The following is a 57,671-nucleotide window of genomic DNA, read 5'->3' on the forward strand; positions in this document are numbered from 1 at the left end:
CCGCCGGGGGCGGCGTCCTGCGCGGTGCTGTCCCCGGGGCTCCAGTCGTCGGGGAGCCCACCGGTCAGGGCGAGGAACCCGGCGACCGTGGTGAGGGTGACCAGGCCCGGCAGGACCAGGAGGGTGAAGGGGCCCGGGCCGCGCCGACGGGGGCGTGGGGTGGGTGCTTCGGGGGCGGGCGTCACCGGGGCGGGGGTCTCCCGGGCGGGGTCCTGCGGGGCGGCGACGGTCTCGTACGCAGGGGTCTCGACGGCGGGCTCGTCGCTCACGCGGCGGACTCCGGACGACGGGTCAACGGCCGCTGCGGCACAGTGCAGTTGTTCACGGACGGACGTTAGCGGGTGACCCGGCGCGCGTCACCGGACGCGGGGGCAGACCTGCTGCCCCTGCGGGCAGCGAGCCCCGGGGGACTGTCGGTGGGAGTTGGTAGAAAGTACGCCGCACGGGCCGGGGCGCGCTGTTCCGGCCACCGTCCGCTCACGGAGGTACCCGCCCATGACGCTGGCGCACATCTCGGAACTGCACGGCCTGCCGGTGTACGTCTTCCCCCTGCCCGGGGAGAGCTCCGGGGACCTCCCCGAAGAGGAGTCCGTGGCCTGGAAGCTCGTCCGGCAGGAGAACGATCCGGAGGACTTCGACGACTGCTGGAGCCGGTTCCTGGGGACCGTGGACCCGTCGCGGGTGCGCGCCCTGGTCCTCGGGGCGGGTGCCTACGGCAGCGAGCTGGACGCCGGCGACTCCTGCCACGAGGTGGTGGAGCGCCTCGCCGGGGCGGCGGACCGGCTGACCGGCCTTCGGGCCCTCTATCTCGCGGACCTCGAATTCGAGGAGTGCGAGCTCTCCTGGATCGTCCAGGGCGACGTCAGCCCGTTCCTCGCCGCCTACCCGGGGCTGGAGGAGCTCGCCGTACGCGGTTCGGGCGGTGGCTTCGGCGGCGGCTCGGGGCTGGAGTTCACGCCGTTGCGCCATGAGGGTCTGCGCGTCCTGCGCTTCGAGAACGGCGGGCTGCCGGCCGAGGTGGTGCACGGGCTCGCCGCCTCGGACCTGCCCGCGCTGGAGCACCTGGACCTGTGGCTGGGCGCGGAGTCGTACGGCCGCAGCACCACCGTGGCCGACCTCGAGCCGATCCTGGACGGCTCCCGGCTGCCCGCCCTGCGCCGGCTGGGTCTCCAGAACGGCGACAACCAGGACGAGGTGGCCGCCGCCGTCGCCGCGGCGCCCGTGGTGGCCCGGCTGACGGCCCTGCACCTGGGCCGCGGCACCCTGTCCGACACGGGCGCCGCGGCTCTGCTGAGCGGTCAGCCGCTGGTGCATCTCCAGGAGCTGGACCTTCACCACCACTACCTGTCCGACGCGATGGCCGAGCGGATACGGCAGGCTCTGGAGCCCTACGGCGTGAAGGTGGACCTGTCGGGCCGCGAGGACGCGGACGACCCGGACGACCGGTACGTGGCCGCGGGCGAGTGACCGTCCGCGGCCCGTGACCTCATCCCACCTCGACCAGCAGGTCGCCGCCTTCCACCTGCTGGATCCGGTTGATGGCCAGCCGCGACACCGTGCCGGCCTTCGGGGCCGTGATCGTGGCCTCCATCTTCATCGCCTCGATGGTGGCGACGGTCGCGCCGGCCTCCACCTCGTCGCCCTCGGCGACCGCGAGGGTGACCACGCCCGCGAACGGCGCGGCGACATGCCCGGGGTTGGCGCGGTCGGCCTTCTCGGTCACCGGTACGTCGGAGGCCGCCGCCTTGTCCCGTACCTGGATGGGCCGCAGTTGGCCGTTCAGGGAGGACATGACCGTGCGCAGGCCGCGCTCGTCGGCCTCACCGACGGCCTGGAGCTCGATCAGGAGCCGGACGCCCGGCTCGAGGTCGACGGCGTACTCCTTGCTCGGGCGCAGACCGTAGAAGAAGTCCTTGCTGTCGAGCACGCTGGTGTCGCCGTAGGCCTGGCGGTGGCTCTCGAAGTCGCGGGTCGGGCCGGGGAAGAGCAGCCGGTTGAGGGTGGTGCGGCGGGTCTTCTCCAGGCCCTCGCGGTCCTCGGTGGTCAGTTCCTGGACGGGCTTGGCCTCGGTGCGGCCCCGCAGCGCCTTGCTGCGGAACGGCTCGGGCCAGCCGCCGGGCGGGGTGCCGAGCTCGCCGCGCAGGAAGCCGATGACGGAGTCGGGGATGTCGTAGCGGTCGGGCGACGCCTCGAAGTCCTCCGGGGACACTCCGGCACCGACCAGGTGCAGGGCGAGGTCGCCGACCACCTTGGAGGACGGGGTGACCTTCACCAGGTGGCCGAGGATGCGGTCGGCGGCGGCGTACATCGCCTCGATGTCCTCGAAGCGGTCGCCGAGGCCGAGCGCGACAGCCTGGGTGCGCAGGTTGGAGAGCTGCCCGCCGGGGATCTCGTGGTGGTAGACGCGTCCGGTCGGGGAGGCCAGGCCGGCCTCGAAGGGGGCGTAGATCTTGCGGACGCCCTCCCAGTAGGGCTCCAGGTCGCCGACGGCCTGGAGATCGAGGCCGGTGGGCCGCTCGGAGTGGTCGGTCGCGGCGACGATCGCGGACAGCGAGGGCTGCGAGGTCGTGCCCGCCATGGAGGCCACGGCGCCGTCGACCGCGTCCGCGCCGGCCTGGATCGCGGCCAGGTAGGTGGCGAGCTGACCGCCGGCGGTGTCGTGGGTGTGCAGGTGCACCGGCAGGTCGAACTCACGGCGCAGCGCCGAGACGAGCTTCGCGGCGGCCGGGGCGCGCAGCAGGCCCGCCATGTCCTTGACGGCCAGCACGTGGGCGCCCGCCTCGACGATCTGCTCGGCCAGGCGAAGGTAGTAGTCGAGGGTGTACAGCCGCTCGTTCGGGTCGGACAGGTCGGAGGTGTAGCAGAGGGCGACCTCGGCGACGGCCGTTCCCGTCTCCCGTACGGCGTCGATGGCGGGCCGCATCTGGCCGACGTCGTTCAGCGCGTCGAAGATGCGGAAGATGTCGATGCCGGTGGCGGCGGCCTCCTGCACGAAGGCGTCGGTCACCTCGGTCGGGTAGGGCGTGTAGCCGACGGTGTTGCGGCCGCGCAGCAGCATCTGGAGGCAGATGTTGGGGACGGCCTCGCGCAGGGCCGCCAGCCGCTCCCACGGGTCCTCGGCGAGGAAGCGCAGGGCGACGTCGTAGGTGGCGCCGCCCCAGCACTCCAGCGACAGCAGCTGGGGCAGGGTCCGGGCGACCAGCGGGGCCGAGGCGAGGAGGTCCTTGGTGCGCACGCGGGTGGCCAGCAGGGACTGGTGGGCGTCGCGGAAGGTGGTGTCGGTGACGCCGATGGTCGGCGACTCGCGCAGTTGGCGGGCGAAGCCCTCGGGGCCGAGCTGGACCAGGCGCTGGCGGGAGCCCGCGGGCGGCTCGGTGTCGGGCACCGACGGCAGTTTGGTGACCGGGTCGATCAGCTCGGGCCGCTCACCGTGCGGCTTGTTCACCGTGACGTCGGCGAGGTAGGTCAGCAGCTTGGTGCCGCGGTCGGCCGAGGAGCGTGCGGTGAGCAGGTGCGGGCGCTCTTCGATGAACGACGTCGTGACGCGTCCGCCCTGGAAGTCCGGGTCGTCCAGGACGGCCTGGAGGAAGGGGATGTTGGTGGACACGCCGCGGATCCGGAACTCGGCGACAGCACGCCGGGCCCGCTTGATCGCGGTCTCGAAGTCCCGTCCCCGGCAGGTCAGTTTGACCAGCATCGAGTCGAAGTGCGCGCTGATCTCCGTACCCGCGTGGGTGGTACCGCCGTCGAGGCGGATGCCGGATCCGCCGGGCGAGCGGTAGGCGCTGATGCGGCCGGTGTCGGGGCGGAAGCCGTTGGCGGGGTCCTCGGTGGTGATCCGGCACTGGAGGGCGGCGCCGTGCAGGGTGACGGTCTCCTGGGACAGGCCGAGGTCGGCCAGGGTCTCGCCGGCGGCGATGCGCAGCTGGGCCTGGACGAGGTCGACGTCGGTGACCTCCTCGGTCACCGTGTGCTCGACCTGGATGCGCGGGTTCATCTCGATGAAGACGTGGTTGCCCGCGGGGTCGAGGAGGAACTCGACGGTACCGGCGTTGCGGTAGCCGATCTGCCGGGCGAAGCGCACCGCGTCGGCGCAGATGCGGTCGCGCAGCTCCGGGGCGAGGTTGGGCGCGGGGGCCAGCTCGATCACCTTCTGGTGACGGCGCTGGACCGAGCAGTCGCGCTCGAAGAGATGGATGACGTTGCCCTCGCCGTCGGCGAGGATCTGCACCTCGATGTGGCGCGGGTCGACGACGGCCTTCTCCAGGAAGACGGTCGGGTCGCCGAAGGCGGACGCGGCCTCGCGGGAGGCCGCCTCGATGGACTCGCGCAGCACGGCCGGGTCCTCGACGCGGCGCATACCCCGTCCGCCGCCTCCGGCGACGGCCTTGACGAACAGGGGGAAGCCGATCTCCTCGGCGGCCCGGACCAGTTCGTCGATGTCGTTGGAGGGCGCGGACGAGCCGAGCACGGGCACGCCCGCGGCGCGGGCCGCCGCGACGGCGCTCGCCTTGTTCCCGGTCAGTTCGAGGGTGCGCGCGTCGGGGCCGACGAACGTGATGCCCGCCTCCGCGCAGGCACGCGCGAGTTCGGGGTTCTCGGAGAGGAACCCGTAGCCCGGGTAGACGGCGTCGGCGCCCGCCCGGCGCGCGGCGCCGACGATCTCCTCGACGGAGAGATAGGCGCGCACCGGGTGCCCTTGTTCGCCGATCTCGTAGGCCTCGTCGGCCTTCTGCCGGTGGAGTGAGTTGCGGTCCTCGTGCGGGAAGACCGCGACCGTGCGCGCGCCCAGCTCATAGCCGGCGCGGAACGCACGGATCGCGATCTCACCACGGTTGGCGACCAGCACCTTGCGGAACATCCGGGACCCCTTCAGCCTGGCGGTGACGAGGACCATCGTGTCGGTGCCTGACCTGGTTGGCCATGTGAGTCGGGCCACTCGGCGCATGTCTCGCTCGATCGGACCGTGCCCGACTACATTTGACGGCGTTCGACCGCGTTCGACGCCCGGTCAGGTCGCGGTCGCCGCGGCCGCGGCACGTCCCGCCTGGCGCCCGGAGAACAGACAGCCGCCGAGGAACGTGCCCTCGAGGGAGCGGTAGCCGTGGATCCCGCCACCGCCGAAGCCGGCGACCTCCCCGGCCGCGTACAGACCGGGCACGGGGTTCCCGGCCGCGTTCAGGACCCGGCCGGAGAGGTCGGTCTGGAGACCGCCGAGGGTCTTGCGGGTGAGGACGTTGAGGCGTACGGCGATCAGCGGGCCCGCGCTCGAGTCGAGGATCCGGTGGATGGCGGCCGTGCGGCTGAGTGAGTCCCCGGTGTAGTTCAGGGCGTTGCGGATGCCCATGACCTGGACGTCCTTGGTGTAGGCGTTGTCGATCTCCCGGTCCCGGGCCTCGATCTGACGCTTGAGGTCGGCGAGGTCGATGAGTGAGGTGCCGGTCAGCTTGTTCATGCCGGCGACGAGGTCGGTGAGCGTCGAGGCGACGACGAAGTCCTCGCCCTTGTTCTTGAATTTCTCGATCGGCTCAGGGGTCTGCCAGATCCGGGACAGCAGCTGCCAGACGTTCTTGTTGGTGAGGTCGGGGTTCTGTTCGGAGCCGGAGAGCGCGAACTCCTTGGCGATGATCTTCTGGGTGGTGACGAACCAGGAGTAGTCGTAGCCCGAGTCGGTGATGGTCTTGAGGGTGTGCAGGGTGTCGTAGCCCGGGATGTCGGGCGTGTTGAACCGCTTGCCCGTGGCGTCGAACCACATCGAGGACGGGCCGGGGAGGATGCGGATGCCGTGGCCGGGCCAGATCGGGTCGTAGTTGCGCAGGCCCTCGGTGTAGTGCCACATGCGGTCGGGGTTGACGATGCGCCCGCCCGCCTTCTCCGTGATGCCCAGCATGCGGCCGTCGACGTGCGCGGGAACGCCCGTGGCCATGAACTTCGGCGGGGTGCCCATCCGGGCGGGCCAGTTCTGCCGGACCAGGTCGTGGTTGGCGCCGATGCCGCCGGAGGTGACGACGACGACCGGGGCGCGCAGCTCGAAGTCGCCGACGACGGTGCGGGAGCTGGGCTTGCCGCGGGCCACGCTGCTGGGCTCGAGGACGGCCCCGCGGACGCCCGTGACGACTCCCCCGGTGGTGACGATCTCGTCCACGCGGTGCCGGAACTTGAAGGTCACCTTGTTGTCGGCGACCGCGGCCCGCACCTTCTTCTCGAACGGCTCGACGACCGCCGGTCCGGTGCCCCAGGTGACGTGGAAGCGGGGCACCGAGTTGCCGTGCCCGGTCGCGAGACCGCCGCCGCGCTCCGCCCAGCCGACGATCGGGAACCACTGCACGCCGAGTCCGGAGAGCCAGGACCGCTTCTCGCCCGACGCGAACTCGACGTACGCCTTGGCCCACTGGTACGCCCAGTGGTCCTGGCCCTTGGGATCGTCGACGCCCCGGTCGAAGCCTGCCGTGCCCTGCCAGTCCTGCCAGGCCAGGTCGTAGGTGTCCTTGACGCCCATCAGGCGCTGTTCGTCGGAGTTGACGAAGAACAGTCCGCCGAAGGACCAGAACGCCTGGCCGCCGATGCTGGCCTCGGGTTCCTGGTCGAGGAGGAGCACCTTGCGTCCGGCCGCGGCGAGTTCGGCGGTGGCGACGAGGCCTGCCAGCCCGTGGCCGACGACGATCGCGTCGGCGTCCTGCGCGGCGCCGTACGCGGGGAAGGCCTGCACGGCGAGGGTCGCGCCCGCGAGGACTCCGCCCGCCACGGTCAGGGCGTGGCGGCGGGTGATTCCATCGGCTTCGGGGGTGTCCATGAGCGGCCCTCCTGGAGGCTTCGCGGGGGCGGTGCCTGGACCGTGCTCGGGTGGTCCCTGGTCGGTCCATGGGTGGCGTGACTGAGGGGTGTTCCTGCGACAGCTGCGCTGTTACCGTCGGTAGCCCAACAGGAAACCAGGTCGTCACACGGCTCCGGTAGTGCGCGGGCGTCAACGTGAGCACCGCTCGCTTGTGGCTCGGCGACAGCGTCCGGGCGGAGGGGGGACCATGACCGTCGTCCACGGGCCGGAGCCGGTCGCCAGGGTCCTGCGGGACATGGCCTCCGACGTCGATGTGTGCGTCGAGCTCGTGCACGCCGCCCGCAGCCGCTCCCCCGAGCTGTCCCGGCTGACCGAGGAGGCGACCCGGTCGCATGTGACGGCGATGCTCCGCGCGGCCGACCCCTGGTTCACCGCCCCGGAGCGGACCGGGTCGGTGGACGATCAGGACTTCACGGCCGCCCTCCTGCTGGGCGCCGACCGTGCCGTGCAGGGCGTGCCGATGACGGTCGTCCTGCGGGGGGTGCAGGCGGCGCTGGGCCGCGCGGCGGAGATCGTCGTGGACCGGTGCCGTTCGGCGGGGGTCTCGGACCGGGCGCTGCTGTCGGTCGTCCTGCGGCTCCAGGAGTACGGCGCGGCGATGGAACGACAGGTGATCCACGGCTACCGCGCCGCCGAGCACGAGTCGCCACGCGCGCTGGGCGCCGTCCGCACCCGGCTGCTGCACCAGGCACTGATCGGCGAAGTCCCGCCGCCACAAGAGGAGTTGGCGCGCGCCGGGGTCCGGGCGGACGCCGCCGGGCGCTACCACTGCCTGGTCGCCGCTCCCTTGCCCGCGCGGGCGGTGCGCTCGCCGCACGCGGTGACCGTGCCGCTCGACGGCCGCGCGGCCGGACTGTGCCCGCGGCCGCCGGAGGCCGACGAGGTGGATCCCGAGGCGCTCGTGGTGGTCGCGCCCGCCGCCGCCCTGCCGGAACTGCCCGCGCTGTACCGGCTGTGCGTGCGCGCCGTGGATCTCGGCCGGCAGCACGGGCTGCACGGGCTGTACGACGTCACGGACTTCGCCGCCCGGATCGCGCTGGCCGAGCAGTCCTCCCTGGGCGCCCTGCTGAGCCGCCGGCTGCTCGGCTCCCTCGACCCGGCGGACGCCTTCCACCATCAACTCGCCCTCACCGCGCTGGCGTTCCTGGACAACGGACGCCGGCTCGACCAGACCGCGGCGGCGCTGTTCACCCACCCCAACACCGTCCGCTACCGGCTCGGCCGACTGAGGCAGATCACCTCCACGTCCCTCGCGGACGGTGACGGCCCGCTGGCCGCCCTGCACTGGTGGTGGGCCCTCACCGCATGGCTGGAGTCGTCAACACGGCATTGAACAGAAGGCCTTGCGGGCCGTCCCGTCATGTTCGACCTGTCGGACATTGTTCGAGAACTCTTGACGCGGCTGTGTACACCGTTTGACACTCTCGCAACATCACGTCACACGGTTGAAACGGCGGTCCCCCATGACGCACAGACATCGACCCGGCGACCGTGCGGGACGGGGGGCGGGGCGACTGGCCGCACTGACCGCCGTGTCCCTGCTCGTCGGCCTCGTCGGGGCGGCGACCCCCGTCCAGGCCGACGAGGCCGCCGACATCACCGACGGTCTGGCCCTCTGGTACAAGCTCGACGCCACCTCCGGCACCACGGTCACCGACGCCTCCGGCCACGGCCGCGACGGCACGGTGGCCGGCACCGCCGGCTGGTCGTCCACCGGCCAGGGACTCGCCTTCAACGGCTCCGACACCTACGTCAAGGTGCCGAACGACGTGCTGAAGGGCATGGACGCGATCAGCGTCGCCATGGACGTGCGGATCGACGCCGCCCAGTCCACGCCGTACTTCCTGTACGGCTTCGGCAACTCCAGCGGCAGCAACGGCAACGGCTACCTGTTCACCACGGGCAACTCCCTGCGCACCTCGATCGCCACCGGCAACTGGTCGACGGAGCAGACCACCAAGCCCGCCGACTCCCACAACCTGAGCCGCTCGGTGTGGAAGCACCTCACCTACACGCAGTCCGGCACCACCGGTGTGCTGTACGAGGACGGCGTCGAGGTCGCCCGCAACACATCGGTCACCATCACCCCCGGCGCCATCGGCTCCGGCATCACCACCGCCAACTACCTCGGCAAGTCGGTGTACTCCGGCGACAAGCTCTTCAAGGGCGACATCCGCGACTTCCGGGTGTACGACCACGCGCTGCCCGCCTCCGACGTGGAACAGCTCGCCCTCCCCGTGGCCACGCAGGGCGTCGCCGACGACAAGGCCGCACTGAGCCTCGGGGACACCGGTGCCGTCGTCGCCGACCTGGACCTGCCGAAGACCGGCACGGCCGGCGGCGCCACCATCAGCTGGGCCAGCGACAACACCGCCCTGGTGTCGGACGCGGGCAAGGTGACCCGTCCCGCCGCGGGCGAGCCGGACGGCCACGCCACGCTCACCGCCACCCTCAGGAAGGGGACGGTCACCGCGACCAAGTCGTTCGACGTCACGGTCCTCGCCGCGTTCGACGACGCGACCGCCGCCCGGCAGGCCGCCGACGCCCTCGCCGTCCACAACCTCGACGACGTACGCGGCAACCTCAGCCTCCCGGCGACCGGTTCCTACGGCACCGACGTCAGCTGGGCCTCCGCGCGAGCGGACGTCGTCTCGGCCGACGGCGTGGTCCACCGCCCCGCGCACGGCACCGGCGCCACCACCGTCGACCTGACCGCGACCGTCACCAAGGGCGAGGCGAAGGCGACCCGCGTGTTCACCGCGAAGGTCCCCGAACTCCCCGTGAAGGAAGCCCTCAAGGGCTACATGTTCAGCTACTTCACCGGCGAGGGCACGTCCGACGGCGAGCAGCTCTACGCCGCGCTCAGCAAGGGCAACGACCCCCTGAAGTGGCGGGAGCTGAACGACGAGCGGCCGGTCCTGACCTCCACCCTCGGTGAGCAGGGCCTGCGCGACCCGTTCATCATCCGCTCCCCCGAGGGCGACAAGTTCTACCAGATCGCCACCGACCTCAGGATCTACGGCAACGGCGACTGGGACGCCGCCCAGCGCACCGGCAGCAAGTCCGTCATGGTCTGGGAGTCCACCGACCTCGTCCACTGGACGGACCAGCGCCTGGTGAAGGTCTCCCCCGACAGCGCCGGCAACACCTGGGCGCCCGAGGCGTACTACGACGCCGGCCTCGGCGAGTACGTGGTCTTCTGGGCGTCGAAGCTGTACGACAACGCGGCGCACTCCGGCGACACGTACAACCGGATGATGTACGCCACGACCCGCGACTTCTACACCTTCAGCGAGCCCAAGGTCTGGATCGACCGCGGCTACTCGGTCATCGACTCCACGGTGATCCAGCACGACGGCACGTACTTCCGCCTGTCGAAGGACGAGCGCAACAACTCCTCCTCCACCCCCAACAGCAAGTTCATCTTCGAGGAGAGGAGCGACTCGCTGCTGAACCTCTCCTGGGACGCGGTCGCCGAGGGCATCGGCAAGGGCGCGATGAACGCGGCCGAGGGACCGCTGGTGTTCAAGTCCAACACCGAGGAGAAGTGGTACGCCTTCCTCGACGAGTTCGGCGGCCGCGGCTACCTCCCGTTCGAGACCACGGACCTCGCCTCCGGCGTCTGGACCCCGTCCACCGGCTACGACCTGCCGGCCAAGCCCCGCCACGGCACCGTCCTGCCGGTCACCCAGGCCGAGTACGACCGGCTGCTGCGCGCCTACCAGCCGGACCAGCTGGTCGAGAGCGTCGAGGACGTGTCGGTGAAGACACGGATCGGCCAGGCCCCGGTACTGCCCGCGACCGTGATCGCCACCTACGCCGACGGTGTCGCCCGCCCGGTGGCGGTGGCCTGGGACGACGTCCCGGCCTCGGCATACGCACAGGCCGGCACGTTCACGGTGACCGCAAGCCTGCCCGACGGCGCCGCGCTTCCCGTCCGGGCCCGGGTGACGGTCTCAGAGGAGGGCGCCGACGTACCCGCCGACCTGCTGCTGCACTACGGCTTCGACGAGACGTCCGGCAACATCGCCGTCGACTCCAGCGGCCACGGCAACCACGGCACCTACGTCCGCACGCCCGAGTTCGGGACCGGCGTGGACGGCGGCTCCTTCAAGATGTCCGGCGACTCCGCGACCTCCCCGTACGTCAAGATCCCGAACGGCGTGCTGAAGGGCGCCGACAGCGTCACCGTGTCCACGTACGCCAAGTGGAAGGGCGGATCGTCCTTCCAGTGGCTGTTCGGGCTCGGCCCCGACAGCGACAAGTATCTGTTCGCCACCCCCTCCAACGGCGGGTCCAGCCTGTACTCGGCCATCACGAAGGCCAGTTGGTCGGCGGAGTCGAAGCTGACGGCCGGCTCGCAGCTCACCCCCGGCGAGTGGCGGCACGTCACGGTCACCCTCGACGGCGCCACCGGCACGATGGTCCTCTACGTCGACGGCGTCGAGGCGGCCCGCACGACGACCACCGTCAAACCGTCCGAGCTGTACGCCTCCGCCAAGGACTACAGCGGCTACATCGGCAGGTCGCTGTACTCGGCCGACCCGTACTTCGGCGGCGAGGTCGACGACTTCCGCGTCTACGACCGGGCCCTGTCGGCCGCGGAGGTCATGGAACTCAGCGGCAACACCGCGGGCATCGCCAGGGCGACGCACCCCGCGCTGAAGGTCGACGCCCTCCTCGACAACGCGCACAGCAAGGTCACGCTGCCGCTGAAGGAAGGCACCGACCTCACCGCGCTGGCGCCGGAGTTCACCCTCGCTCACGGCGCGGCGATCAGCCCCGCCTCGGGCAGCGTGCACGACTTCAGCAAGCCGGTGACGTACGAGGTGACCGGCTCGGACGGCACGAAGCGCACCTGGACCGTGTCGGCGCTGGTCATGAAGAGCCCGGTGCTGCCGGGTCTCAACGCCGACCCGAACATCGTGCGCTTCGGTGACACCTTCTACATGTACCCGACGACCGACGGCTTCGAGGGCTGGAGCGGTACGCAGTTCAAGGCGTACTCGTCGACCGACCTGGTGCACTGGACGGACCACGGGGTCATCCTCGACCTGGGGCCGGACGTGAGCTGGGCGGACAGCAGGGCCTGGGCGCCTGCTATCGCCGAGAAGAACGGAAAGTACTACTTCTACTTCTGCGCCGACGCCAACATCGGTGTCGCCGTCTCCGACTCGCCCACCGGCCCGTTCACCGACGCCCTGGGCAAGCCGCTGCTCAAGGCCGGCGAGTACAGCGGCCAGATGATCGACCCGGCGGTCTTCACGGACGACGACGGCCGGTCGTACCTCTACTGGGGCAACGGCCACGCCTACGTCGTGCCGCTCGGCGACGACATGGTCTCCTTCGACGCCTCGAAGATCACCGACATCACCCCGAGCGGCTACAACGAGGGCAGCTTCGTCGTCAAGCGCAAGGGCACCTACTACTTCATGTGGTCGGAGAACGACACCCGGGACGAGAACTACCGCGTCGCCTACGCCACCGGCCCCTCGCCCACCGGCCCGTGGACCAAGCGCGGCGTGATCCTCGAGAAGGACCTCTCGCTCGGCATCAAGGGCACCGGCCACCACTCGGTCGTCCAGGTGCCGGGAACGGACGACTGGTACATCGCCTACCACCGCTTCGCCATCCCCGGCGGAGACGGCACCCACCGCGAAACCACCGTCGACAAGCTGGAGTTCGACGCGGACGGCCTGATCGAGAAGGTCGTGCCCACCCTCACGAGCATCGACCCGGTCACCGTCGTCCACGCCGGTCCGGACGCCCAGGGCGTCGAGGGCGCCGCGATCGCCCTGACCGGCACGGTCTCCGGAGCGGGCGGCGCACGATGGACCGTCGAGAAGGGCGCGCCCTGCACGGTCGAGGACCCCGCCGCCGCCCGCACCACGGTCACCTGCACCGACAACGGCACCTACACCGTCACCCTCACCGGCGGCCGCAGCACCGACGCGGCCGTGGTGACCGTGACGAACGCGGCCCCCGCCATCACGTCCGCCACCGGCCCGTCGGGCCCGGTTTCGACCGGCCGCGGTACGGCCGTCACCGTCCGGTTCGGCGACCCGGGCACCGGTGACACCCACACCTGCGTGGTCGACTGGAAGGACGGCGGCAAGCCGGCCACCGGCACGGTCACCCCGTCCGGCTGCCGTGCCGAGCACACCTACACCTCGGCGGGCATCCGCCGTCCGGTGATCACCGTCACCGACGACGACGGCGCCTCGGCCGCCACGACACTCCCCGAGCTGATCGTGTACGACCGGGCCGCCGGACCGGTGGTGGGCGCGGGCACCGTCGACTCCAAGGTCGGGCCGAAGCCGACGGGCCGGGCGTTCTTCTCGCTCACGGCCGGCTATCTGCCGGGGGCCGGCGCCCCGGCCGGAGGGGTCACCTTCGACTTCAGGCCGGCCCGCCTGAAGTTCCGCTCCACCGGCCTCGACTGGCTCGTCGTCTCCGGCTCCACGGCCGTCCTCCAGGGCTCGGGCACGGTCAACGGCAAGAGCGGCTACGGCTTCCGCCTCACGACGACGGACAGCCCCGACACCTTCCTCATCAAGATCTGGAAGAAGTCCGGCGGGGAGGTGGTCTACAACAGTGGCACCCCGGCAAAGGTCAACGGCGTCATCACGGTCGGCTACGGGCGCCGGTAGCACGGACGCCTGGCCCTCGATCCGGCCGGGCGGTTAAGGTCATGGGCCCCCTGTCCTCGACAGGGGGCCCGATCGTGACCTGGGGGGATCCGACGCATGCCGACACCCGAGCAGATCTGGGAGGACGCCGATCTCGCCACCCGGCGCCTGGCGGGAGTCGCCCTGAACCCCTCGACTCCGCAGGACGTCCTGCTGCATCTGCTGGCGGAGGCGCCGCTCGCCGTACGGATGGTGCTGTGCCGGGACCGGGTGCTGCCCGAGGCGGTCGTCGACGCCGTCATCGACCATCCCGACCACCGCACCCGTAGCTTCTTCGCCCGCAATCCGCACGTCGACCCGGCCCAGCGGGTGCGGCTGGTGGACGATCCGCACTGGTTCGTGCACGCCCACCTCGCCGAGGCCCCCCGGGTGACCGCCCCCGCCGAGCCCCGGCCGCTGCCCGACGACACCGTCGTCCACATGATGAACACCTACGATCCGGAGCACCTGGGCGGCACGTTCTACCGCCAGTTCTCCCTCACGCTGCGCCGCTCCATGGCCACGCATCCGGACGCGAAGGTCCGCGCCTGGGGAGTCGGCATGTGGGGATGGCAGGACGCGAAGACACGCGCCGCGCTGCTGACGGACCCCGACGACGAGGTGCGGGGGCGGGCGCAGAACCGGCTGCGCCACGAGGATCCGGCATGGGTGGAGAGCGTGCTGCCCGACCGGTCCTGCCACGCCCGCACCGGCGCACTGCTCCACGACGCTCTCAGCAGGGCCGTCGTGGACAGCGTCCTCACCGCTCCGGCCGGTCCCCAGGACCGACAGATGATCGCGGGCAACCCCAGTCTCCCGCCCGACGTCGTGGCCCTGCTGGCCGCCGATCCCGACCCGGAGGTCCGGTGGCACATCGCGCGCCGCACGGACCTCGGTCCCGTCGAACGCCGCGCGCTGGTCTCCGATCCCGAACCCGACGTACGCCGGACGGTCGCCCGCCACCGCGACCTCGACCACGACGAACTCCGCGCCCTCGCGGCCGATCCCGACCCGAAGGTCCGGCTGTCCGTGTCCCTCCACCCCGCGTGGACCGAGGAGGAACGGGCCGCGATCGACTACGAGGTCCCCCTGGACGAGCCGTTCTGCCACTACCCCGAGCGGCTGGTCTCGCGGGACCCCGAGGCCGTCCGCCGGGACGCGCTCTCCGGTCACCCGATGCTGCGCCGGGAGGCCGCGCGAGAGCGCACCCTGCCGCCCGACCTCGTGGCCCGGCTGGCCGCCGACGACGACCTCGGCGTCCGCGTCCTGCTGGCCCAGAACCAACCGGACGTCCCGGCGGCCCTCCTGCTGCGCAGCTTCCTGGAGTACACCGGGCCCGAGCGCGCCCACCTCGTCACCCGGCCCCACTTCCCGACGGACGGCCTCGCCGCCCACGCCGACGACGAGGACCCCGCCGTCCGGGCCCTCGCCGCCCGCGACCCCGGGACCCCGCCGGCCACCGTGGCACGGCTCGCCCGGGACCCCGAACCCGCCGTCCGGGCGGCGTTCGCCCGCCACCCGAACCTGCCGCCCTCCCTGCTGGCGCAGCTCCTCGACGACGAGGAGCTCGCCCACCACGCCGCCGCCAACCCGGCCCTGGCCGAGAGCACCCTCCGCACTCTGGTGAGGGCTCTGCCGGTCAGCTGACAGCCCGCAGCGCCTCCAACGCCCGCGCGGTCCGCGGATACCGGGCGAGCAGGGCCGCTCCGGACGACCCGACATCGGGACTCTCCCATGTCCCGTCGCAGCCCAGCAGGGCCGCCACCGCGTCGCAGGTCGCCGGGTGCGCGGCGAGGAGCGGCAGACCGGCCGCGGTGCTCGCCGCCGACTCCACCGGCATACGTGGCGGTCCCTGCGGGAGGCGCCAGGGCGGCACCCAGGTGTCCAGCTCGGTGAGCCGGGCGGGGAAGAGCCGGCCCGCCTCGCGGATCAGCAGCGGGGCATGTTCGGCGCCACCGGCCCGCAGGGTGCCGATGAGGCTTGGCAGCCAGGGCAGCAGCACCGAGTCCGGGAGCCGGGCGAACGCGTTCGACACGGCCTCGACGACGAAGTCGGCGAGGCCCGGCACCGGTTCCAGGGCGTGCACGAACCCGCTGAGGTAGCGCGGATAGGCGGGCACCACCAGCGGGTTGCCGAGCAGCTCCGCGCAGCGCTCCCGCAGGGCCGTCCTCGGCAGGGTGCCCAGGTGGGTCTGGGCCGCCCACAGCAGGGCGGTGCGGGACGGTTCGGTCGGGTGGGACTGGGCGAGGGCGAGTTCGAGCTGGGTGCGGTCGCAGCCCAGGGACAGCGCCAGGCCCTCCATGCCGAACAGGAAGCCCAGCATCGCCGCGACCTGGCGGACGGTCGCGTCGTCGTCGGTGAACGCCGTCGGCAGAAGGGTGCAGTAGTGCGCGTAGCCCGTCTTGACGAAGGACTCGATCCAGGGCGGGAGCACCGGCTCGGCGGTCCGGTAGTGGGCCAGCAGCCGGCGCACACGGCGCAGCACCTCCGGCGCGCCGTCGACACTGCGCTCGCTCGCCAGGACCTCCAGGGCCCGGGTACCGAGCTCGTCGGCGAGACGGCGGCTGCGCAGGTAGAGCGTGGCGTCCTCGACGGCCTCCAGGACCTGCGCCGCCGTCGCCTGGGGGGCGTACGCGGCGCGCCGCAGCCGCTGTTCGAGAACCTGCTCGATGCTGACGCCCTCGTAGCCCAGCTCGATGAGGGCGCGCTGGTGGGTGCCCAGGGCCAGGTCCCAGGACTCCTGGATGGGGTGTTCGCCGAGCCGGCGTTCGCCCATGATGGGCCGGGCCGCGCCCTGCGGCAGCAGCCGGCGCAGCATCCACAGCAGGTCGGAGCAGCGCGCCAGTTCCGGCCGCGAGGCGATGTCCAGCAGTGCGCGCTGCACTCCGCGCTGCTGGAGCTTCAGGTCCAGCGGTGCGAGCCGGTCGTGCACGTCACGGGCCAGCGGCGGCAGCGCGTCGTAGCCGACCTGGCCGACGCGGTCGCCACCCATCATGATCTCGACCAGCCGGCCCACGTCCCGCCGGCCCGGTACGGCGTCCTTCTCGATACAGGTGACGGCCGCGTCCTGGAAGTCGTACGGCGTCGGCTTGGCGCGGTCGCGCATCCCGGCCAGCAGGATCGACGTCTCGAAGACGGCGATGGCATCGGCGGTGGAGGCGAGGTAGCCGTTACGACGCGCGGCGCGCACGATCTCCACGGACCAGCCGAGCAGTTCGGCCTCGTCGAGGGCGTCGAGGGCGGGCGGCCGCTGGAGGAAACCCGTGAGCCGGTCGGCGGCCGTGCCGACCGGCACGGGAGCCGACGCGGAGGCCGCGGGGGCGAGGGCCTTCCTCGGCCTCGTGCTCTTCCTGGTGCCCGCCTGGCCCTCCAGCCGGAACGGGCGGACACCGGTGCGCCTGACGTTCTTCGCCCATTCCGTCGCGGCGATGGACACCGAGCCCGCGGCCAGTCCGAACTGCGCTTCGATCGCGCCGTGGCTGGACGGGATCAGACCGTGCCGCCACTCGGTGCCGCTCGGCGGGCTGATGGTGAAGGTGTCGCTGCCGTGCACACCGAACTCCGCGACACGGCTGGCCGCGTGGAAGGCGCCGCAGACGTAGAGGCAGTCGGCCGGGTCGGTGCCGGTGGCCGCGAGGTGCTCGCGCATCCGCGTCCACATGTACCGCTCGCGGTCCTCGTCCACCCGTACCTTGCGGGGGTCGCCGGGGGCGAGGCGCCGGAAGAGGCTGCCGATGAGCAGCATCACCTGGCGGTAGGTGTCGTGGTCGCTGTCGCCGAGGGGCAGTTCGACGTACTGGTGCCACCACTCCGACCAGTGCCGTACCCGGCCGTGGCGGAGCAGGTGCTCCTCCAGTTCGGCGAAGCGCGGGCGCAGGTCGCCGATCTCCACGCCGACGGCGTCGCCGTGCAGGGCGGTCTGCTCCGCCGCCTCCGGCGCGTCGGGATCGCCGTCGCCTTCGCCTTCGCCGTCGGGTCCGGTCTCCCACTGGAAGACATGGTCCGAGGAGCGGTCGACGAGGACGAGTTCGACGCCCGGGGTGTCGAGCGCGTAGGCGATGGCCTGGTACTCGGCGGAGGCCTCGGTGACCGGGGCGACCACCGAGAGCGGCGCCCAGTCGGCGGGAAAGCCCTCGATCTCGCTCGCGAAGGACTGGACGGCCACCGGCAGACGGCAGTTGCGCAGCTCGGTGAGGAGAGGGGCCATGTCCTCGCACAGCTCGAGGTAGATCGTTTTCGGCTGCTTCTCACGCAGCCGGCGGGCCATCGCGATGGCCGAGGCCGGTGAGTGGTGGCAGACGGGGAAGATCTCCAGGGGTTCGCTCACCGCGCGCTCGACGTCGTCGACGATGCCTCGCAGGATGCCCTCCAGGGCCGCCGGACCGTCGGCGAACGTGGAGGCGGCGTCCTGGAGTTGGGTGCGCAGGGCCGTGAACGTGGCCTCGGGGGTCGCGGTCACGACAGGGTCGCGATCGCGTCGCGGCCGCCCTCGAGGAACTCCGGCCAGGAGCCCCCTTCCTCCTTGCTGCGCGGTTCGACGACGCCGTGCAGGTACTTGTTGAGGATGGCGAGGTCCTCCGGTGCGCGCCGGGCCAGGGAACCGACGAGGGAGGAGGCCAGGGTGTGGGCGGTGAGGGCGCGTTCGCCGAAGAAGTTGCTGTGCAGGACGGCGTCCTCGAGGACACCGATCTGCTCGGCCGTGGACAGGGCGGACTCCAGCTTCTCGTCGTCGCTGCCGGCGGCGGCCGACGAGGCCCGCAGGTCGGCGAAGCTGCGCAGCAGCACGTCCAGCAGGGTCGGCGGGACGTCGAGTTCGATCCGGTGGCGGCGCAGCAGTTCCTCGGTGCGGAACCGGACGATCTCCGCCTCGCTCTTCTTGTTCGTCACCACCGGGATCCGCACGAAGTTGAAGCGGCGCTTGAGTGCCGAGGAGAGGTCGTTGACACCCCGGTCCCGGCTGTTCGCGGTGGCGATGACCGAGAAGCCGGGCTTGGCGAACACGATGTTGTCGCTGTCCTGGTCGCTGCCCAGTTCCGGGACCGAGATGTACTTCTCGGAGAGGATCGAGATCAGCGCGTCCTGGACGTCGCTGGTGGAGCGGGTGAGCTCCTCGAAGCGGCCGATCGCGCCGGTCTCCATCGCGGTCATGATGGGCGAGGGGATCATCGACTCGCGTGACTGGCCCTTGGCGATGACCATCGAGACGTTCCACGAGTACTTGATGTGGTCCTCGGTGGTGCCCGCGGTGCCCTGCACGACCAGCGTGGAGTTGCGGGAGATCGCGGCGGACAGCAGCTCGGCCAGCCAGCTCTTTCCGGTGCCGGGGTCTCCGATGAGGAGCAGGCCCCGGTCCGAGGCGAGGGTGACGATGGAGCGCTCGACGAAGCTGCGGTCGCCGAACCACTTCGGGGCGATCTCCCGGTCGAGGCCGTCGGCGCGCTCGGAGCCCAGCACGAACAGGCGGACCATCTTCGGGGACAGCCGCCAGGAGAACGGTTTGGGGTTGTCGTCGATCGACTCCAGCCAGTCGAGTTCCTCGGCGTACTTGAGCTCGGCGGGGGCGCGCAGCAGGTCGGTCATCGAGGGCCTTTCCAAGAGGTACGTGTGTCGAGGAACGGGTGGGTCAGGTGAGGAACGTCAGGTGAGGAACGTCTTGAGTTCGTGGACGAGCTTGCCGATGTGGCCGGAGATCACCGGTGTGCCGAGGGTCTTGAACCGCTCCCGGAACCAGGGGTTGACCTCCTGCCGGCCGGAGCTGGTCACCGAGCCGACGGGGATGAACTTCACGCCGGAGCGGTGGACTTCCTCGATGCCCTCGAACAGCGGCTGGGAGCGGTCGAACTCGTAGAAGTCGGAGATCCACACCAGCACGGTGTTCTTGGGCTCGGCGATCTTCGGCCGGGCCATGGCCATGGCCACGGGGCCGTCGTTGCCGCCGCCCAGCTTGGTCCGCAGCAGCACCTCGAACGGCTCGTTCACCCAGGGGGTGAGGTCGATGGCGCGGGTGTCGTACGCGATGAGGTGCACGTCCACCTTGGGCAGTCCGGCGAAGATCGACGCCAGGATGGTGCAGTTGACCATGGAGTCGACCATCGAGCCCGACTGGTCCACGACCACGATGAGCCGCTGCGGGGTCGTCCTGCGGGCGGTGTGGCGGTAGTAGAGGCGGTCGACGTAGAGGCGTTCCTCTTCGGGGCTGTAGTTGGTGAGGTTCTTCCAGATCGTGCGGTCGAGGTCGAGATTGCGGTACACCCGCTTGGGCGGGACCGAGCGGTCGAGCGCGCCGACCGTGGTCTTCTCCACCTGGGTGCGCAGCACTTCGGCGACCTCGTCGACGAAGCGGCGGATCAGCGACTTGGCGTTGGCGAGGGCGACCCCGGAGAGGTTGCTCTTGTCGCGCAGCAACTGCTCGATCAGCGACATGCTCGGGGTGAGCCGCGCGGCGAGCGCGGGGTCGGCAAGCACCTCACGCAGATGCATGCGCCGGACGAGATCCGCTTCGATGGCGCCGAGCTCCGGGCCGAGACCGGGGACGAGCCCGCCGGTGTCGGGTGTCGTGCCGCGACCCCCGCGCAACTCCCCCGGCCGGCTGCCGAGGGCGCGCTCCAGCCAGCCGGTGTCGCTCTGCCAGCGGGACAGCTGTCCGGCGCTGACGGCTCCCGAGCCGGTGGAGAAGACGTTCAGCAGCACCTTGGACACGAGGGCCGCGCGCCGCACCTCCGCCGCACGATCACGCGCCTCCTCGTCAGCCGTAGCCTCAGCGTCCGGGACCATCAACCCATCGAATTCCGCGGCCAGTTCGGGGTGGCGCTGGACGATCGAGTCGACGGAGGTCTGCGGGTCCAGCAGCGCGGGCGGCAGGCCGATGTCCTCGACGACGGCGAGGCTCGCCGATTCCAGACCGGCCTGCTCCTCCGGGTCGAAGAGGCGGGCCAGCAGCCGCCAGTAGAGGACCTGGCGGCGGTTGTCGTCGGGAACGGCTTCCGGCATGGGGTCGCTCATTTCCGCAGCAGCCTTCCCGCTCGCTCGCGCAGGACGGTCACGGCGTCGGTGGCGGCCTTCTCGGCCCGGACGCCGGCCTTGTCGGTGGTGCCGCCGGCCCACGCTCCCGCATGAAGGGCGACGGCCTTCCTGCGCACCGTGGTCTCCACGGCGAGGGGCTGGAGGCGGAAGCCGCCGCCGTCCCAGCGCAGCAGGCCGACGCAGGCACGGGAGGCCGCGACGGCCTCGGGCGTGAGCGGGCTCGCGGTCGGGATGCGGTCGGTGTCGACGGGGAGCGCGTGTCCGGCGAAGGTGAAGGTGAGCGTGTCGCCGTCCTGGCCACTGTCGTAGCCCTCCAGGAACACCGGCTCGGCGATGCGCGCGGGGTGGCGGTCCAGGGGTGCGGTGGGCAGGGCGGTGGCGGTCGGCAGGACGACCCGTGCGGTGGCGAGGGCGTCGGCGGGTTCGCCCGCGCGGGCCCGCGTGTCGTCCCAGATGAGGTCGCCCTCGTCGGTGAGGGGCATGGCGTCGAGGTCCATCGCCCGGCCTTCGCCGAGGGCGGTGAGCAGCGACAGGTGCGGGCGCAGCAGTTGCCAGACGCCTGCCGCGACGACGGTGTCCGGCTTGGGCACCGAGACGCTCGCGCGGACCAGGCGGGGCGCGGTGCCGTCGGCGGGTTCGTACACCGCGTGGACCTGGGCCTGCGCGGCGGTGGCGTGTTCGTGCAGGTCGAGGCCGAGCGGCAGCAGTCGGCCGGTGGCGGCCGTGACGGCGGGCCGGTCGGCGGCGCCGGGCATGGTCAGCAGCAGCGCGCGGGACCACAGGTCCGCCCAGCGGCGCGCGGGGATCCTGTCCAGGGCCGATCCGGGGCAGGAGGCGGCGAGTTCGGCGGCGAATCCGTCGAGCAGGGTGGCCAGGCGTCGCAGTTCGGGGTCGGGCAGCATCGCGGAGACGATGGGCGCGGCTCCGCCGGCCAGTTCGTGATCGATGCCCTGCCAGCCGGTGCGCGCGAGGTCCGAAAGCCAGGTGCGGGCGGCCGCCAGCAGGTTCACCGTCGGTCGTGCGGCGGGGGCCTCGGCCGTCCGCTCCTCTCGCGTGCGGCCGGTCACCTCGTCGACGCCGACCGTGAGGGCGTCGTGCACGGCGCCGAACAGGGCGGTGCGGGCGGCGGCGAGGGTGACGAAGTGGTCCTCGCTCGCGGCTCCGGCCGCGGCCTTCGCGGCGGCCTCGGCGACCCGGGCGGCCAGTGGGCTGCCGGAGACGGAGCGGGCGAGCACGGTGAGGTCGTCCACCTGTTCGGGCCGGGGGCGCAGCAGGCCGGCGACCAGGGTGCGGTCGAGGGCGTCGACCGCCGCCAGGGCCTCGCCGAGTCCCTCGACGGGTGCGGTGAGCAGGTCCGCGTGCTCCCCCGCGGGCGTGCCGGGCCCGCTGCGGGGTGTCTGCGGGGCGTCCGTCGCCCGGGTCGGCGGGAACCACTGGAGCTCCGGGAGCGGTGCGGTGACCGCGGGCAGCTCCAGGTAGGCCAGGTGGCGCAGGAACCGGCTGAAGACGGGTGCGGCGGCCGACTTGCCGTCCGCCTGGGGTGGGTGGGTGCCGGTCATGGCGGCGGTGAGGGCGGGGGCGTCGGGCTCCGTGCCCGTGGGTTCGACGCGCAGGTAGCGGCCGACGCGGTCGGCGCCGTACTGGAGCACGGCCTCGGTGACCAGCGCACGGATGTGGTTGCAGAACGAGCCCCGCGCGCCGCCGCAGGGACGGTTGTTGTTGGTGCTGCACGCGAAGGCGTAGGTGCCGGCGGCCACCGACGAGACGTACACCCGCTCGATGTCCGAGCCGCTGGAGACGACGCCCTGGAGGCGTCCGTCGGCCAGTTCGACGAAGGGGACCTTGGCGAGCTTGCGGGGCCGTGCGGGTGGCACCACCCGGGCCGTACTCGAATTCTCCCAGTCGGACAACGCACCAGCTCCTTTGCGGCACAGGGCTCCGCACGCCGAATCGGCGCAGCACAGGGGGGTTGTCGCGCCGGATTCGGTGCGACACCAACGAACTTACCGGCGACCACTGACAACGCCGTCCGCGTCGGCGGACGGGCGGGATCGACGCCGTGCGTGGCCAGGGCAGGACGGCCTGTGTGACAGCGGCGGGGCGCCCGTCCGTATGGCGGTCGGCGCGGGCCCGGGCGGCTCGGCTCTTCTAGAATTCCGATGATCATGCCCGGGGGCGACAGCGGGGGCATGTCGGTGTGGATGGGTACGAAGGGGCGGGGTTGAGCGGGGAGCAGGCGGCGTTCGGAGCGCTGCTGCGGGAGTTTCGGCTGGCCGCGTCGCAGACCATCGAGGGCCTGGCGGAGGCGTCGGGCGTGAGCGTGCGGGGCATCGGGGACCTGGAGCGCGGGCGGCGGGCGGCTCCGCAGCGGCGGACGGTCGCCGCGCTCGCGGACGGTCTGGGCCTGGCCGAGGCGCCGCGCGAGCGGCTGCTCACGGCCGCGCGGGCCGGGCGCGACGGAGGCTACCGCCCGGTGGGGGTGCGGGCGTTCCCGCGCGGCGTCGACGACTTCGTCGGCCGGGAAGGGGAACTGGCGCGGCTGGCGGCGCTCGCGGAGCGCGAAGTCGTCGCCCAGCCCGTGGTGGTGGCGGTGTCCGGCCCGCCGGGCACGGGCAAGACGACGCTGGCGCTGCACGCGGCCCGCGGTCTCGCCGACCGTTTTCCCGACGGGCAGTTGGTCCTGGACCTGCGCGGCACGGACGACGATCCGCCCGGTCCCGCCGAACTGGTGCTGCGGGTGCTGAAGGCCCTTCAGGTGTCCGACCGGGACCTCTCCCAGGCCGGGCCGCAGGGCCACCCGGAGCTGTACCGGCAGCTGTTGGCGGAGCGGCGCTGTCTGCTGGTGCTGGACAACGCGCGCGACGAGGGACAGGTGCGTCCGCTGCTGCCGGCCGCGGGGGCGGGCATGGTGGTGGTGACGAGCCGTCGCATGCTGACCGGGCTGGACAGTGTGCACCGGCTGCCGCTCGGTGAACTGGACCCCGGGGCGGCCGCCGAGCTTTTGACCTCGCTCGTCGGAGCCGATCGGGCGGACGCCGATCCGGCCGCCCTGCGTGCGGTCGCCGAGCGCTGCGGACACCTGCCGCTCGCTCTGCGGGTGGCGGGCAACTGGCTGGCCACCCGCACCGGTTGGAGCGTTCGCCGGCTCGCGGACCGCCTCGCCGTCGAGGAGCGGCGGCTGGACGCACTGGCCGCCGGGGACGTACGGGTGGCCGCCGCCTTCGACCTGTCCTACCGCCAGCTGACTCCCGCGGCCGCCCGGCTGTTCCGGCGGCTCGCGCTGGTCCCCGGCCAGGACACGGGGGCGCCCGGCGCCGCCCGGCTCACGGGTTCGCCGGTGTTCGACGCCGAGGACACCTTGGAGGAGCTGGTCGAGGCCGGGCTGCTGGGAACGGACGGGGACCGCTACCGTCTGCACGACCTGCTGCGGCTGTACGCCCGCACCCGTCTGGAGGCCGAGGAGAGCGCGCGGGAGGTCGGCCGGGCGAGCACGGGGCTCTTCCGCTGGCTGCTGGAGACCGCGGTCGTAGCGGGCCGCTGGTTCGAGCCGGGCCACGGCGCTCCGCCGCCCGCCTGGCGGGGAACGGTCGACCTGTCGACCGCGGGCCGGGCCCGAGCCTGGCTTCAGGCGGAGGGCGACAACTGGCTGGCCGCTCTGCGCGCGGCCGAGGCCGCCGGTGAGCACGCGACCGTGGTGGAGGTGGCCGAGGCCCTGCACTGGTTCTCCGACCAGTGGATCTTCTGGGGACACTGGCCCGAGGTCTTCGGCACGGCCGCCCGCTGCGCGCGGGCCCTGGGCGATCCGACGCTGGAAGCCACCCAGCTCAACTACCACGCCTGGGCGCTCCTCGTGTGCGAGCGCCGCCACCAGGACAGTCTGCTGCGCTCCGCCGAGGCTCTCGCCGCCGCGGAACGGGCGGGCGACGCGGGCCAGCAGGCCTGGGCCCACATGTACCAGGGCTGGGCCCTTCAGCAGATCGACGACCTCGGTCCCGCCGCGGACCACATGCAGCGCGCCGCCCACCTGTTCGAAACCGTCGGTGACCTGCACGGTGGCCTCCAGGCCCGGCACGGACGTGCCATCGTCCTGGCGAAGCAGGGTCTGACCGAGGAGGCGCACGCGTTCTACCGGGACACCCTGGCCTTCCTCGAGCAGGTCAGCGACCGGCTGGAACCGCACATCGCCGACATCACCCGGGTCGGGCTGCACGCGGGCCTGGGCAGCAGCTTCGGCGTGCTGGAGCGCTGGCCGGAGGCGGTGGACCAACTGACCACCGCCGTCGCGATCTGCCGGGCGAGCGGCAACACCGCCCTGGAGAGCCGTCAGCTGGTCCACCTCGGCAACGCGCTGCTGTCCGCCGGACGTCCGGCGGAGGCGCGCGCGGCCTTCGCGCGCTGTGTCTCCCTGGGTGTCCATGCCGACCCGCGACCGGTCGCCGAGGCCCGCGAGCTCCTCGCCCGTCTCGACGCGCCCTGAACCAGCGCCCCCGCGCCCCGTCCCCGGTCCGCCGCGACACAGGGACGGGGGCGGGAGCGACGCACGCCGTCGACGGGCGAGGCCCTCGCCGTGCCGCCCATCCTGCTCCCGCGGGCTCCCCCGTGTCTTGTCCCGGAGCGCACCACGCTGTTCTCTCAGCGCACAGAGGATCTCCGGGTGGACGACGGACGGCCGTCCCGTATCCACGCGGTCCGCGATTCTGCCTGCTTCCTGCCTGGAGCCCGCCGAGCGGCGCTGATTGGCTGATGGCGGCGAGGAGAAAGGGCCGCCGTCCGCCCGCTCTCCGCCGCTTTCGCACAGGTGGAGAGGAGAGCCAGGTGGCCCTGGTGCTGACGACTGCTGCGGTTCCCGACGAGGAGCGGCTCGCCCACTGGCGGGACGCGCTCGGCAGAGCGCTGGCGCCGATGGCCGTCGGCGCGCGGCACGAGGGCCCGTTCGAGGGCCGGGTCTCCACCCAGCGGCTCGGATACCTGCGCATCGCCACGATCGAGGCCGACGCGCAGCGCCTGAGCCGGACCCCTGCGCACCTCACCGGCGCGGACCCGGCCGTCGCGTGCGTGGCGGTCGGGGTGCAGACGGCGGGTACGGCGACCCTGATCCAGGACGGCCGGCGGGTCTTCGTGGGCGAGGGCGACCTCATGGTCTACGACACGGGCCGGCCGTACGCCCTGGACTTCCCGGGGCGCTTCACCACCCATGTCGTCCACCTGCCGCGGCGGGCGCTCGGGCTGCCGGAGGAGGACCTGCGCCGGGTCACCGGGACCGCGATCGCCGGGACGACGGGCTTCGGCGCCCTGCTGGTGAACTTCCTGACCTCGCTGACCGCCTCGGTCCCGCCCTGTGCCCCGGCCGTCGCCACCAGGCTGGCCACGGGTGTCGTGGACCTCTTCGCCACCCTGGTCGAGGAGCGGACCCAGGACGACGCGACACCGGACGGGAACCCGGGGGACCACCTCGTTCTGCGGGTTCGCGACCACATCGACCGCCATCTCGGCGATCCGGACCTCTCCCCGGGGACCGTCGCGGCGGCGCACCACATCTCCGTGCGCTATCTGCACCGGCTGTTCGAGGGCGAGGGCATCACGGTGGCCCGGCTGATCCAGCGGCGCCGGCTGGAGCGGTGCGCCCGCGAGCTGCACCGGCCCGACGCGACGGCTCCCACGGTGTCGGCGGTCGCCCAGCGCTGGGGTTTCGCCAACCCGGCCCACTTCAGCCGGGTCTTCCGCGCGGCCTACGGACGCTCCCCACGTGAGTGGCGCGGGACGCGGGGCGAGCTGCTCCCGACCGGCTGAGCCGGCCGGGTCGCCGGTCGGCCCCGTGCGCGACCAGGAACGGCCCACCTCACCTCGCGGTACGGCTCCGCCCGGATGCCCACGCGCACAGCAGCCCCGTCCCGGCGACCGTGGCCGCCGCCGTACCGATGGCGCACAGGCCACCGCGGGAGCGCCAGGACAGTACCGAGCCGGTCGAGTGGGCGGACAGCACCGAGGTCGCGCTCAGCCAGGAACCGGCGGAGACGAAGGACACGGCGGAGCCCACCGACCCCACGGACAGGAAACTGCCGACCGAGGCGATGGACAGAGAGCTGCCCACGGAGCCGATGGAGAGGAACGAGTCGACGGAGCCGATCGACAGCGCCGAGTTCTTCGACCACAGCGAACGCCAGGAACCGTCGGCGCCGTCACCCTTGGTCACGGCTCGCGTCACGTCCAGCGGCGCGGCCTTCGTCCCGGATCTCGTACTGGATCTGGTCATGCTTCGACTATAGGAGCGGACGGCTCAGGAGGGCGGCCAGTCGCGATAGGCGATACGGGCCCGGTCCTGGATCTCGCCGACGGTGCCCCACTCGTTGCGGCCCAGCCGGGCCAGGGGCCGCAGGAGCCGGATGTCGGGGTGTCCGTCGACCACGACGTCCTCGTGCACGGCGGCGTGCACGACCTCGCCGAGGACCAGGGTGGAGTTGCCGATGCCGAGCGTGGAGTGCAGCCGGCACTCCAGAGCCACCGGGGAAGCGGCCACGCGAGGCGGCTTCACCCGCAGCGAGGGCTCCCGCTCGATGCCCACCGCGTCGAACTCGCCCTCGTGCGCGGGAAAGTCGGTGCCGGTGGCGTTGATCTGGTCGAAGAGCGGCTCGGACGCGAAGTTGACCACGAACTCGCCGGTGGCCTCGACGTTGCGCAGCGAGTCCTTGCGTCCGACGGAGGTGAACTGGACGATCGGCGGGTCGGTGCAGGCGACGGTGAAGAAGGAGTGCGGGGCGAGGTTGGCCGTGGTGCCGTCCGCCGCCAGGGTCGACACCCAGGCGATCGGCCGGGGTACGACGACGGCGGTGAGCAGCCGGTAGAAGGCTCCCGCGCCCAGGGACCCGGGATCGAAGTCGATACGCATGTCGATCAGTATCCCGCGCCGGGCCGCGGACTCGCCGCTGCGTGTGTGCCGCCAGGGGCCTGAAGAGGTCGATGTGGAGGCCACGGTCCCGGCGAGGTGGACGAGCGTCCGCGTCGGCATCGTGCCGACGGTAGCCTCCCGCGATCACCTGTTGGCGGAGTACGAATGTGCGCGGTTCCGGACAGGCCGCCGCCGTCGGCGATCAGGTACTCGTCACGGACGGGGCGGCCGGCGAACCAGGAATGTGTGTGTCTCCGTCCCGGCCGGTGGTGGGGGAGCCGCTGAGAAGAAGGCGGCTCCCCCACCACCGGGGACAGGGGTCAGAGGCGGACCGTCGTCCAGCCCCGCAGCGTGTCGTCGTAGTAGGCGTTGGGACGGGTGCGCTTGCCGTCCGGCAGGGACCGGAACTCGGAGGAGTACGTCTTGAACGCCGTCACCGACCGGGTCAGGCAGTTGTCGGTCAGCAGGTAGTAGGCGCGGTAGGTGCTGCGATTGAACACCCTGACCGCGTTGTCCGCGTCGCCGTGCCGGGAGTAGCGGCAGCGCATCTTCTCGTAGCCGCCGCGCTTGGCCTTGAACGTGTCGATGATGGCGCGGTAGGTGCCACTCGCCGACCAGCTGCCGGCAGCGGCCCGGTCTGGATTGGCCCCCGGCTGTGCCCCGAGGCCGCCGATCTCGGTGGCGCCGCCCACCCAGCGGTTACGGGCCGTGTCCTGGACCATCCAGCCGACGTGCCCCAGACGAACGCCGACCTCGGAGTAGCTCGGGTCGATGACCAGGCAGACCCGGGCCCGAGGGGCAGCGATCGCGGCGCCGGATTCCGGTGCCGCGCCCGCCGACGGGGCGGTCGCGGCGAGGCCGGCGAGCATCGAGGCGGCCAGCGCGGCGTGGGTGAGAGTGCGTGTACGCATGGGTACTCCTTGTGGATCGTGGGCGGCGGTCTTCCTTGGGGCGCCGCCGGAACGGGTGCCGGGCGAGCGGCCCGGTGCCACTTGATGTTCGGCAGCGTGCTCGGAGGGCGGAAGCGGTTGTCCGTCGCCTCCGCCGACAGGCGACGGACAACAGGGCCGGGCCCCGCGTCCACACGGGGCGAGCGACGGGTGACAAGGCCGGGCACCGCGACAACACGGGACCGACGACCGGCGACCGGCGACAAGGCCGGCGAGGTCGTCACTACGGGTGAACGCGGGCAGCTCTCCGGATCTCGGCCTGCCGGTCCGGGCCACCATGTGCGGGTCGGGGTGCGGGCGGTACGACAGTCCTGGGAGGCGGCGGTGCCGGGTGACGGTGAGTGGTGCGGTGAGGAGGTGCCGGACGGGCCGGTGCCCGGCGAGAGGGAGCGCGGCGGGAGGGGGCACGGCGGGAGGGTTCCGGGCGGGAGCGTGACTGATGAGCGCGGAGGTGATCGCCCCGCGGACGGCTCGGCCGAGGATGGTGACGGGCTCGGCTTCGCCCGGGAGTTGCGGGAGCGGCGTGCGGCGGCGGATCTGTCGCTGGCCCGGCTGGCCGAGCTCATCCACTACAGCCGCGGACACATCAGCCGTGTCGAGCGCGGCGAGAAGAGGCCGAGCGAGGAGTTCGCCCGCGGCTGCGACCGCGTGCTCGAGGCGGACGGCGCGCTGCTCGCGCTCGTGGGCGATCCGGACGCGGGGGCATGCCCCTATCCGGGTCTCGCCGCGTTCCGTGAGCGGGACGCCGGTTGGTTCTTCGGCCGGGAGCGCGCGGTCGCCGAGCTGCTGCGCATCCTCGCCGACCCGTCGACGGCCGGACATCCCGCCTGTGTCGTGGGGCCCTCCGGCGCCGGAAAGTCCTCACTGCTGAGGGCCGGGCTCATGCCGAGCGTGGAGCGGGGAGCGCTTCCGGTACGCGGCCCGGGCCGTCCCACCGCCCTGTACCTCACGCCGACCGCCGACCCCGCCGACGTCCTGCGCCGGGCCGGGGCGGAACGGCCCTTCGAGGACCACACTCTCATCGTCGTCGACCAGTTCGAGGAGGTGTTCACCCTCTGCGAGCGTCCCGCCGAGCGAGCCGACTTCATCTCCGCGCTGTGCGAGTGGGCGGCGGCCGGCACCGCTGTCGTCCTCGGCATGCGCGCGGACTTCTACGGCCACTGCCTCGCCCATCCGCGGCTGGTGTCCGCGCTCCGTGTCCGGCAGCTTCCGCTGGGCCCGATGACGACGGCCGAGCTGCGTCGGGCCATCACCGAACCCGCCGTCCGGGCGGGGCTCCCCCTGGAACCGGGACTGGTCGAACTCCTGCTCCGCGACCTCGGCCTGACCACCGCCACCGACGCCACCGGGACGTCCGGTGCGGCCCTGCCCCTGCTCTCCCACGCCCTGCGCGCCACCTGGCAGCAGCGCGGCGCCGACGGCAAGCTCAGTGTCGCCGGATACGAGCTCACCGGGGGCGTGCACGGCGCCGTGGCCGCCACCGCCGAGCGCGCGTACGCGACGCTCGCCCCCGAGCACCAGGGCCGGGCCCAACACGTGCTGCTCCGGCTGGTACGGGTGGGAGGCGCGGAGGACCACACCCGGCGCCGGGTGCCGCGCGGCGAACTCCTGGACGACGCCGACGTGTCCACCAGAACCGTGGTGGAGGCGTTCACCACGGCGCGGCTCCTCATCGTGGACGCCGACCATCTCGAGATCAGCCATGAGGCGCTGCTGCGCGCCTGGCCCCGCCTGCGGGAGTGGATCGCCGCCGACGCCTCGGCCCTGCGCCAGCACGAGGAGTTGATCCTCGCGGCCGGTTCCTGGCAGCGGTCGGGCGAGGATCCCACCCTGCTGCACCGGGGCACCCGGCTCGCCGCCGCCCAGGACCTGGCGGAGGAGGGCCGCCTCGGCCCGGCGGAGACGCGGTTCCTGCGGGCGGGCCTCGACACACAACAGCAGGAGACCCGCAGGGAGCGGCAGCGCGTACGACGCCTGCGCCGCCTCGTCGCCGCGATGGCCACGGCGCTGGTCCTGGCCGCCGTCGCCACGGGGTTCGCCCTCGACCAGCGGTCGATCGCCCAGCGCAGGACCACCGACGTGCTCTACGCCCAACTGGCCCGCGCTTCGGCCGACGCGCGCGAGCAGGGGTACCCCGAAGCCTCCCGGCTGCTGGCCGTCGAGGCCCACCGGCACACCGGGGACACCGCCTCGCGCAGTGCCCTGCTCAGCGCCCAGGCCGACTTCTTCGACGGACGGCTGCGGCACAGTCGTACACCCGCCCAGCTCGTGGGCCACGCCCTGTCCGCCGACGGCCGCACCCTGGTCACACACAGCGAGCAGGGCCTGGTCGAGGAGTGGGACCTCGCGAGCCGTACGCGCCGCCGGGCGCTGCGCATGCCGGGTGACCCGGTGCACGGTGTCGCCGTCAGCGCCGACGCGGACATGGTCGTAGCCGCCGGGGAGAGCGGAACGGTACGCCTGTGGGGCCACGGCTCGACCCGCGCGCGCTGGGTCGCCGAACTGCCCTTCGCCATCGAGTATCTGGCGCTGAGCCCCGATCGCGACCTGATCGCGGTCGCCGGGAAGAACCCGGACGTCGTGCTGCTGTCGGCCCGCACCGGGAGGCGCGCGGGCGTGCTGCGCGGCCCCGCCGGGGAATCGTTCGCGGTCGCCTTCAGCCCTGACGGGAAACTGGTCGCCGCTTGCGGCGAGGACCACGCCGCCCGTCTGTGGGACACGCGCTCCCGACGGCTGCTGCACACCTACGGGGGAGGTTCGAAGCCCCTGTACGGCCTCGCCTTCTCCCGCGACGGCGGCCTCCTCGCCACGGCGGGTGGCGACAACACGGCCCGCGTCTGGCAAACCCACCGGGCCCGGCGGCAGGTGGCGGCGCTCACCGGCGCCGGCAACACGCTCATCTCGGTGGCGTTCAGCCCTGACGGGACCACTCTCGCCGCGGTCGGCTTCGATCTGAAGGTCAGGCTCTGGCACATCGCCGACCGACGCCCGCTGATCACCCTCGACGGCCACACCCAGGGCATCTTCGCCGTCAGCTACACCAAGGACGGCACCGGCCTGATGTCCTCCGCCATGGACGGCAGCACGCTTCTGTGGGATCTGCGCCGGGGATTCCTGCCCGGCAACCGCGGTCTCCAGCGGTACTCGGCGGTGTTCTTGGCCCAGGGCGCACTGCTCGCGACGACGTCCGCTGCCCCCTCGGACACCCCCGGCACCGAACACCCCTCCCTGGTGTGGGACGTGGACAGCCACGCGCGGGCCGCCCGGTTGTCGCTGCCCGGCGCGGGCGTCCCCGTCCGTATCGCCTCGGACGCCACCGGCCGACGGCAAGCAGCCCTCACCGGCGACGGCCGGCTCGTGGTCCGGGACACGGCCACCGCGCAGGCGACCGAGGTGTCCGTGCCCGCGGGGAGCTGCGGCCTCGCCCTCAGCGGCGACGGCCGGACCGCCGCCGTCGGCACGCCGGACGGCAGCGTGCAGGTGTGGCGCGGCACGGCTCTGCTGCGCCAGTTTGCGCCCGGGCGCGAGCGGCTCCAGGTCTGCGCCCTCGACTTCGGCACGGCCGGGACATCGCTGGCCATCGGCGGCGACGACGGCCGGGTCCGCGTCGCGCGGATCCCCGCGGCAGCCGACGGGCCGTTCCCCGATCCGACCGTGCTGGGGACCCATACCGACGAGGTACGCGCCGTCGCCCTGTCGCCGGACGGCGCGATCCTCGCGAGCGGGGGCAACGACTACCGAGTGCGGCTCTGGGACCTCCGGCCCGGCCGTACACCGCACCGCGCGCTCCCGACCGAACTCTCCGACCTCACTGGTGAGGTGCACACCCTCGACTACGCGCCGGACGGCCGTTTCCTCGCCGCCTCAGGTGGGGGCTTCGGCATCCATCTCTACGACACACGGCACGACTACCGCCTCCACGCCGTGCTGCGCGGTCACCAGGCGGCCGTCGGCACGGTCGCCTTCTCCCCTCGTGACGAGACCCTCGCGAGCGTCTCGGAGGACGGCACCGCACACATCTGGGACCTGAACGCGTCCCGGGTGTCCGCCGCGCTCTGCCGCGTGGCACTCAGGGAAGGGCGCCAGGACTGGCCCCGGTTCGCCCCACAGGTGCGGGTGCCGTCGACCTGCTGATCTCCAGGGGCCCCAGGGATGAGCGTTCGCGGCCCGTCGACCGGGCCCCGTCCGCGGTACGGGCACCGGTCGAACGCGGCGTCGCCCGCCTGAAGTCCTGACGGATCCTCCGCAGATCCCGATGCAGTCCGAACCGCATGAGGGATGAGGGGTACCTCAACCGGTCCGTCATCGGCCGACCGGCGGAAAGACGGGCAGCGAGCACCACCTGATCTGCGACGGGCGCGGCATCCCGCTCCACGTCGTCGGCCGCCCACGCGGCGACGATGCGGTTCAGCGGCGCACGTCGTACGGCAACCACCGTGCGCCGTAAGGCGATTGCCGCGACCGGTGCGGACCTCGATACTTCGTACGGTGACGTCGGAGGAGTCAGGCACGCTCGGAACGGTGGGTCGGCTTTTGCGCTACCCCGTGAAGTCGATGCTCGGCGAGGAACTCCCCGCCGTCGAGGTCAGCGAACGAGGCCTCAGCCGCGACCGGCGCTTCGCGCTGACCGACCGGGACACCGGCAAGGTCGCCAGCGCCAAGCACCCCCGCCTGTGGCATCGGCTGCTCACGCTGACGGCACGGGCCGAGGGTCGCGCGGTACGCATCACCACCCCGGACGGCAAGGAGCTGTGGTCGACCGATCCGGGTGTCGACGACGCGTTGTCGGAGATCGTGGGCCGCCGTGTCACGCTCACCGACATCCCTCCGCACCAGGCGACGCTCGACCGGGCCGACCCCGAGGACGTACTGCGTGACGACTCCGAGCCACCCGTGAGCGCACGGGAGGGACAACTGGGCGGCGGCTCTCCGCGAGGCACGTTCTTCGACTACGCGCCCGTCCACCTGCTCACGACCTCGACCGTCGCCCGGATCGCGGCGCTCACCCCGGCGGGTACCGCCGAGGCGGAGCGCTACCGCCCCAACATCGTGGTCCGCACCCCGCATGGATCGGGCTTCGCGGAGAACGACTGGACCGGCCGGGACCTCCGCATCGGCGCCGACCTCACCCTGCGCGTCATCGCCCGCACCCCGCGCTGCGCCATCCCCACCCTGGCGCACGGCGCTCTCCCTGCGGACACCGCCGCGCTGCGAGTACTGGCCGACCACAACCGTGTCACCCCGCTGGATTCGATGGGGCCCCAACCGTGCGCCGGCGTCTACGCCCAGGTGCTGCGACCGGGACTGATCCGGCTCGGCGACCCGATCAGCTGGACCTGACGCACGAAGTCGCTGCGACGGAGCCCGGCACCGCGAGCAACGGCCTCGGACACCTACTCCCCCCGCTTCGCCACTCCGGGGGCAGATACGGGAGCGCTTCGCCATGCCTACGGGCAGGTCTCTTCGAACTTGACGGCGGTGAACTCGACAGGCTGTCCGCTCAACGACGCGCCCGACGGACGGGGTCTGCGTGCATACCTTCCAGTTCCGGTCGAAGGCCTGCATCCGGTCCCGGCCGAGCGCGTCATGCGAGGTGAGCCCGTAGAAGCCGACCTCCTGCGCTTTGTCCTGGGCGGACTGAAGGCCCATTCCGACGAAGTTGGGCACGGTCGCCTTCTTGTCCTCGTCGGTCACGGCCTTGTTGTCGCTCGTCTGTCTTCCGCCCTCGTCCTTGGTCGTCCTGGCCGCGGCGGTCTTCGTGACGGTGACGGTGGGCTGCGGCCCGGCTGCCCGGCCGCTGGTCCGACAAACGGTGGCTGGGCAGGCGGCTGGTTGTGCGACCCGGGCGAATACTGGTCCCGTTCGCCGACGCTTACGCGCACACCGCGAGACTGTGCGCGTCGCCGACCGCGGTCGACCGGAACCGATTGGAGGCTGACGGCATGAACGACCCGAGCAAGGACCCTCGATTCCTGCACGACCCCTATCCCGCCTACGCGGCCATGCGGTCCGCGTGCCCAGTGCAAGCCGTGTCCACCGGCTCAAGTGGACACAGCAGCTACCTGGTCACCGGCTATGCGGAGGCCCGGCAGGCACTCGGCGACCCACGGCTCTCCAAGAACACAGCCGCCTTCTTCGCCGACAAGGAATCGCGACGCCGCCTGCACCCTGCGGTGGCGCACCACATGCTGGCCAGCGATCCACCCCAGCACACCCGCCTGCGCAAGCTGGTGACCAGGACGTTCACGACGGGGGCCGTCGCCGAACTGCGCCCGTTCATCGCCAGGGTGACCGAGACGCTGCTCGACCGGTGGCCCGTCGGCAAGCAGGTCGACTTCATCGCCGACCTGGCGGTGCCCCTGCCGGTCATCGTGATCTGCGAGCTGCTGGGTGTACCGGAGGCCGACCGACCCGAGGTCCGACACTGGTCGGGCGAGCTGTTCGCCGCCGGAAGGCCCGACCGTATCGACGCAGCGTCGCATGCCGTGGCCGAGTACATGAGCGACCTCATCGCCGCCAAGCGCCTGCGGCCAGGTGATGCGCTGCTCGACCGCCTCATCGCGACCCGCGACGGCACCGACCGATTGAGCGAGCAGGAGTTGGTCTCCCTGGCCGTGCTGCTGCTCGTCGCCGGGCACGAGACCACCACCAACTTCCTCGGCAACGCCGCCCTGGCCCTGCTCCGGCACCCTGCCGAGCTGGAACGCCTGCGCAGCGACCCGGAGGATGTCCCAGCCGTGCTGGACGAGTTGCTTCGCTTCGACTCGCCGGTCAGCACGGCCACCTTCCGGTACACCACGGAAGCCGTCACTCTCGGCGGCGCTGAGATTCCGGCCGGCGTCCCTGTGCTGGTCGCTCTTGGCGCGGCCAACCGCGATCCGGAGCGGTTTACGTCACCGGACCGACTCAACCTGGATCGGGACGCCGTCGGCCACCTGGCCTTCGGCCACGGCATCCACCGCTGCGTCGGCGCTCCCCTGGCCAAGGCCGAGGCCGACATCGCCCTGCGCGCAACTCTGGCCCGCTTCCCTGAACTCCGGCTTGCCGTCCCGCCGGATCAACTCGACTGGCGCCACACCCGCCTGGTACGCGGACTGACCTCGCTTCCCGTCCTCACCTAGGTTGCTTCTCCGAAGGGAAGGCCGGCCAGGGTCAGGGGCAGGGTCGGGGTCAGGGGCAGGGGAGGACATCGGCATCCCCGTCACCCGTCACCCGTCACCCGTCACCCGTCACCCGCGGGGACCCGTACCGTGAAGGTGGTCGAGGCGGGGGCGCTTTCGAGGGTGACGCTGCCCCCGTGGGCCTCTGCCACCGCCGCCACGATCGACAGGCCGAGGCCGGTGCCGGTGCCGCTCTGGACGCCCTCCGTGCGACGGCGGTCCCCGTGGGTGAAGCGTTCGAAGACCCTGGGCTGGACGTCCAGGGCGACGCCGGGGCCGTCGTCGTGCACTTTCAGCACCGCCGTGGGCTTCTCGGTCTCCTCGGTCTCCTCGGTCTCCAGCGAGATGGTGATCGTGGTGCCGACGGGTGTGTGCAGGCGTGCGTTGGCCAGCAGATTGGCCAGCACCTGATGGAGCCGGTGAGCATCCCCCGGCACTGTCACCGGCTCCTCGGACAGCTCCAGCGTCCAGCGGTGTCCGGGGCCGGCGGCCTGCGCGTCCGTCACCGCGTCCAGGACCAGACGGGTCAGGTCGACGGGCAGGCGCTCCAAGGGGCGGCCCGCGTCGAGGCGGGCGAGGAGCAGCAGGTCGTCGACCATCTCGCCCATGCGGGCCGCTTCGGCCTCGATGCGTTCCAGGGCCCTCGCCACCTTCTGCGGCACCGGGCCGGGGTGCAGCAGCGCCAGCTCCGCGTGGCCGCGGATCGACGCCACGGGCGTGCGCAGCTCGTGGCTGGCGTCGGCGGCAAAACTGCGCAGCCGCTCTTCGCTCGCGTGCCGCTTGGTCAGCGCTTCCTCGACGTGGCCCAGCATCGTGTTGAACGCGTCGGCGACCCGCCCGACCTCACTGCGCGGGTCGGCCTCGGGTGCGCGCGGCCACAGACCCACCTCGCCGCTGGAGAGCGGGAGCCGGCTGACCTTCGTGGCGGTCGCGGCCACCCGGCTGAGCGGTCGTAGCGACCAGCGCACCCACATCGCTCCCACGAAGCCGGCCATGGCGAGGGCGGCGCCGAAGACGACCGCGGCGACCAGTTCCAGCCGGTGGACGGTGGCCTCGACGGGCTCTGTGGGCAGCCCGGTGACCAGGACGTCGCCGTCCCTGCCCTGGACCGCCATCACCCGGTAGTCGTCCAGCGCGGAGAGGTCGATCGTGTGCCCTCTGCCGTCGGCCGGCACCGCGGCGAGCGTTCGCCTGTCCGCGGCTGCCAGTGGAACGTTCTGTGCGCCCGTGCCCGTGCTGGAACCCACCACCGCGGCGTTGGTGACCGTGTCGCCGACGAGCCGGGCTCCGAAGGTGCCGACTGTCTGACGCCGGGTGTCGCCGTCGCCGCCATCGTGGTCCGAGGGCCGGTTCCCGCCGTGCTCGAGGCTCGCCGGGAACCGTTCACCCGTCTCGCGCAGTTGCTGGTCGAGGCGGCCGGTGAGGAAGCCGTTCAGCTCCACCACCGCCGCGACCCCGACGGCCGCGCAGCTGACCGCGAGCAGCACGACGAGGCCGGCGGTGAGCCGCGCCCGCAGCGTGTGCGGCCGCGGCAGCCGGGCGGGCCAGCGCCCAGCCCCGCGCCGGAGCGGACCGCGTGCGAGGCGCTCTCGCAGCCCCGGCCTCACCGGGCCACCGGTTTGAGCACGTATCCGGCGCCCCGCACCGTGTGGATCATGGGCGAGCGTCCCGCGTCCACCTTCTTGCGCAGGTAGGAGATGTACAGCTCGACGACATGGGCCTGCCCGCCGAAGTCGTAGGACCACACGCGGTCGAGGATCTGTGCCTTGCTGAGGACGCGTCGCGGGTTGCGCATGAGGAAGCGGAGCAGTTCGAACTCCGTCGGGGACAGCTCGACGAGTTCGCCACCGCGGGTGACCTCGCGCGCCTCCTCGTCCATGATCAGGTCCCCGACGGTCAGCCGCGGCCCGTCCTCCAGCTGGCGGGCCATGCCGGCCCGGCGCAGCAGTCCCCGCAGGCGGGCGACGACCTCCTCCAGGCTGAACGGTTTCGTCACGTAGTCGTCGCCGCCCGCCGTGATGCCGGCGATGCGGTCCTCGACCGCGTCTCTGGCGGTCAGGAAGAGCACACACACGTCGGGGCGTACGGCCCGCAGCGAGCGCAGCACTGCGAAGCCGTCGGTGTCCGGGAGCATGACGTCGAGGACGATGGCGTCGGGCAGCAACTCGCGTGCCTCGGCGAGGGCGGAGACGCCGTCGCCCGCCGTGCGCACCTGCCAGCCGTCGTAGCGCAGGGCTCCGGAGAGAACCTCGGCGAGGTCGGGGTCGTCGTCGACGACGAGGACCCGGAGGGGGGCGCCGTCGGTCCGGGTCAGCACGGGGCGGCCGGAGCCGCGGGGGCGGGAAGTGTTCATCTCGGTTACCAGGATGCGGTCTCGCCGCGTCGTGAGCGGCCTTCCCGACCTCTGAGTTCGCTCTGAGTCTGCCGTGCCGCCGGCCGGCGCCGATCGCCTGGACGGCCCTCCCCACCTGCGGCGGGGCCGCGACATCCCCTCGGTCACTGAGAGCGGGCTCAGAGGTTGCGTCGGCACAGTGTCGTCCCTGACGGCCGATGAACGGGGTCGTCGGGACTGCCGAAGGGACATGCGGATGACGACGGCCTACGCGCGACAGAGGGTGGCCCCGGCGCCTCCCGCACCACGGCGCTCCCCCGTCGGCCCGGTGCTCGCCGTCCTGTGGGGAGGAGCTGCCGCCGTCGTCGCCCTGTGGTGGCACGACACGGGGTCGGTCGTGGGCGCCGCGGGCCGGCTGACGGGGGCCGGGCGGATCGCGGGACTGCTGTGCGGGTACGCCTGCGCCGTCCTCGTCGGCCTGATGGCCCGCGTCCCGCTCCTGGAGCGGCGGATCGGGGCGGACCGGGTCACGCGCTGGCACGCGATGGCGGGCCGTTACACGATCTGTCTGCTGGTCGCGCATGTCGCGCTGATCCTGCTCGGGTACGCCGCCCAGGACGGTTCCTCGATCGTGGACGAGACGCTCACCGTGGTCCTGGACTACCCCGAGATGCTCAAGGCCACCGCCGGGACCGTCATCCTGTTCGCGGTCGGGATCGTGTCGGCCCGCGCGGTGCGCCGGCGGGTCAGCCACGAGTTCTGGTTCTACACGCACCTGTTGACGTACGCGGCGGTCTTCCTCGCCTTCGGCCACCAGCTCGCCCTGGGGTCCGACCTCGTCGGCGGCGGGCCCGTCCAGGCCGCCTGGTACGCGTTGTACCTGGGCGTCGCGGCTCTGGTCCTGTGGTTCCGGATCCTCGCTCCGGTACGGCTGAACCTGCGGCACCGTCTGCGGGTGGACTCGGTGCACCGGGAGGCGCCGGGCGTGTACTCCGTCGTCGTCCGCGGCCGACGGCTGGACGAGATGGGTGCGCGCCCGGGACAGTTCCTGCGCTGGCGGTTCCTCACCGAGGGCATGCGCTGGACCTCCACGCCGTACTCCCTGTCGGCGCCGCCGCGCCCGGACCGGCTGCGCATCACCGTCAAGGCGCTGGGCGACCACAGTGCCGCCGTCGGCCTGCTGCGGCCGGGCACCCGCGTGTGGGCGGAGGGGCCGTACGGGGCGCTGACCGCGGACCGGCAGAGCGCGCACAAGTCCCTGCTGATCGCGGGCGGCGTCGGCGTCACCCCGCTGCGGGCCCTGTTCGAGACGCTGCCCGGCGACGTCACCCTCCTCTACCGCGCCCGCACCGCCGAGGACCTCGCCCTGGGCGCCGAGCTGGAGGCCGTCGCGCGGTGGCGCGGGGCGAAGGTGCACTACGCGCTCAACGGTCCGCACGGCCGGCGCCCCGACCTCACGGCCCGGAGCCTGCGAGCAGTCGTACCCGACCTGGCGGCCCACGACGTGTACCTGTGCGGCCCGCACGGATTCGCGCAGGACCTGTACGAGGCACTGCGCGCCGCCGGGGTCCCGGACAGCCGTATCCACCACGAGTCCTTCGAGCTGTGAGGCCGTCTTGCACACGTTGAAGAAGAACCGCCCGCTGCGCCGCATCGTGCTGGCGAGCGCCGCGACCGTCTCCGGGATGGTCCTGCTGCTTTCGCTGAAGCCGCACACGACGCCGGCCGTCGCCGGGTTGGCGTCCTCCCCCGCGCCCTCCAGCAGCTCCAGCGCGTCGAGCGGGACGGCCGGGTCGGACGGGACAACCGGGTCGGACGGGTCGAGCGGATCCGCCGCCACGGGAACCCGGTCCCTCACCGGGGACTCCGTCCAGACCCGCTGGGGCCCCGTCCAGGTCCGCGTCACGCTGAAGGACGGCAAGCTCACCGACGTCACCGCGGTCACCTACCCCCAGGAGAACCCGAGGGACCAGCAGATCAACGCCTATGCCATCCCGCAGCTGACCCGAGAGGCGCTCACGGCCCAGAGCGCCGACATCGACACCGTCTCGGGAGCCACGTACACCAGTGACGGCTACCGCCAGTCGCTCCAGTCGGCACTGGACTCCGCGAGCGGCTGACGCCCGCCACGGCCCTACGGCCCAATGGCCCTACGCCTTCCGCGCCGACACCCACCCCATCAGCGTGGTGCCGCCGCTCTCGGGCCTGCCCAGTTCCAGTCGACCGCCCAGCTGCTCCGCGCGTTCCGCCGTGTTGCGCAGTGGGACACCAGCCGCGTGCCATGGGAGGTGCGCGGGATCCTGCGTGCGTACGGAGCTGTACGAAAATGTTTCGTAACCGAGGGATTTCTCCACCTTGTCCCTGGTGTGAATGACGTGTCAGTGTCCCGGTCCAGCAGGCAGACCGCCTCTGCGGCCATCCGACGGGATCGCCGGGCGTTCAGCGCCTCGGACGGCTGCGGAACGGGCCTCCGACGCCCCGAAGCCCTGGTCGGGCTCGATTCGGGCTCGATTCGGCCGTCACGCACGCACTCCTCGCGCAGGGAGGTCGTGATGTCCCGGTCGTGGTTGATGACGATCACGGTTGTGCCGGCTCGTCCGGTCAGGCCGAGGGGGCCTCCGACCTGACCTTGGCCACCGCCGCGGCCACCTGCTCCTGTACTGCGTCCGCGGGCGGTTCGCCCAGTACGGCGGCGACCAGGTCGCGGGCGAGGTGGTACAGCTTGGTGTTGGTGTTCTGGGAGGCCAGGACCAGGACCCGCCAGGACTCCTCGACGCCCAGTCCGAAGGACGCCATGAGGATGCCGCGGGCCAGGTCGATCACCGGACGGGTCTGCATGGCGCGCCGCAGCTGGACGACCTCGATGCGAAGGTCCTCCAGAGCACCGGCGTCAAGGGCGCGGTCGTCCGAGGCGCGGTCGTCAGGGGCGCGGTCGTCAGGGGCTGCGGCCTGGGCGTCACCACGGCCCGGCGCACCCTCGCGGGCCCCGCCGCCGGCCCCGGCGGAGCCGGTGGCGTGGGGGCCGGGGGCGTCGAACAGCATCCGGGTGCCGGTGAGGGTCAGCAGCCGGTCCACCGCGGGGCCGACCGTACGCAGGGCGACCGTCTTCCCCTGCTTCAGGCTCTGCTCGTGCAGGCCGATCAGCACGTTCAGTGCGGAGCAGTCACAGAACTCGACGCCGCCGAGTTCCAGATCGACCCCGCCCACCGCGGCACCGAGCGCCGCACGCAGGGTGTGTGCCAGCTGCTCGGCCGAGTCGAGGTCGAGTTCGCCCCGTACCGCCACGACGACACGGTCGCCGTCGGGACGGACACCGATCCGGGGCGCGGGGCCCCGGTGAACGGGACGCGCCCCGTTCACCTCCGCGCCGGCGCAGGCGTCGCCGCCTCCGGTGTTCACACCACGAGCTGGTTCCGACATGACCGCCTCCCCGGTCAGTCCACTGGTCACCTCCAGATTCACCCGCCGCCCGTCACACGTCAACAGATACACGAAATAAAGTTCCGGCCTTTGTATACGTGAATGCTCAGCCGTACAATCGCCCCATGGATGGAGTGCCCGAGTCACACAACGGATGGACGTTCCTCACCAACCACGCCCGCGTGTTGGCGGCCATCGCCGACAACCACAGCGCCCGCATCCGGGATCTCGCCGCACACTGCCGGCTCACCGAACGGGCGGTCCAGAAAATCATCGCGGACCTGGAACAGGACGGCTATCTGTCCCACACGAGAGAAGGACGGGGCAACACCTACCGGGTCGAGTCCGGCAAGGTGCTGCGCCACCCCGCCGAGGCGGGGCTGAGCGTGGCGGCCCTGCTCTCCCTGCTGGCCCAGGACGACGCGGGCCGCGCCCTGAACCCGAAGACCGAGGCGGCCGACCCCCGTTCGTGACCGGTCCGCGACGGTCCGTACAGCGAGCAAACCTCCTGACGGCCACGAGAGACGAAGGTCACGAATACGTATCGGACATTTGGCGCTTCAATCTTCACGCCAGCCACACAAGTTGGTTAAGTTGACGCCCAGGCCGTACGACTGCCCGTCAGGGCAGGGGGCTTGGGGGCACCTGGCAACAAGGGTCGCCCGGATTCCGCCGCCGAACGGCAGGCGGAGGACGGAAGGAGTACGTCTTCCATGGCGACGGATCGCAGCCCGCGCTCCCCAGGCAGCAACACCGATGAGCCGAGTCGGGCGGAGATCCAGGAGCGGGTCAGCTCGCTCTACGACCGGGCCGAGAGCGACACCGGCAGCTACAACATCACGCGCGCCCAGTCGAGCAGGACCCGCGGGAGGGTCACGTCCGTCGCCAACAGCGGGCGCGGGTCGACAGATCCGTCGCTCGAAGCGGTGGCCAAGCAGTGGTTCGACGTGGCCCGCGGCAGGGTCGGGCCGGTCACGCCCGCCGTACTGCCGGCCGACCGCCGGCCCGCCCCTCCGGCCCGGGCCGCGCGCCCGGCGAGTGCCCCGGAGCGGCCCGCCGACAGCTCCGCCGTACGGGAGTTGGAAGCGGCCACCCGCCGCGTCCCGGAACTGACCGCGCGCGCCGTCGCCGCCCTCCCCGCGGCACCCGAGCCGCGCCAGGAGCCCAGGGCCCTGCTGCCCGCCGTCCCCACCCAGGCCCCAGCCCCCGCCCAGACCGGCTCCCCCGCCGCCACTCCCACGGACCGGCAGGCCTCGCTCAAGAACACCAAGGAGCAGATCGGGCGGAAGCTCGTCACGGCCCGGGAGGTGCTGGCGCGAGCTCTCGCCCAGCCCATGCCGGCCCTGCCCGCGCCGGCCGCCCCCGCCCTGCCCGCACCCGCCCTGCCCGCGTCCGCGCCGGCCGTGTCTTCCCAGCCCACGTCCGTCCTGCCCACGATCGGGACGCAGCCGGCCGAGGCGCAGCCGGTGCAGCAGCCCTGGGACACCGCGGAGCAGCAGGCGTTCCGCGCCGAGATCACCGCCGCATGGGCGGGACGGCCGCCCGCCGCCACCCCCGGCACGGCGTCACCGACCGGCGGGGACGGGCTTCTCCCGACCGGTGAACTCGGCTTCGCCGCACCGGCGTCGGGCTTCATGACACCCGAAACCGCCTTCCCCGCACCCGCACCCGCACCCGCACCCGCACCCGTGCCGGACTACCTGGCATCCGAACTCGGATTCACCACACCGCCGTTCGGCTATGCGCCGTCCGAACTCGACATGCCCGCAACGGAATCCGGCTTCATGGCTTCCGGCGTCGCCGCCCCGGCCGCGCCCGCGTCCGGCTACCCGACGCCGGAACTCCCCTTCACCACAACGCCGTCGGGCTACGCGACGTCCGAACTTCCGCTCTCCGTACCGGCGTCCGGCTTCGCGGCGGCCGGTCCGGCGCCCGCCGCGCCCATGCCGAGCTACCAGGCCTCCGAGGTGGACGTACTGACCGCCGGTGCCGGTTATCCGGCACCGGCCGGTGTCGCGGCCCCCGCCGCCCCGCTCCCCGAGGCCCTCCCCGCGGCCGTCGCCCCCACCGATGTCACGGTCAGCACCACCGGGACGGCCTACCTGGGGAAGGCGGACAAGGCCCTCGCCTTCGCCCGCGCACAGATCGGCCGACCGTGCCTGTGGGGGGCGACGGGACCGGAGTCCTACGACTGCTCCAGCCTCACGCAGGCCGCGTGGCGGGCCGCCGGGGTGACGCTGCCGCGCTCCGCCATCGACCAGGCGAAGGCCTTCACCCGGATCAGCCTGGCCGAACTCCGCCCCGGCGACCTCGTCTTCTTCTTCGACGACCTCAGCCACACCGGCCTGTGCACGGGCAACGGCATGATGATCCACGCTCCGGGTCCGGGCAGGTTCATCCGCGAGGAGGCGATCCTGCCGTTCGGGGAGGGCGCCCTGCGCGGCGCCGTCCGACCCGCCTGAGGTCCGGCGAGCCCTGCCGGGCGAGAGGGGTGCACGCCCGGCGGTGCACGCCCGGCGGTCCTGTCCGTCGGTGCCTGTCCGTCGGTGCCTGTCCGTCGGTGCCTGTCCGTCGGTGCCTGTCCGTCGGTGCCTGTCCGTCGGTGGGTGTCTGCCGGTGGCTGTCTGCCGGTGCGTGCGTGGCCGGTAATGGGGCATCGCGGGGGCGGCCGGCCCGGCGACACTGGCGTCCGGTGCGGCGAATGGGGGCCCGATGGGGGACGCGCGGGAGAGTGTGCGCAAGGTCGAGCGGGAGCAGGAGCCCGGCCGGCCGGGCTGCCCGGTGCGCCGTGGCGCGGACGGCACATGGGAGGTCCGTGGGTACGCGGCCGCCCGTGAGGTGCTGCGCGCCACGGACACGGTGCAGGCCGGACTCGGCATCGAGACCGTGGAGAAGCTGCCGGCGCGCGTCCGCCGTCCCGTGCTCTACCAGGACGGTCCCGGACACCGCGAACAGCGGCGGCAGACCGCCCGGTTCTTCACCCCGCGGCGCGTGGACGAGCACTACCGCGAGCTGATGACGCGGGTCGCCGAGGAGCAGACGGCGGCGCTCCGGGCCGCCGGTACGGCACAGCTGTCCGACCTGAGCTTCACCATGGCCATCGAGGTGGTGAGCGACATCATCGGGCTCACCCACAGCCGCCCGGGACTCAAGTCCAGGCTGGAGCGCTTCTTTCCCGAGGAGTTCGGGCAGCCGGGGCTGACCAGCCTCCGGGGTCTCCACTGGCTGCTGCGCCAGAACACGAACTGGCTGCGCATCCATCTCGCCGACGTCCGCCCGGCGATCCGCGCGCACCGGAAGCAGAAGCGGGACGACCTGATCTCCCATCTGCTGGCCGAGGGATGCTCGGGCGCGGAGATCCTCGGTGAGTGCCTGACGTACGCGGCGGCGGGCATGGTCACCACCCGCGAGTTCATCTGCGTGGCCGCCTGGCACCTGTTCGACGACGCGGAGTTGCTCGCCCGGTACCGCGCGGCCGAGGAGCCGGAGCGGCTGGATCTGCTCCGGGAGGTCCTTCGGCTCGAACCGGCCGTGGGGCGCCTGGCCCGCCGGGCCACCGCGCCGATGCGGGTCGGTGAAGCGTCGATCGGAGCCGGTGAGCTGCTCACCGTCTTCGTCGACGAGGCCAACGCGGACCCGGACGTCGTGGGCCGCGACCCGGACCTGTTGCGGCCGGGCCGGCTGCGGGACCTGGGGCCGGGTCCTGCGGGGCTCGCCTTCGGCGACGGCGCCCACCGCTGTCCGGGCGCCGCAGTCGCCGTCCTGGAGGCGGACGTCCTGCTCAGCCGGCTCTTCGCACTGGACGGCCTGCGGATGACCGGCCGGCCGCGGGTGTCGTTCAAGGACGAGATCGGCGGCTACGAGATCCGGGAACTGACGGTGACCGTGCCGAGGTCGGCGAGGTGAGCCGCTCCGCCCTCAGCGCATCGCGGAGTTCGGGCGCGCCTGAGCCCGCCTGGCGTTGTTGTAGGCGCGCAGGAGGTGTTTCGAGACGGCGCACGGCGACATGTCGAAGTGGCACTGACGGCAGGTGCGTACGTGCTCCTCATAGGCGGTACGGGACTCTTGCAGAGCGTCCTCAAGCGAGGGCATGGGGGTCCTCCGAACGAAGCGACGGTTACCGGGGGGCTTGGCTACTCACCAGTAGGGCCCGCGTCAAGAGGATTGGATCATGTTACTTACGGTAGTGGAAAATACGATTCCGGCCGTTTCCCGGAACGCGAGGTCCTGACCGGTGCACCATGGCGCGCGGGACTCACACACCACCACGAAGGGAACCGGCTTGGTCGGCGAGGACGGCGGGCAGCGTGCGGCGCGGGTGTTCGACGCGCTGGGGCCCGTGTACGAGAAGGCGTTCGCGCACTCGGAGGCGCACCGCAGATCCCTGGAGTGGCTGCTGGGGCGGCTCGCCCCGGGCGGTCGGGTGCTGGATGTCGGCAGCGGCACGGGGCGGCCGACGGCCGAGACCCTCGCCGGGGCGGGCCACCACGTGCTCGGCGTCGACGTCTCCCCCGTCATGGTGGAGCTGGCCGCCCGGCAGGTGCCCGAGGCGGAGTTCCGGTGCCTCGACGCACGTGAACTTCCGCTGGAAGAAGGCTCGTTGGACGCGGTCTGCGTGTACTTCTCGCTGCTTCAGCTGGACCGGGCGCAGCAGTCCGAGCTGATCGGGCGGCTGGCCCGGGCGCTCCGGCCGGGCGGCAGTCTCGCGCTCGCCACCGTGCCGCTGGACGTGGCGGGTGTCGACGCCGTGTTCATGGGGCAGCCCGTGCGGGTGACCAGCTTCGCCGGCGAGGCTCTCGTCGACGTGGTCACCGGGGCCGGCCTGACCGTGCTGGCCGAGGAGAACGTGCTGTTCACCCCCGACCATCCCGAGGCCGTGCCGGAGCCCCACCTCTTCCTCCACTGCGGCAGGGAGTAGGCCCGCCCGGGCCTCCCGGCCCGCTCAGGCGCCCTTACGGGCGGTGAGCGCCAGGACCAGCGCCGCCGAGCCCGTGCCCAGCAGCGCTCCGGCCACGACGTCGCCCGGGTAGTGCACCCCGGTGTGGACCCGCGAGTAGCCCACCGCGCAGGCGAGCAGCCCCAGCGGCACCGCGGAGACCGGCAGGGTCGGGCCGACCGCGGCGGCGAAGGCGACGGCCGAGGCGGTGTGCCCGGACGGGAAGGACGCGGACTGCGGCATCGGCACGTGCCGCCCCGGGAACGGCGAGTCCTCGGCGCGGTGCGGTCGCGGCCGGCGCACGAGCTTCTTGCCGAGCAGGTTGGCGGTGGCCGAGGCGACCCCGATCGCCGCGACCCCGAGCACGGCGGCACGGCGCGGGCGACGGCCGCACAGGGCGAGCCCGGCGGCGACCCCGAAGGACAGCTTGGAGTGGTCGGCGGCCGCGGACAGCCGGCGCAGCGCGCTGTCCAGGGTGGGCGTTCTGGTCACGGTGACCGTCTCGTACAGCGCCTGGTCCATGGTCGCGAGGTCACGGACCAGATGCGAGGTCGGGAGATTCGGCAGACGGTCAGACATCGTAGGCCTCCTTGATCGTACGAGAGTCGGTATGGCCGAGCGCGAGGCGGACGATGCGCCGCCAGTCGACCGTGGGCGGCGCGTAGGCCGCGCCGGGGCGGTGCCGGGGCACCCGGACCCGCAGCACGGCGGGCCGTACCGTGCACACGACGGGGGTGGCCAGTTCGAGCGCCTCGCCGTCGACGGCCACCGCGATGCGCTCACGGTCCGCCCCGACGACGACGCGCCGGGACGTCACCGAGGTGATGCTGCCCGCGCGCTCGCCGAGCAGCGCGAGTTCGGCGGCCTGGGCCGCGCCCTCCACCCGGACGCCGATCACCCCGAGCAGTCCGGCGTCCAGCCGGGGCCGGCGTCCGCCGCCGAGCGGGTCGGCGCGGGCGTAGGCGTTGTTGCTGACCAGCAGGGCCTGCGGCGCGCGCACATGGGTGTCGTCCGTCTGGACGTCCAGGGTCGGGCCGGCCTCGCCCTGGAGCAGGTCGGGCAGATGATCGAGTGCGGTGGCGGCCTTGGCATCGCGGTAGTCGGGGCTCTGCACTATCTCCGCGTACGCCCCGAAGGAGACGGTGTTGACGAAGGCCCGCCCGCCGACGTCGCCGAGGTCCACGCGGAGTTCGACGCCGTTGGTGAGGGCGTCGAGGCTGCGTGTGGGGTCGGTGCGGTCGAGGCCGAGGTCCATGGCGAAGTGGTTGCGGGTGCCGGCGGCGATCACCAGGAAGGGCACGTCGTGTTCGGCGGCGACGGCCGCGACCAGTGCCTGGGTGCCGTCACCGCCCGCGACGCCGAGCAGGTCCGCGCCCTCGGCGACGGCCTGCCGGGCCTCCGCCTCCGGATCGGTGTAGGTGTCGTCGGTGCCGAGCACGACCACCCGGGCACCGAGCGCCTCGGCGCGCTCGACGAGACCGTGCTTGACGACCTTGCCGCCGCCCGAGCGCACGTTCATGATCAGGACCGGCCGGCGCGGCGGCGGGGTCTTCCGGCCGTGCATGCCCTTGGGACGGCGCACGCTGCGCAGCGAGGCCCGCGCCGAGCCCAGGGCCCCGGCCCACAGCGCGAGTGCCCCCACCGCCACCGGCCACAGACCGGACAGGGCGTACAGCACCACGACGCCCACCGGCGCGGTGACGGCCACCAGCCCGCCGAGCAGCCGGGCGCCGCCCCGGTGCGCCAGCATCCACCACACGCCCGCCCCCGCCAGCGCGAGGAGGACGAACCCGATGAACAGGACCAGCCAGCCGCCGGATCCCGCGCCCGCCATCACCACCGCGACACAGGCGGCGACCAGCACCAGGGCGAGCCGCGCCCAGCCCCGTGCACGGGCGACGGCGTCCCGCTGCGCCGGGCCGATGTGCGGCAGCGACCATTTCTTCCCACGTGTCTCGTTCATCGTGCGCCCGCCATGCTCCGAGGCCCCCTCTTGTGCGTCGACCGCGCCGACGATCTCGATCAATTGTCCATGGCGCAGCACCCGGATGTGACCGAGGTCCCGGTACCGGTACCGGTACCGGTGCCCGTGTCGGTGCCCGTGCCCGTGCCCTTGCCCGCGTCGGTGTCGGTGTCGGTGTCGGTGTCGGTGTCGAGACGGCAGAAGCAGGACGCCCGGACGGGTACGTCGGCCAGGGCGGTGGCGAACTTCAGCTGCTGGGCCACGATCCGCGCCTCGGCCTCCTTGCCCAGCCGGACCAGGCACTCGTGGTAGCCGTGCAGGGACCACACGTTGCCGGGGTGCTGGGACGGGCGGGGCAGTGTGTCGTCCAGTCCGAGGTCGGCGCGGTAGACCGCCTCGGCCTCCTCGATCCGCCCCTGCTCCAGCAGCAGGGCGCCGTACGCGTGCCGGGTGGGCTGCATCCAGCCCCAGGGCTCGTCGTAGGGGAGGCGGTCGTCCAGGTCGACGGACCGTTCCAGGGCGGCGAAGGCGAGGTCGTGGTTGCCCCTGCGGTACTCCAGTTCGCCGTCGAGCATGGCGGACGCGATCGCGAGGATGTCCCGGCAGGTGTTGTTGAACAGCATCCGGGTCTCGGGCACCCGGTCGGCCGCCGAGCGGAACAGGACGCGCTCGGCCTCGGCCTCGGGCACCCGGCCGGTGGCGGAGAGCGCGACACCGCGGGCGTAGTGGCGCATCGCGGTGGTCACGCTGTGCAGGACCGGGTCGGCGGGCGGCGGCACGTCGAGGATGTCCTGCCAGCGGCCGAAGCGGATCAGCACATGGAACCGCATGCCGCGGAACGCCTCCAGCCAGTCGGCCATGGGAGGGCTCGGCACGCGCAGCAGCTCCTCCGGGATGGAGGCTTCCAGACGTTCCGCGGTCTCCAGCGCGGTCCGGTACCGGCCCAGGAACATCGCGCCGTAGATCTTGAAGTGGTAGTTGTGCGAGCGGTACAGCGTGTAGAAGTTCATCGCGCCGGAGCGCGTCCGGTACTTCTCGTCGGCGGTGATCGCGGCGGTGTTGTCCGTGGCGACGCGCCGGTAGTCGCCGCACAGCACGTCGAGGTGCGAGGGCATGTGCTGGAGGTGTCCGGCGTCGGGGACCAGGCCGCGCAGCCGGTCGGCGACCTGGAGGGCGGCCTCGGGTGTGGGTGACATCTCCATGAGGTGGATGTAGAAGTGCAGGACTCCCGGATGTTCGGCCGCGGCCCCGTCGGCCAGGGCGCGGTCGAGCACCGCCTTCGCCTCCGGTGTGCGGGCACCTTCGGCGGGCCGGCCCGTGGGCAGGTCCCACAGCTGCCAGGGCGTGAGGTTCATCAGGGCGTCGGCGTACAGGGCGGCGACGTCGAGGTCGTCGGGGGCCAGTTCGTGGACGGCCCGCATGGCGTCGGCGTAGGGCTCGTTCCACACCGAGCAGTCCTCGGCGGGGCGGGTCTGCGGGTAGCGGGCGCGCAGCGCGCCGATCAGGGCCCGCTCGACGGGGGTGGCGGTCTCGGCCTTCCGGTGGGCAAGTTCGACGGCTTCGTGCGTACGGGCGACGGTCCGCGCGAGGTCCTGGTCGTCGAAGAACTCCCACGGTTTGTTGTAGTTGGGGCCGAGCGCGTACGCGATGCCCCAGTGGGCCATGGCGCAGTCGGGGTCGGCGCGGACCGCGGTCTCGAAACAGGCGACGGCTTCCTCGTGGTGAAAGGCGTACGACCAGACCAGTCCGCGGTCGAACCACAGTTGGGCCTCGGCGGACGAGGTCGTCACGGACCGGCCGTGGGTGCCGAGGTCGTAGTAGTCCCCGGACGTCGTGTGCTCCATGCGTCTCCCGTCGTCGCGCGCTTCGAACGACGTATACCCTGCGGCCGGCGCGGCGGCGATGGCTCGTGCGCGGGAGCACCCGTACGGGGGCCGGGGACCGACGGGTCGCACCGAGGGCCCGTCGGCAGTCCGACGGGCCCTCGGTGGAGTGGCGCTGGCTCAGTGCTGAGTCTCAGTGCTGCGTCTCAGTACTTACGGCGTGCGTTGCGGAACAGGACGCCGAAGCCGGCGATCACCAGCAGCCCTCCGGCGGCCGCGGGCCAGAGATTGGCGCCGGTCTCGGCGAGACCGCCCTGCACCGCCTGGGGTTCGGTCCCGCCCGGGACGGTGGTGTCGGCGCCCGTGCCGGCCGGGGTCTGCGACTGCTCGGGCGTGGCCGCGGGGGCGGCGGTCGCCGGGGAGCCGATCTCGCCGCCCGAGCCGGCGGCGGGCGCCGAGGTGGCCGCCTTGGCCGACGGCTTCGTGTAGACGCGGGGGTCGGCGGTCGCGGAGGCGCCACCGGCACCGTTGCCGCCCGTGTCGGGCTCGGTGTCGGCGGGTTCGGTGGTCGCGGGCTGCTCGGGAGCCTGCGACGGCTCCTGCGTGCCCTCGCCGGAACCGTTGCCGGCGTTGCCGTTGCCGTTGCCGTTGTCGGCGCCGCCGCCGTTGTCGCCATTGCCGCCGTTGTCGGCGCCACCGTTGTCGCCGCCGTTGTCGGCACCGCCACCGTTGTCGCCGCCGCCGTTGTCGCCGCCGCCGTTGTCGCCGCCGCCGTTGTCGCCGCCGCCGGTGCCGGCGCCGCAGGTGCGGCCGTCGTTGATGCAGTCGACCATCTCGCCCATCAGGTCCTCGTCGAAGACGTTGATGAAGTCACCGTGGTCGGTCACCGGCTTGTGCAGCTGCTCCGGGAAGGAGTCCACCGCGAACAACGGAGTCGTCTTGCCGCCGTCCTGGAGGCTCGGCGCGTCGACGTCGTACACGATGCGCTGCACCAGCTGCGGAACGGCCTTGAAGCCGTTCGGGCAGGTGCCGTCGGCGGCGGCGAAGGCCACGTGGGTGCGGTGGTTGGCACTGTCGATGTTGCTGCCGTCCCAGCAGCTCTGGAAACGGAAGGTGCGCACCACGTCGCTGCCGGACGGGCAGATCGGGTACTTGTCCTTCAGCTGCCGGTCCTCGAAGCCGGTGCAGCTCCAGGACGCGTTGGCGTTGGCCGTGCCGTTGACGAAGGCCTTGGCGTCGCCGGTGATGACCCGGAGCAGCCGGGGCATGGCGGTGACCTTCTCACGCGGGTTGCCGACGAAGGTCAGGGTGACCTCCTTGGGCGTGACGATCTCGCCGGCGTTGCCCTCGATGCCACCGCCGGGCTTCTGCGCGTCCTGCTCCTGGTTGCCGTTCTGCAGACGCACCACGGGCCAGTAGTAGGTGGACTTGTCGCCCTGGTCGACACAGCTCGTGCCGGCGTTCGCCAGGTCGTCGTCGGACGCGAAGGCGTCGTTGGACTGGTTGCCGACGTAGTCGTGGAAGTGGTGGGCGCCGTTGGTGACGCCCGGGGCGACGATCACGTTGTCGGAGTTGAACACGCCGTTCGCGTTCACGCCGCAGCTGGTGGCGAAGGTGCCGCGGGAGGGGCCTGAGCTGGGATCCGGGGTCTGCTGCGTCGGCTGGACGGCGTTGATGTCGGCGTAGTCCGCGGCGACGGGGCCGTTTCCGGCCTGACCGCCGTTGCCCTGCTGCCCCTGGTCGCCCTGCTGGTCTCCGCCGCCGTTCTGGTCTCCGTCGCCGTTCTGGTCGTCGCCCGCCTGGTCGCCGTCCTGGTTCTCGTCGCCGTTGCCGTCGGCGCCTTCGTCGGCCTGGTCGTCGTTGGCACGCAGGGTGCAGGCGGCGAGGTCCTCCAGGCCCTCGGGACGGTCACCGGCCCGGTCGATGGAGTCCGCGATGCGCTGGATCGTCGCGCCGCGCTTCTCCTTCAACGGGTCCATGACCGCGTTGTCGGCGAACTCCGCGTCCTGCCGCACCGATTCCGCCGACTCCTGGAGCTTGCGGTAGGCCTCGGCGATCTGCTCGTCCAGCAGGGCGAGTTCGCGGGCGACCTCGGGCGAGGCCTGCTCCGGGACGTCGGTCAGCTTGCTGCCGACGTCCGGGCAGTCGATGGTGACGGCGCTGTTGCCGCCCTGTCCCGAGGCGTCGGAACCATCTTCGGTGGCCGATGCGTAGACGTTCACCCCCATCAGTCCACCGCCGCCGATGATGAGCGCCAGCGCCGCAAAAGTCGCTCGTCGCCCGCCCGTCTGGCGTCTGCGCCTGTTCTGTACCAAGGAGTGCTCCTACACGTCGTCGTCGGCGGCCTTGGGCATGAGATCCCCCGGCCCTATACGCAGACGGACACAGGAGCGTTCAACCGCACCACGAATTCATAGCAAGATCTCAGGCGGACGCCGTGTCCTGCGCGTTCGTGGCGTCCTGCCGTCGCAGGCGCCCGCGCTCGTGCAGCAGTCCGAGGACGACGGCGGCGACCACCGCGATGAGGTGTTCGCGGCCGGCCAGGTTGGGCTTGGCGATCGACTCGAGCACCATCGAGCCGCCGGTGAGGAGGAACACGACGGGTGCGTGGCGGACGACCGAGAGATAGGTGAACAGCCCGACGACCGCCGCGGACGGGCCGGTGTCGAGCACCTGTCCGACCTCGGGCGGCAGACCCAGGCCCCACCATCCCGGCCCCATCGCCATCATGACCCGCACGGTGAGGGTGCCTGCCAGGGTGGCCGCGTAGGCGATCAGCAGGGTCCTGCGGCGGCCGAGGGCGAGTTCGGCCAGGGCGAAGGCGAGGAACAGCTGGGTGATGCCGGCCCACACCGGCAGATCGAGGGCCGGGACGTACAGGGAGACCGGCGTGCGCAGCAGGGCGAGCCACAGCGGCAGGTCGCCCTGGACCCCACCCAGGATCCGCACCGCCGTCCCGCCCGTGGGGTGCTGGGCGATGGCGTGGAAGAAGATCACGCCCGCGCAGGCCACGAACGCCAGCAGGAGGGCGCCGGGCCCGCGTCGGCGCAACTGCCGCAGGGGGTCGACGACGATGCCGTACCACTCGCCCCGCAGTGTCCGGCCGACGAAGCCCGCGGTGCGGGCGAGCGCACCACCGAGCGGCCCGGCTTCCGAACGGCCGGCGCGCGGCTCGCCCTCGGAACGGCCGACGCGCGGCTCGTCCCCGGAACGGCCGACGCGCGGCTCGTCCCCGGAACGGCCGACGCGCGGCTCGTCCCCGGAACGGCCGACGCGCGGCTCGTCCCCGGAACGGCTCTCGCGAGGCCGCTCCACGTCCGGACGCAGGATGCTCAAGGTCTCCCCCAAACACTGGTCGCATGATGTCTCATACGATTCACGCCCTGAAGGACGCAAGGGAGGCCCGCGAGGGTCACTCCCGCGGAAGCCGTCTACCTCACATTTCCACCGGGCTTCGGTCAGGGGGCGCGGCCGGGGAGATCCGAGGGAGATTCGAGCAGGAGACGCGGGGCGACAGGCACCGGTGCGCTCGATGACACCCGGTCACTTCTCCGTGACTCAAGTGGGTTAATGTCACTGCTGTGGAACGCACTGACCAGCGGAACATGCCCCCGGCCAGGTTACGTCGCACAGTGGGCCCGACCGGCCCCGGCGACCCCGGCCCCCGCCCGCCCCGGACGACCGCCGCGTGAACCGCTCGTCGCCCGTCGAGGCCCGCCCCATCGCCGAACCCACCGCCGAACCCGCACCGACCCTGCTCGCCGACGGTCTGCTCACCGAACGGCTCGCCCTGGCCGCACCGGAGAACACCAGGGTCGTGGTCGCCGACTACGAGATCCCGCCGGGCCACTCGCTGCCCTGGCACTACCACGAGGGCCGGGTCGTCGCCGTGGTGACGGCGGGCGTCCTGACCCGGATCCTGGCGGACGGATCCGAGTGCGTGACGCCCACCGGCGGATGCATCGTCGAACCGGTGGGTCCGCAGGGCGTGCACATGGCGGAGAACCGGGAGCCGGAACCGCTGCGCATCTGCGCCCTCTTCTTCCTTCCGCAGGACCGCCCGCTGTCTACGCGCGCAGATCCGCCCGACCTGTTCGTCCACCGCTGACGCGGGGCGTGCGCGTCCGGGTCAGAGCTGCGGCCGGGGGCCCGTCTCCTGGACCGGGAACGACTGCTCGGCACCCGGCAGGGTGGGCCGGGGCAGCGTGGCGACCTCCTCCTTCGCCTTCTGCAGCTGCTCCGCCGTGTCGTCGGGCAGCGCCGGCGCGAGCGGGCTGGTGGACGCGAAGCGGAAGGCGGAGGTGAGGTCCCCGAAGGCGCTGCGCCGCCAATCGCTGATGTTGGGCTCCATGACCCCCGTGAGTCTCTCCAGGAACCGCAGGGTCGAGGTGTGGTCGAAGGGCTCCGAGGCCACCCAGCCGCCCACGGTCCAGGGCGAGACGACGATGGCGGGGACCCGGAAGCCGCCTCCGATCGGCAGCCCGCCGACGAACTCGCCGGACGTGCCGACGGGCGGGGTCGGCGGGGGCACATGGTCGAACAGGCCGTCGTTCTCGTCGTAGTTGAGGATGAACGCGGTCTTGCGCCAGACCTCGGGGTTGTCCGCGATGGCCTCGAGCTTCGAGGCGACGAAGGCGGCGCCGGCCGCGGGCAGGTAGTCGGGGTGCTCCGACTGGTGCCCCGGCGGCACCAGCCAGGACACGGTCGGCAGCCGGTCGGCCCGGGCGTCGTCCTCGAAGGTGCCCTCCGGCTGCGGCCGGACGCCCCGCTCGTACAGCTCGGAGCCCGGTCGCGCGTTTCTGAACGTGTCGAACTGCTCCAGCAGGTTGCAGCCGTAGTCGTCCTCCTGCTGGTACACCTTCCAGTCGACCCCGGCCGCCTGGAGCCGTTCCGCATAGGTCGTCCAGCTGAACGGCGTCGGGGCGGAGTTGCGGACGACGGGCCCGCCCCGGGCGCCGTCGGGGTCGATGGTGCCGGTCATCCACATCAGCCGGTTCGGCCAGGTCGGGCCGAGAACCGAGCAGAAGTAGTGGTCGCAGACGGTGAAGGTCTCGGCGAGGGCGAACTGGAACGGGATGTCCTCGCGGGTGTGGTAGCCCATGACGTACGGGGCGTTGGCGCCGTCGGCCGTGCGGTGGGCCGACATCCAGCGGTCCATCCGGCCGCCGTTGTACGCCTCGTGCTGCACCGACCAGGCGTGGCTCGTGGACGGGATGGCCTGGGCGCTGGAGGTGTGGGTGTCGAGGTGGAAGGGCAGCAGGTAGCCCGCGGGGTTCTCGGCGTCGGGCTGATAGAAGACGGAACGTCCGGTGTCGAGGGTGAGCGCTTCGGGGTCGGCGAAGCCGCGCACGCCGGACAGGGTGCCGAAGTAGTGGTCGAAGGAGCGGTTCTCCTGCATCAGCAGGACGACGTGTTCGACGTCGGCGAGTGAGCCACGGCGGGACGGTCCGGCCGCGACGGCCTTCTGCACGCTCGGCGGGAGGAGGGAGAGCGCCGCGGCGGCGCCCAGTACGCCCGCGGTCGAGCCCAGGAGTCTGCGACGGGTCAACTCGGCCATGTGTGGTGTGCCCCTTGCTGAGCGGAGGAAGCGGAAGAAGACGCAGAAGCGGAGGAACCCGGGAAGCGGAGGAAACAGGCAACGCGGGGATCAGAGAACGCGGGGAGCAGTGAAAAGCGGCGCCCGCGCCCCCCGTGCGAGACGGGCGCCCGCTCGCTCTCCGCATCCGTCTCGGCATCCGCCTCCGCCCGAACCGGAACGCGGAGATCGCGGCTGCGGCGCACCGAACCGACTGCCCGTCAGACTCCGAGCGGCGCAGGGCCGTTCAGGTCCACAGCTCACAGCTGTCGCGTACGCGCGCGCCCATGTTGCGCTCCATCATCAGCAGCGCCGCGTCCGCGAGATCGGCGTGGATGTGGGCGACCGCGTCCCGGGGGACGGTCACGTCGAAGTGGCGGATGTGGGCGTCGAGGGCCGAGTACAGGACGCACTGCTCGGTGACCTGTCCGCACAGGACGAGGTGGTCGACGCCCTCCTGCTGGAGCAGGTAGGACAGCGGGGTCTCGAAGAAGATCGAGTGCCGTGCCTTGACGACGAAGAGCGAGTCCGCGTCGGGCACCAGTGGCTCGACGAGTCCGGCGTGCGGGCCCGAGAGTGCCTCGTCGAGGAGTTCACCGTGGTGGGAACGCCACTGGCCGAAGTTGTCGTTGACGTAGACGACGGGTTCGCCGGCGCGGCGGGCCCGGTCGAGGAGACCGGCGGCCACCGGGACCACCTTGCGGGCCGACGGCAGGAGCAGGTCGGCGTCCGGGTGGTCGTAGGTGTTGATCATGTCGATGACGATCAGCGCGGTCTTGCTCATGCCTGTATGGATTCCCGGCGGAGCGTGAATATGACGGAACGTCACCCGTCCGCGCGATGTCCGCGCAACGCCCGCGCGACGTCCGCACGAGAGAGCGGCCGGGGCCCCTTTCCGGGGTCCCGGCCGCTCCGCTGTCTCGGGTCGGCGCCGTTCAGCCCTGCCGGGCCGGCGCCGGCCTCATCGCGCCTCTCGGAAGGAGACGTGCCGTCCGGCGACGGGGTCGTACTTGCGCAGGACCAGCCGGTCGGCGTCGTTGCGACGGTTCTTGCGCGTCACGTAGGTGACACCGGTACCGGCCGTGGACCTGAGGGTGATGACGGGACGCGCCGTACTGCGGGGCATGGGGGACTCCTCTCGCACCGACTCGCACCTGCTGATCGGTGCATGTCAGTCACGCGCTACAACAGGGGGTGGGGCCGGGACATTCCCGGCCGCGTCCGCTCCCGTGGCGAATCTCGGTGGCGGTGGCCACGACCCCCTCGGTTACAGTGCTCCGCCGGTATCGCGCCGGCGCCGAGAGGAGACACAACAGTGCGCTTTGGGGCGGGGACCATGGGGAACGTGGGACAGGGGCTGACGCTGGCGGCCCTGTTGACGGGGCTGATGACGGGATGTGCGGCCGAGGAGGCCGAACCGGACGGCACGTCGGGGGCGACGGGGGCGTCGGCGAGGACGACCGCGAAGGTCGCGCAGCGCGGCGGGTCGATCGGCGCCGCCGGGTCCGCCTGCGAACTTCCCGTCACCTTCGACATCGCCGAGTTCTGGAAGGCCGAGGCCGTCGACGCCGAGGAGGCGACCGGCGCCACCGACGACCTGGCCGACCTCGCCGACGCCTTCCTGCGCCAGGGCCCGGTCACCATGGCCTGCGAGGTCGACGCCAAACCCGCGGGGAAGATCGGGTTCCTGCGAGTGTGGACGGGTGAGCCGGGCGACACCGACGCGCGTGCCGTGCTGGAGGACTTCGTGGCCGCCGAGCAGGGGGCGAGCGGGGCGCGGTACAGCACGGTGAAGGCGGGCGAGATCACCGGCACCGAGGTCGAGTACGTCACCACGAGCGAACTCCTCGAGGAGACGAAGAAGGAGCACGCGCTCGCCGTCACCACGACCGAGGGCCCCGTCGTCCTGCATCTGGGCGGCATGGACACCTCGGAACACGAAGCGATGCTCCCGGCGTACGAACTGGCCAAGAGCACCCTGCACACCACCGCCGGCTGACCGCCCCGGACCACACCCCGCGGCGCGCGCGACCACCATGCCCACGCGCGCCCCGGTGAGCGGCCCGCGCCACAGAGCCCGCCGAGCCCGGTCGGCCACCC

Annotated in this window: 40 protein-coding genes and 1 pseudogene (1 of these 41 cut by a window edge); 17 read left to right on the forward strand and 24 right to left on the reverse strand. The window is 72.4% G+C overall.

Annotated elements, in window-relative coordinates:
* On the reverse strand, positions 1 to 269 hold the 5' end (the start) of the coding sequence (locus tag OG933_RS04415) for a M23 family metallopeptidase (RefSeq protein WP_405625477.1). 886 nt of this gene lie to the left of the window's left edge; only the first 269 of its 1,155 coding nucleotides appear in the window; it begins with the start codon at positions 267 to 269; its stop codon lies beyond the left edge, outside the window.
* Between the two features lie 226 nt (positions 270 to 495).
* On the opposite strand from OG933_RS04415, the gene OG933_RS04420 reads away from it, so the two are divergent.
* Positions 496 to 1,467, forward strand: a complete 972-nt coding sequence (locus tag OG933_RS04420) for an STM4015 family protein (RefSeq protein WP_405625479.1) — start codon at positions 496 to 498, stop codon at positions 1,465 to 1,467.
* 19 nt (positions 1,468 to 1,486) lie between these two features.
* Here the strand turns inward: OG933_RS04420 and OG933_RS04425 are convergent, their stop codons facing one another.
* Together OG933_RS04425 and OG933_RS04430 are read right to left on the reverse strand one after the other, a co-directional pair.
* The gene (locus OG933_RS04425) at positions 1,487 to 4,861 is read right to left on the reverse strand and encodes a pyruvate carboxylase (protein WP_362522009.1); all 3,375 of its coding nucleotides are present in this window, start codon (positions 4,859 to 4,861) and stop codon (positions 1,487 to 1,489) included.
* Positions 4,862 to 5,011: 150 nt separating this feature from the next.
* On the reverse strand, positions 5,012 to 6,793 hold the full coding sequence (locus OG933_RS04430; protein WP_405625481.1) for an FAD-binding dehydrogenase: 1,782 nt from the start codon (positions 6,791 to 6,793) through the stop codon (positions 5,012 to 5,014).
* Between the two features lie 229 nt (positions 6,794 to 7,022).
* Here OG933_RS04430 and OG933_RS04435 point away from each other — a divergent pair, with 229 nt between their 5' ends.
* The 3 genes from OG933_RS04435 (at position 7,023) to OG933_RS04445 (ending at position 15,150) form a co-directional block, all read left to right on the forward strand.
* Entirely contained in the window at positions 7,023 to 8,168 is a 1,146-nt protein-coding gene (locus OG933_RS04435) for a helix-turn-helix domain-containing protein (protein ID WP_405625482.1), read from the forward strand.
* A 130-nt stretch (positions 8,169 to 8,298) separates the two neighbouring features.
* Complete coding sequence (locus tag OG933_RS04440) at positions 8,299 to 13,485, forward strand: family 43 glycosylhydrolase (RefSeq protein WP_405625483.1); 5,187 nt, start codon at positions 8,299 to 8,301, stop codon at positions 13,483 to 13,485.
* Positions 13,486 to 13,581: 96 nt separating this feature from the next.
* A complete protein-coding gene (locus tag OG933_RS04445; RefSeq protein ID WP_405625484.1) occupies positions 13,582 to 15,150 on the forward strand; it encodes a hypothetical protein in 1,569 nt (522 codons plus the stop codon).
* On the opposite strand, the gene OG933_RS04450 is transcribed toward OG933_RS04445, so the two are convergent.
* The 5 genes and pseudogenes from OG933_RS04450 to OG933_RS04470 all read right to left on the reverse strand — a co-directional run.
* On the reverse strand, positions 15,143 to 17,962 hold the full coding sequence (locus OG933_RS04450; protein ID WP_405625485.1) for a hypothetical protein: 2,820 nt from the start codon (positions 17,960 to 17,962) through the stop codon (positions 15,143 to 15,145). The two genes, OG933_RS04445 and OG933_RS04450, sit on opposite strands and share 8 nt — an antisense overlap.
* Complete coding sequence (locus OG933_RS04455; protein ID WP_020129594.1) at positions 17,959 to 19,083, reverse strand: AAA family ATPase; 1,125 nt, start codon at positions 19,081 to 19,083, stop codon at positions 17,959 to 17,961. Before OG933_RS04455 ends, OG933_RS04450 begins: the two co-directional genes overlap by 4 nt.
* 57 nt (positions 19,084 to 19,140) lie before the next feature.
* Complete coding sequence (locus tag OG933_RS04460; RefSeq protein ID WP_405625486.1) at positions 19,141 to 20,493, reverse strand: VWA domain-containing protein; 1,353 nt, start codon at positions 20,491 to 20,493, stop codon at positions 19,141 to 19,143.
* A gap of 8 nt (positions 20,494 to 20,501) precedes the next feature.
* Entirely contained in the window at positions 20,502 to 21,878 is a 1,377-nt protein-coding gene (locus OG933_RS04465) for a hypothetical protein (RefSeq protein WP_405633233.1), read from the reverse strand.
* A 60-nt stretch (positions 21,879 to 21,938) separates the two neighbouring features.
* Positions 21,939 to 22,436, reverse strand: a pseudogene (locus tag OG933_RS04470) (hypothetical protein); the annotation flags it as partial.
* A 311-nt stretch (positions 22,437 to 22,747) separates the two neighbouring features.
* Here OG933_RS04470 and OG933_RS04475 point away from each other — a divergent pair.
* A complete protein-coding gene (locus OG933_RS04475) occupies positions 22,748 to 25,003 on the forward strand; it encodes an ATP-binding protein (protein WP_405625488.1) in 2,256 nt (751 codons plus the stop codon).
* Positions 25,004 to 25,341: 338 nt separating this feature from the next.
* Positions 25,342 to 26,316: a helix-turn-helix domain-containing protein gene (locus OG933_RS04480; protein ID WP_362522022.1), complete on the forward strand. Its 975-nt coding sequence runs from the start codon at positions 25,342 to 25,344 to the stop codon at positions 26,314 to 26,316.
* 49 nt (positions 26,317 to 26,365) lie between these two features.
* Here the strand turns inward: OG933_RS04480 and OG933_RS04485 are convergent, their stop codons facing one another.
* From OG933_RS04485 to OG933_RS04495, 3 genes are all read right to left on the reverse strand, one after another.
* Positions 26,366 to 26,779, reverse strand: coding sequence for a hypothetical protein (locus OG933_RS04485; RefSeq protein WP_362522024.1), 414 nt, complete (start codon positions 26,777 to 26,779; stop codon positions 26,366 to 26,368).
* Between the two features lie 24 nt (positions 26,780 to 26,803).
* The gene (locus OG933_RS04490) at positions 26,804 to 27,412 is read right to left on the reverse strand and encodes a flavin reductase family protein (RefSeq protein ID WP_362522197.1); all 609 of its coding nucleotides are present in this window, start codon (positions 27,410 to 27,412) and stop codon (positions 26,804 to 26,806) included.
* Positions 27,413 to 27,732: 320 nt separating this feature from the next.
* The gene (locus tag OG933_RS04495) at positions 27,733 to 28,323 is read right to left on the reverse strand and encodes a hypothetical protein (RefSeq protein WP_405625489.1); all 591 of its coding nucleotides are present in this window, start codon (positions 28,321 to 28,323) and stop codon (positions 27,733 to 27,735) included.
* A gap of 471 nt (positions 28,324 to 28,794) precedes the next feature.
* Here OG933_RS04495 and OG933_RS04500 point away from each other — a divergent pair, with 471 nt between their 5' ends.
* The 3 genes from OG933_RS04500 to OG933_RS04510 all read left to right on the forward strand — a co-directional run bounded on the left by OG933_RS04500 (position 28,795) and on the right by OG933_RS04510 (position 35,483).
* A complete protein-coding gene (locus OG933_RS04500) occupies positions 28,795 to 32,496 on the forward strand; it encodes a helix-turn-helix domain-containing protein (RefSeq protein ID WP_405625491.1) in 3,702 nt (1,233 codons plus the stop codon).
* Positions 32,497 to 32,883: 387 nt separating this feature from the next.
* The gene (locus OG933_RS04505; protein ID WP_405625492.1) at positions 32,884 to 33,702 is read left to right on the forward strand and encodes an MOSC domain-containing protein; all 819 of its coding nucleotides are present in this window, start codon (positions 32,884 to 32,886) and stop codon (positions 33,700 to 33,702) included.
* Positions 33,703 to 34,304: 602 nt separating this feature from the next.
* Entirely contained in the window at positions 34,305 to 35,483 is a 1,179-nt protein-coding gene (locus OG933_RS04510) for a cytochrome P450 (protein ID WP_405625494.1), read from the forward strand.
* Between the two features lie 101 nt (positions 35,484 to 35,584).
* Here OG933_RS04510 and OG933_RS04515 read toward each other — a convergent pair whose 3' ends face one another.
* Both OG933_RS04515 and OG933_RS04520 read right to left on the reverse strand, forming a co-directional pair.
* A complete protein-coding gene (locus OG933_RS04515; RefSeq protein ID WP_405625496.1) occupies positions 35,585 to 37,129 on the reverse strand; it encodes a sensor histidine kinase in 1,545 nt (514 codons plus the stop codon).
* Complete coding sequence (locus OG933_RS04520; RefSeq protein ID WP_362522032.1) at positions 37,126 to 37,875, reverse strand: response regulator transcription factor; 750 nt, start codon at positions 37,873 to 37,875, stop codon at positions 37,126 to 37,128. The genes OG933_RS04515 and OG933_RS04520 overlap by 4 nt, the downstream gene beginning before the upstream one ends.
* 235 nt (positions 37,876 to 38,110) lie before the next feature.
* On the opposite strand from OG933_RS04520, the gene OG933_RS04525 reads away from it, so the two are divergent.
* Positions 38,111 to 39,463, forward strand: a complete 1,353-nt coding sequence (locus OG933_RS04525) for a ferredoxin reductase family protein (protein WP_362522034.1) — start codon at positions 38,111 to 38,113, stop codon at positions 39,461 to 39,463.
* Positions 39,464 to 39,470: 7 nt separating this feature from the next.
* Positions 39,471 to 39,974, forward strand: a complete 504-nt coding sequence (locus OG933_RS04530; RefSeq protein ID WP_405625497.1) for an FMN-binding protein — start codon at positions 39,471 to 39,473, stop codon at positions 39,972 to 39,974.
* Between the two features lie 30 nt (positions 39,975 to 40,004).
* On the opposite strand, the gene OG933_RS04535 is transcribed toward OG933_RS04530, so the two are convergent.
* Positions 40,005 to 40,208: a hypothetical protein gene (locus tag OG933_RS04535; protein ID WP_405625498.1), complete on the reverse strand. Its 204-nt coding sequence runs from the start codon at positions 40,206 to 40,208 to the stop codon at positions 40,005 to 40,007.
* A 247-nt stretch (positions 40,209 to 40,455) separates the two neighbouring features.
* On the reverse strand, positions 40,456 to 41,274 hold the full coding sequence (locus OG933_RS04540; RefSeq protein WP_405625499.1) for an anti-sigma factor antagonist: 819 nt from the start codon (positions 41,272 to 41,274) through the stop codon (positions 40,456 to 40,458).
* 125 nt (positions 41,275 to 41,399) lie between these two features.
* Here OG933_RS04540 and OG933_RS04545 point away from each other — a divergent pair, with 125 nt between their 5' ends.
* From OG933_RS04545 to OG933_RS04555, 3 genes are all read left to right on the forward strand, one after another.
* Positions 41,400 to 41,747, forward strand: a complete 348-nt coding sequence (locus OG933_RS04545; RefSeq protein WP_362522039.1) for a helix-turn-helix domain-containing protein — start codon at positions 41,400 to 41,402, stop codon at positions 41,745 to 41,747.
* Positions 41,748 to 41,987: 240 nt separating this feature from the next.
* Positions 41,988 to 43,736, forward strand: a complete 1,749-nt coding sequence (locus OG933_RS04550; protein WP_405625501.1) for a C40 family peptidase — start codon at positions 41,988 to 41,990, stop codon at positions 43,734 to 43,736.
* A gap of 250 nt (positions 43,737 to 43,986) precedes the next feature.
* On the forward strand, positions 43,987 to 45,180 hold the full coding sequence (locus OG933_RS04555) for a cytochrome P450 (RefSeq protein ID WP_362522042.1): 1,194 nt from the start codon (positions 43,987 to 43,989) through the stop codon (positions 45,178 to 45,180).
* 12 nt (positions 45,181 to 45,192) lie between these two features.
* On the opposite strand, the gene OG933_RS04560 is transcribed toward OG933_RS04555, so the two are convergent.
* Entirely contained in the window at positions 45,193 to 45,366 is a 174-nt protein-coding gene (locus OG933_RS04560; protein WP_171401266.1) for a hypothetical protein, read from the reverse strand.
* Between the two features lie 190 nt (positions 45,367 to 45,556).
* On the opposite strand from OG933_RS04560, the gene OG933_RS04565 reads away from it, so the two are divergent.
* The gene (locus OG933_RS04565; protein ID WP_362522044.1) at positions 45,557 to 46,192 is read left to right on the forward strand and encodes a class I SAM-dependent methyltransferase; all 636 of its coding nucleotides are present in this window, start codon (positions 45,557 to 45,559) and stop codon (positions 46,190 to 46,192) included.
* A gap of 24 nt (positions 46,193 to 46,216) precedes the next feature.
* On the opposite strand, the gene OG933_RS04570 is transcribed toward OG933_RS04565, so the two are convergent.
* The 5 genes from OG933_RS04570 to OG933_RS04590 all read right to left on the reverse strand — a co-directional run bounded on the left by OG933_RS04570 (position 46,217) and on the right by OG933_RS04590 (position 53,332).
* The gene (locus OG933_RS04570) at positions 46,217 to 46,789 is read right to left on the reverse strand and encodes a phosphatase PAP2 family protein (RefSeq protein ID WP_362522046.1); all 573 of its coding nucleotides are present in this window, start codon (positions 46,787 to 46,789) and stop codon (positions 46,217 to 46,219) included.
* Positions 46,782 to 48,173 carry a diacylglycerol/lipid kinase family protein gene (locus tag OG933_RS04575; RefSeq protein ID WP_405625502.1) on the reverse strand — a complete coding sequence of 464 codons (1,392 nt, stop codon included), beginning with the start codon at positions 48,171 to 48,173 and terminating at the stop codon, positions 46,782 to 46,784. Before OG933_RS04575 ends, OG933_RS04570 begins: the two co-directional genes overlap by 8 nt.
* Before the next feature lie 59 nt (positions 48,174 to 48,232).
* The gene (locus tag OG933_RS04580) at positions 48,233 to 50,017 is read right to left on the reverse strand and encodes a hypothetical protein (RefSeq protein ID WP_405625503.1); all 1,785 of its coding nucleotides are present in this window, start codon (positions 50,015 to 50,017) and stop codon (positions 48,233 to 48,235) included.
* A 185-nt stretch (positions 50,018 to 50,202) separates the two neighbouring features.
* Positions 50,203 to 52,224: a DUF1996 domain-containing protein gene (locus OG933_RS04585; protein WP_405633234.1), complete on the reverse strand. Its 2,022-nt coding sequence runs from the start codon at positions 52,222 to 52,224 to the stop codon at positions 50,203 to 50,205.
* 196 nt (positions 52,225 to 52,420) lie between these two features.
* Positions 52,421 to 53,332: a hypothetical protein gene (locus tag OG933_RS04590; protein WP_405625504.1), complete on the reverse strand. Its 912-nt coding sequence runs from the start codon at positions 53,330 to 53,332 to the stop codon at positions 52,421 to 52,423.
* A gap of 352 nt (positions 53,333 to 53,684) precedes the next feature.
* On the opposite strand from OG933_RS04590, the gene OG933_RS04595 reads away from it, so the two are divergent.
* Entirely contained in the window at positions 53,685 to 54,104 is a 420-nt protein-coding gene (locus OG933_RS04595; RefSeq protein ID WP_405625505.1) for a cupin domain-containing protein, read from the forward strand.
* 21 nt (positions 54,105 to 54,125) lie between these two features.
* Here OG933_RS04595 and OG933_RS04600 read toward each other — a convergent pair whose 3' ends face one another.
* The 3 genes from OG933_RS04600 to rpmG form a co-directional block, all read right to left on the reverse strand.
* Positions 54,126 to 55,553 (reverse strand): alkaline phosphatase family protein, encoded by a 1,428-nt coding sequence (locus tag OG933_RS04600; protein WP_405625506.1) that lies wholly within the window; start codon positions 55,551 to 55,553, stop codon positions 54,126 to 54,128.
* A 265-nt stretch (positions 55,554 to 55,818) separates the two neighbouring features.
* A complete protein-coding gene (locus OG933_RS04605) occupies positions 55,819 to 56,355 on the reverse strand; it encodes an isochorismatase family cysteine hydrolase (RefSeq protein ID WP_362522056.1) in 537 nt (178 codons plus the stop codon).
* Between the two features lie 177 nt (positions 56,356 to 56,532).
* Positions 56,533 to 56,697: a 50S ribosomal protein L33 gene (rpmG, locus tag OG933_RS04610; RefSeq protein WP_405625508.1), complete on the reverse strand. Its 165-nt coding sequence runs from the start codon at positions 56,695 to 56,697 to the stop codon at positions 56,533 to 56,535.
* Positions 56,698 to 56,907: 210 nt separating this feature from the next.
* On the opposite strand from rpmG, the gene OG933_RS04615 reads away from it, so the two are divergent.
* The gene (locus OG933_RS04615) at positions 56,908 to 57,570 is read left to right on the forward strand and encodes a lipoprotein (protein WP_405625510.1); all 663 of its coding nucleotides are present in this window, start codon (positions 56,908 to 56,910) and stop codon (positions 57,568 to 57,570) included.
* Positions 57,571 to 57,671: the final 101 nt, after the last annotated feature.

This window comes from Streptomyces sp. NBC_00016 (genome assembly GCF_045040885.1).
Taxonomy (GTDB): domain Bacteria; phylum Actinomycetota; class Actinomycetes; order Streptomycetales; family Streptomycetaceae; genus Streptomyces; species Streptomyces coriariae.

Excerpts from the sequence above, each read along its gene's own strand:
- rpmG (WP_405625508.1), bottom strand. The coding sequence starts at position 56,697 with ATGCCCCGCAGTACGGCGCGTCCCGTCATCACCCTCAGGTCCACGGCC.
- OG933_RS04555 (WP_362522042.1), top strand. The coding sequence starts at position 43,987 with ATGGGGGACGCGCGGGAGAGTGTGCGCAAGGTCGAGCGGGAGCAGGAG.
- OG933_RS04575 (WP_405625502.1), bottom strand. The coding sequence starts at position 48,173 with ATGAACGAGACACGTGGGAAGAAATGGTCGCTGCCGCACATCGGCCCG.
- OG933_RS04420 (WP_405625479.1), top strand. The coding sequence starts at position 496 with ATGACGCTGGCGCACATCTCGGAACTGCACGGCCTGCCGGTGTACGTC.
- OG933_RS04580 (WP_405625503.1), bottom strand. The coding sequence starts at position 50,017 with ATGGAGCACACGACGTCCGGGGACTACTACGACCTCGGCACCCACGGC.
- OG933_RS04600 (WP_405625506.1), bottom strand. The coding sequence starts at position 55,553 with ATGGCCGAGTTGACCCGTCGCAGACTCCTGGGCTCGACCGCGGGCGTA.
- OG933_RS04545 (WP_362522039.1), top strand. The coding sequence starts at position 41,400 with ATGGATGGAGTGCCCGAGTCACACAACGGATGGACGTTCCTCACCAAC.
- OG933_RS04445 (WP_405625484.1), top strand. The coding sequence starts at position 13,582 with ATGCCGACACCCGAGCAGATCTGGGAGGACGCCGATCTCGCCACCCGG.
- OG933_RS04520 (WP_362522032.1), bottom strand. The coding sequence starts at position 37,875 with ATGAACACTTCCCGCCCCCGCGGCTCCGGCCGCCCCGTGCTGACCCGG.
- OG933_RS04485 (WP_362522024.1), bottom strand. The coding sequence starts at position 26,779 with ATGACCAGATCCAGTACGAGATCCGGGACGAAGGCCGCGCCGCTGGAC.
- OG933_RS04435 (WP_405625482.1), top strand. The coding sequence starts at position 7,023 with ATGACCGTCGTCCACGGGCCGGAGCCGGTCGCCAGGGTCCTGCGGGAC.
- OG933_RS04540 (WP_405625499.1), bottom strand. The coding sequence starts at position 41,274 with ATGTCGGAACCAGCTCGTGGTGTGAACACCGGAGGCGGCGACGCCTGC.
- OG933_RS04585 (WP_405633234.1), bottom strand. The coding sequence starts at position 52,224 with ATGGGGGTGAACGTCTACGCATCGGCCACCGAAGATGGTTCCGACGCC.
- OG933_RS04510 (WP_405625494.1), top strand. The coding sequence starts at position 34,305 with ATGAACGACCCGAGCAAGGACCCTCGATTCCTGCACGACCCCTATCCC.
- OG933_RS04440 (WP_405625483.1), top strand. The coding sequence starts at position 8,299 with ATGACGCACAGACATCGACCCGGCGACCGTGCGGGACGGGGGGCGGGG.
- OG933_RS04560 (WP_171401266.1), bottom strand. The coding sequence starts at position 45,366 with ATGCCCTCGCTTGAGGACGCTCTGCAAGAGTCCCGTACCGCCTATGAG.
- OG933_RS04490 (WP_362522197.1), bottom strand. The coding sequence starts at position 27,412 with ATGCGTATCGACTTCGATCCCGGGTCCCTGGGCGCGGGAGCCTTCTAC.
- OG933_RS04525 (WP_362522034.1), top strand. The coding sequence starts at position 38,111 with ATGACGACGGCCTACGCGCGACAGAGGGTGGCCCCGGCGCCTCCCGCA.
- OG933_RS04430 (WP_405625481.1), bottom strand. The coding sequence starts at position 6,793 with ATGGACACCCCCGAAGCCGATGGAATCACCCGCCGCCACGCCCTGACC.
- OG933_RS04460 (WP_405625486.1), bottom strand. The coding sequence starts at position 20,493 with ATGCCGGAAGCCGTTCCCGACGACAACCGCCGCCAGGTCCTCTACTGG.
- OG933_RS04615 (WP_405625510.1), top strand. The coding sequence starts at position 56,908 with ATGGGGAACGTGGGACAGGGGCTGACGCTGGCGGCCCTGTTGACGGGG.
- OG933_RS04455 (WP_020129594.1), bottom strand. The coding sequence starts at position 19,083 with ATGACCGACCTGCTGCGCGCCCCCGCCGAGCTCAAGTACGCCGAGGAA.
- OG933_RS04550 (WP_405625501.1), top strand. The coding sequence starts at position 41,988 with ATGGCGACGGATCGCAGCCCGCGCTCCCCAGGCAGCAACACCGATGAG.
- OG933_RS04425 (WP_362522009.1), bottom strand. The coding sequence starts at position 4,861 with ATGTTCCGCAAGGTGCTGGTCGCCAACCGTGGTGAGATCGCGATCCGT.
- OG933_RS04495 (WP_405625489.1), bottom strand. The coding sequence starts at position 28,323 with ATGCGTACACGCACTCTCACCCACGCCGCGCTGGCCGCCTCGATGCTC.
- OG933_RS04570 (WP_362522046.1), bottom strand. The coding sequence starts at position 46,789 with ATGTCTGACCGTCTGCCGAATCTCCCGACCTCGCATCTGGTCCGTGAC.
- OG933_RS04605 (WP_362522056.1), bottom strand. The coding sequence starts at position 56,355 with ATGAGCAAGACCGCGCTGATCGTCATCGACATGATCAACACCTACGAC.